Annotated in this window: 53 protein-coding genes and 1 riboswitch (1 of these 54 cut by a window edge); of the genes, 31 read left to right on the plus strand and 22 right to left on the minus strand. The window is 71.6% G+C overall.

The window, feature by feature from the left end; translation table 11 throughout:
* The 4 genes from QR77_RS47210 to QR77_RS38905 all read right to left on the minus strand — a co-directional run.
* On the minus strand, window positions 1-232 hold a 232-nt coding region (locus QR77_RS47210; RefSeq protein ID WP_201778864.1), incomplete at its 3' end, for a hypothetical protein.
* A complete protein-coding gene (locus tag QR77_RS38895) occupies window positions 225-1,337 on the minus strand; it encodes a radical SAM protein (protein ID WP_040026645.1) in 1,113 nt (370 codons plus the stop codon). The genes QR77_RS38895 and QR77_RS47210, both read right to left, overlap by 8 nt.
* A 48-nt stretch (window positions 1,338-1,385) precedes the next feature.
* Window positions 1,386-2,192 (minus strand): PIG-L family deacetylase, encoded by an 807-nt coding sequence (locus tag QR77_RS42625; protein WP_052489407.1) that lies wholly within the window; start codon window positions 2,190-2,192, stop codon window positions 1,386-1,388.
* Window positions 2,189-3,142 (minus strand): glycosyltransferase, encoded by a 954-nt coding sequence (locus tag QR77_RS38905; RefSeq protein WP_040026646.1) that lies wholly within the window; start codon window positions 3,140-3,142, stop codon window positions 2,189-2,191. Before QR77_RS38905 ends, QR77_RS42625 begins: the two co-directional genes overlap by 4 nt.
* A 553-nt stretch (window positions 3,143-3,695) precedes the next feature.
* Between QR77_RS38905 and QR77_RS38910 the strand changes: the two genes are divergently transcribed.
* The 4 genes from QR77_RS38910 to QR77_RS42640 all read left to right on the plus strand — a co-directional run bounded on the left by QR77_RS38910 (window position 3,696) and on the right by QR77_RS42640 (window position 8,688).
* Window positions 3,696-5,234 (plus strand): alkaline phosphatase family protein, encoded by a 1,539-nt coding sequence (locus QR77_RS38910; RefSeq protein ID WP_040026647.1) that lies wholly within the window; start codon window positions 3,696-3,698, stop codon window positions 5,232-5,234.
* A gap of 103 nt (window positions 5,235-5,337) precedes the next feature.
* Entirely contained in the window at window positions 5,338-5,622 is a 285-nt protein-coding gene (locus QR77_RS42630) for a phosphopantetheine-binding protein (RefSeq protein ID WP_063798218.1), read from the plus strand.
* Between the two features lie 128 nt (window positions 5,623-5,750).
* The gene (locus QR77_RS42635) at window positions 5,751-7,592 is read left to right on the plus strand and encodes a B12-binding domain-containing radical SAM protein (protein WP_052489409.1); all 1,842 of its coding nucleotides are present in this window, start codon (window positions 5,751-5,753) and stop codon (window positions 7,590-7,592) included.
* Window positions 7,579-8,688, plus strand: coding sequence for a hypothetical protein (locus QR77_RS42640; RefSeq protein ID WP_078877670.1), 1,110 nt, complete (start codon window positions 7,579-7,581; stop codon window positions 8,686-8,688). The genes QR77_RS42635 and QR77_RS42640 overlap by 14 nt, the downstream gene beginning before the upstream one ends.
* A gap of 51 nt (window positions 8,689-8,739) precedes the next feature.
* Here the strand turns inward: QR77_RS42640 and QR77_RS38930 are convergent, their stop codons facing one another.
* The 9 genes from QR77_RS38930 to QR77_RS38970 all read right to left on the minus strand — a co-directional run bounded on the left by QR77_RS38930 (window position 8,740) and on the right by QR77_RS38970 (window position 17,927).
* Window positions 8,740-9,318 (minus strand): hypothetical protein, encoded by a 579-nt coding sequence (locus tag QR77_RS38930; RefSeq protein WP_040026648.1) that lies wholly within the window; start codon window positions 9,316-9,318, stop codon window positions 8,740-8,742.
* Entirely contained in the window at window positions 9,315-10,079 is a 765-nt protein-coding gene (locus QR77_RS38935) for a phytanoyl-CoA dioxygenase family protein (RefSeq protein ID WP_052489411.1), read from the minus strand. The genes QR77_RS38930 and QR77_RS38935 overlap by 4 nt, the downstream gene beginning before the upstream one ends.
* Window positions 10,080-10,235: 156 nt before the next feature.
* The gene (locus tag QR77_RS38940) at window positions 10,236-11,075 is read right to left on the minus strand and encodes an LLM class flavin-dependent oxidoreductase (RefSeq protein ID WP_040026649.1); all 840 of its coding nucleotides are present in this window, start codon (window positions 11,073-11,075) and stop codon (window positions 10,236-10,238) included.
* Window positions 11,076-11,151: 76 nt separating this feature from the next.
* A complete protein-coding gene (locus tag QR77_RS38945) occupies window positions 11,152-12,675 on the minus strand; it encodes an aldehyde dehydrogenase family protein (protein ID WP_040026650.1) in 1,524 nt (507 codons plus the stop codon).
* Between the two features lie 62 nt (window positions 12,676-12,737).
* Entirely contained in the window at window positions 12,738-13,505 is a 768-nt protein-coding gene (locus tag QR77_RS42645) for a 4'-phosphopantetheinyl transferase superfamily protein (RefSeq protein WP_107069039.1), read from the minus strand.
* Complete coding sequence (locus tag QR77_RS38955) at window positions 13,502-14,710, minus strand: cytochrome P450 (protein WP_052489413.1); 1,209 nt, start codon at window positions 14,708-14,710, stop codon at window positions 13,502-13,504. The genes QR77_RS42645 and QR77_RS38955 overlap by 4 nt, the downstream gene beginning before the upstream one ends.
* Window positions 14,707-16,146, minus strand: a complete 1,440-nt coding sequence (locus QR77_RS38960) for a hypothetical protein (protein WP_040026651.1) — start codon at window positions 16,144-16,146, stop codon at window positions 14,707-14,709. Before QR77_RS38960 ends, QR77_RS38955 begins: the two co-directional genes overlap by 4 nt.
* Window positions 16,143-16,496: a hypothetical protein gene (locus QR77_RS38965; protein WP_040026652.1), complete on the minus strand. Its 354-nt coding sequence runs from the start codon at window positions 16,494-16,496 to the stop codon at window positions 16,143-16,145. Before QR77_RS38965 ends, QR77_RS38960 begins: the two co-directional genes overlap by 4 nt.
* Window positions 16,497-16,586: 90 nt before the next feature.
* Window positions 16,587-17,927, minus strand: coding sequence for an alkaline phosphatase family protein (locus QR77_RS38970; protein WP_040026653.1), 1,341 nt, complete (start codon window positions 17,925-17,927; stop codon window positions 16,587-16,589).
* 670 nt (window positions 17,928-18,597) lie between these two features.
* Here QR77_RS38970 and QR77_RS38975 point away from each other — a divergent pair.
* From QR77_RS38975 to QR77_RS38995, 5 genes are all read left to right on the plus strand, one after another.
* Window positions 18,598-20,238 carry a carbamoyltransferase C-terminal domain-containing protein gene (locus tag QR77_RS38975; RefSeq protein WP_052489414.1) on the plus strand — a complete coding sequence of 547 codons (1,641 nt, stop codon included), beginning with the start codon at window positions 18,598-18,600 and terminating at the stop codon, window positions 20,236-20,238.
* 29 nt (window positions 20,239-20,267) lie between these two features.
* On the plus strand, window positions 20,268-21,968 hold the full coding sequence (locus QR77_RS38980; protein ID WP_052489415.1) for an FAD-dependent monooxygenase: 1,701 nt from the start codon (window positions 20,268-20,270) through the stop codon (window positions 21,966-21,968).
* Window positions 21,965-22,474 (plus strand): adenylyl-sulfate kinase, encoded by a 510-nt coding sequence (locus QR77_RS38985; RefSeq protein WP_040026654.1) that lies wholly within the window; start codon window positions 21,965-21,967, stop codon window positions 22,472-22,474. Before QR77_RS38980 ends, QR77_RS38985 begins: the two co-directional genes overlap by 4 nt.
* 187 nt (window positions 22,475-22,661) lie before the next feature.
* On the plus strand, window positions 22,662-24,086 hold the full coding sequence (locus QR77_RS38990; protein ID WP_236711001.1) for an FAD-binding oxidoreductase: 1,425 nt from the start codon (window positions 22,662-22,664) through the stop codon (window positions 24,084-24,086).
* Window positions 24,087-24,211: 125 nt separating this feature from the next.
* On the plus strand, window positions 24,212-25,240 hold the full coding sequence (locus tag QR77_RS38995; protein ID WP_052489417.1) for a methyltransferase: 1,029 nt from the start codon (window positions 24,212-24,214) through the stop codon (window positions 25,238-25,240).
* A 94-nt stretch (window positions 25,241-25,334) separates the two neighbouring features.
* Here the strand turns inward: QR77_RS38995 and QR77_RS44525 are convergent, their stop codons facing one another.
* Together QR77_RS44525 and QR77_RS39005 are read right to left on the minus strand one after the other, a co-directional pair.
* Window positions 25,335-25,835, minus strand: coding sequence for an alpha/beta fold hydrolase (locus tag QR77_RS44525; RefSeq protein WP_236711003.1), 501 nt, complete (start codon window positions 25,833-25,835; stop codon window positions 25,335-25,337).
* Between the two features lie 5 nt (window positions 25,836-25,840).
* On the minus strand, window positions 25,841-27,445 hold the full coding sequence (locus QR77_RS39005; RefSeq protein ID WP_052489418.1) for an MFS transporter: 1,605 nt from the start codon (window positions 27,443-27,445) through the stop codon (window positions 25,841-25,843).
* A gap of 92 nt (window positions 27,446-27,537) precedes the next feature.
* Between QR77_RS39005 and QR77_RS39010 the strand changes: the two genes are divergently transcribed.
* Both QR77_RS39010 and QR77_RS39015 read left to right on the plus strand, forming a co-directional pair.
* Complete coding sequence (locus QR77_RS39010) at window positions 27,538-28,170, plus strand: TetR/AcrR family transcriptional regulator (protein ID WP_052489419.1); 633 nt, start codon at window positions 27,538-27,540, stop codon at window positions 28,168-28,170.
* A gap of 83 nt (window positions 28,171-28,253) precedes the next feature.
* A complete protein-coding gene (locus QR77_RS39015) occupies window positions 28,254-29,021 on the plus strand; it encodes a 2OG-Fe(II) oxygenase (RefSeq protein ID WP_040026656.1) in 768 nt (255 codons plus the stop codon).
* An 11-nt stretch (window positions 29,022-29,032) separates the two neighbouring features.
* On the opposite strand, the gene QR77_RS39020 is transcribed toward QR77_RS39015, so the two are convergent.
* Window positions 29,033-29,404, minus strand: coding sequence for a helix-turn-helix domain-containing protein (locus QR77_RS39020; RefSeq protein ID WP_040026657.1), 372 nt, complete (start codon window positions 29,402-29,404; stop codon window positions 29,033-29,035).
* A 48-nt stretch (window positions 29,405-29,452) separates the two neighbouring features.
* Here QR77_RS39020 and QR77_RS39025 point away from each other — a divergent pair, with 48 nt between their 5' ends.
* From QR77_RS39025 to QR77_RS39050, 6 genes are all read left to right on the plus strand, one after another.
* Window positions 29,453-30,172, plus strand: a complete 720-nt coding sequence (locus tag QR77_RS39025; RefSeq protein WP_347359817.1) for an NAD(P)H-binding protein — start codon at window positions 29,453-29,455, stop codon at window positions 30,170-30,172.
* A gap of 602 nt (window positions 30,173-30,774) precedes the next feature.
* Window positions 30,775-30,931, plus strand: a riboswitch (cyclic di-AMP (ydaO/yuaA leader).
* Between the two features lie 5 nt (window positions 30,932-30,936).
* Entirely contained in the window at window positions 30,937-31,776 is an 840-nt protein-coding gene (locus tag QR77_RS39030) for a LysM peptidoglycan-binding domain-containing protein (protein ID WP_040026658.1), read from the plus strand.
* 231 nt (window positions 31,777-32,007) lie between these two features.
* The gene (locus tag QR77_RS39035; protein WP_040026659.1) at window positions 32,008-32,892 is read left to right on the plus strand and encodes an aminoglycoside phosphotransferase family protein; all 885 of its coding nucleotides are present in this window, start codon (window positions 32,008-32,010) and stop codon (window positions 32,890-32,892) included.
* Between the two features lie 77 nt (window positions 32,893-32,969).
* The gene (locus QR77_RS39040; protein ID WP_040026660.1) at window positions 32,970-33,650 is read left to right on the plus strand and encodes an ABC transporter permease; all 681 of its coding nucleotides are present in this window, start codon (window positions 32,970-32,972) and stop codon (window positions 33,648-33,650) included.
* Window positions 33,647-34,324: an ABC transporter permease gene (locus QR77_RS39045; protein ID WP_040026662.1), complete on the plus strand. Its 678-nt coding sequence runs from the start codon at window positions 33,647-33,649 to the stop codon at window positions 34,322-34,324. Before QR77_RS39040 ends, QR77_RS39045 begins: the two co-directional genes overlap by 4 nt.
* The gene (locus QR77_RS39050; protein ID WP_040026663.1) at window positions 34,321-35,283 is read left to right on the plus strand and encodes an ABC transporter substrate-binding protein; all 963 of its coding nucleotides are present in this window, start codon (window positions 34,321-34,323) and stop codon (window positions 35,281-35,283) included. The genes QR77_RS39045 and QR77_RS39050 overlap by 4 nt, the downstream gene beginning before the upstream one ends.
* Before the next feature lie 18 nt (window positions 35,284-35,301).
* Here QR77_RS39050 and QR77_RS39055 read toward each other — a convergent pair whose 3' ends face one another.
* Window positions 35,302-36,282 carry an acetylxylan esterase gene (locus tag QR77_RS39055; RefSeq protein ID WP_040026664.1) on the minus strand — a complete coding sequence of 327 codons (981 nt, stop codon included), beginning with the start codon at window positions 36,280-36,282 and terminating at the stop codon, window positions 35,302-35,304.
* Between the two features lie 214 nt (window positions 36,283-36,496).
* On the opposite strand from QR77_RS39055, the gene QR77_RS39060 reads away from it, so the two are divergent.
* From QR77_RS39060 to QR77_RS39080, 5 genes are all read left to right on the plus strand, one after another.
* Window positions 36,497-37,597, plus strand: a complete 1,101-nt coding sequence (locus QR77_RS39060; protein ID WP_063798132.1) for a LacI family DNA-binding transcriptional regulator — start codon at window positions 36,497-36,499, stop codon at window positions 37,595-37,597.
* A 59-nt stretch (window positions 37,598-37,656) separates the two neighbouring features.
* A complete protein-coding gene (locus QR77_RS39065; protein WP_040026665.1) occupies window positions 37,657-39,267 on the plus strand; it encodes an FAD-dependent oxidoreductase in 1,611 nt (536 codons plus the stop codon).
* Window positions 39,268-39,384: 117 nt separating this feature from the next.
* A complete protein-coding gene (locus tag QR77_RS39070; protein WP_040026666.1) occupies window positions 39,385-41,514 on the plus strand; it encodes a hydantoinase/oxoprolinase family protein in 2,130 nt (709 codons plus the stop codon).
* Window positions 41,511-42,191, plus strand: a complete 681-nt coding sequence (locus QR77_RS39075) for a hypothetical protein (protein ID WP_236711004.1) — start codon at window positions 41,511-41,513, stop codon at window positions 42,189-42,191. Before QR77_RS39070 ends, QR77_RS39075 begins: the two co-directional genes overlap by 4 nt.
* Window positions 42,192-42,195: 4 nt before the next feature.
* The gene (locus tag QR77_RS39080; RefSeq protein ID WP_040026668.1) at window positions 42,196-43,482 is read left to right on the plus strand and encodes a TRAP transporter large permease subunit; all 1,287 of its coding nucleotides are present in this window, start codon (window positions 42,196-42,198) and stop codon (window positions 43,480-43,482) included.
* A gap of 38 nt (window positions 43,483-43,520) precedes the next feature.
* On the opposite strand, the gene QR77_RS39085 is transcribed toward QR77_RS39080, so the two are convergent.
* A complete protein-coding gene (locus QR77_RS39085; RefSeq protein ID WP_040026669.1) occupies window positions 43,521-44,360 on the minus strand; it encodes an SDR family oxidoreductase in 840 nt (279 codons plus the stop codon).
* A 141-nt stretch (window positions 44,361-44,501) separates the two neighbouring features.
* On the opposite strand from QR77_RS39085, the gene QR77_RS39090 reads away from it, so the two are divergent.
* On the plus strand, window positions 44,502-45,086 hold the full coding sequence (locus QR77_RS39090; RefSeq protein WP_040026671.1) for a TetR family transcriptional regulator: 585 nt from the start codon (window positions 44,502-44,504) through the stop codon (window positions 45,084-45,086).
* A 7-nt stretch (window positions 45,087-45,093) separates the two neighbouring features.
* Here QR77_RS39090 and QR77_RS39095 read toward each other — a convergent pair whose 3' ends face one another.
* Both QR77_RS39095 and QR77_RS39100 read right to left on the minus strand, forming a co-directional pair.
* Window positions 45,094-46,257: a betaine/proline/choline family ABC transporter ATP-binding protein gene (locus tag QR77_RS39095; RefSeq protein WP_040026672.1), complete on the minus strand. Its 1,164-nt coding sequence runs from the start codon at window positions 46,255-46,257 to the stop codon at window positions 45,094-45,096.
* 73 nt (window positions 46,258-46,330) lie between these two features.
* Window positions 46,331-47,746: an MFS transporter gene (locus QR77_RS39100; protein ID WP_040026673.1), complete on the minus strand. Its 1,416-nt coding sequence runs from the start codon at window positions 47,744-47,746 to the stop codon at window positions 46,331-46,333.
* A gap of 120 nt (window positions 47,747-47,866) precedes the next feature.
* Here QR77_RS39100 and QR77_RS39105 point away from each other — a divergent pair, with 120 nt between their 5' ends.
* From QR77_RS39105 to QR77_RS39135, 8 genes are all read left to right on the plus strand, one after another.
* Window positions 47,867-48,868 carry a LysR family transcriptional regulator gene (locus QR77_RS39105; protein ID WP_052489420.1) on the plus strand — a complete coding sequence of 334 codons (1,002 nt, stop codon included), beginning with the start codon at window positions 47,867-47,869 and terminating at the stop codon, window positions 48,866-48,868.
* 63 nt (window positions 48,869-48,931) lie between these two features.
* The gene (locus QR77_RS39110) at window positions 48,932-49,195 is read left to right on the plus strand and encodes a DUF5133 domain-containing protein (protein WP_040029444.1); all 264 of its coding nucleotides are present in this window, start codon (window positions 48,932-48,934) and stop codon (window positions 49,193-49,195) included.
* Window positions 49,196-49,303: 108 nt separating this feature from the next.
* Window positions 49,304-50,269: an NADPH:quinone oxidoreductase family protein gene (locus tag QR77_RS39115; RefSeq protein ID WP_040026674.1), complete on the plus strand. Its 966-nt coding sequence runs from the start codon at window positions 49,304-49,306 to the stop codon at window positions 50,267-50,269.
* Window positions 50,266-51,450: an acyl-CoA dehydrogenase family protein gene (locus QR77_RS39120; RefSeq protein WP_040026675.1), complete on the plus strand. Its 1,185-nt coding sequence runs from the start codon at window positions 50,266-50,268 to the stop codon at window positions 51,448-51,450. Before QR77_RS39115 ends, QR77_RS39120 begins: the two co-directional genes overlap by 4 nt.
* Entirely contained in the window at window positions 51,447-52,610 is a 1,164-nt protein-coding gene (locus QR77_RS39125) for an acyl-CoA dehydrogenase family protein (RefSeq protein ID WP_052489421.1), read from the plus strand. Before QR77_RS39120 ends, QR77_RS39125 begins: the two co-directional genes overlap by 4 nt.
* 129 nt (window positions 52,611-52,739) lie before the next feature.
* On the plus strand, window positions 52,740-53,450 hold the full coding sequence (locus tag QR77_RS45630; protein ID WP_107069040.1) for a hypothetical protein: 711 nt from the start codon (window positions 52,740-52,742) through the stop codon (window positions 53,448-53,450).
* Between the two features lie 45 nt (window positions 53,451-53,495).
* Complete coding sequence (locus tag QR77_RS39130; protein ID WP_107069041.1) at window positions 53,496-55,574, plus strand: hypothetical protein; 2,079 nt, start codon at window positions 53,496-53,498, stop codon at window positions 55,572-55,574.
* Between the two features lie 115 nt (window positions 55,575-55,689).
* Window positions 55,690-55,884, plus strand: a complete 195-nt coding sequence (locus QR77_RS39135) for a hypothetical protein (RefSeq protein WP_040026676.1) — start codon at window positions 55,690-55,692, stop codon at window positions 55,882-55,884.
* Between the two features lie 26 nt (window positions 55,885-55,910).
* On the opposite strand, the gene QR77_RS39140 is transcribed toward QR77_RS39135, so the two are convergent.
* Window positions 55,911-56,249 carry a DUF779 domain-containing protein gene (locus QR77_RS39140; RefSeq protein WP_040029446.1) on the minus strand — a complete coding sequence of 113 codons (339 nt, stop codon included), beginning with the start codon at window positions 56,247-56,249 and terminating at the stop codon, window positions 55,911-55,913.
* A gap of 244 nt (window positions 56,250-56,493) precedes the next feature.
* A protein-coding gene (locus tag QR77_RS39145) for a helix-turn-helix domain-containing protein (RefSeq protein ID WP_040026678.1) crosses the window boundary here: on the minus strand, window positions 56,494-57,472 show its 3' portion. Its footprint extends 2 nt past the window's final position; 979 of the gene's 981 nt are visible here — the last part of the coding sequence; the start codon is cut by the window's right edge — 1 of its three bases falls inside, at window position 57,472; its stop codon occupies window positions 56,494-56,496.

Consider the following 57,472-nt stretch of genomic DNA (forward strand, 5'->3'; position numbering starts at 1 on the left):
GCAGGGCCCCGGCGGCGAGCAGCCCGAGGAAGGCCACGACCCAGTCGGGTCCGTTGGGCATCCGCAGGGCCACCGCCTCCCCGACGGCGTCCTCCGTCTTCACGGCGTCGGCCAGCGCGTACGCGCGGGAGAGCAGGTCGCCCCGGGTCAGCCCCGGCAGCACCTCCTGCCCGGTGTCGAGGCGGGCCACGGCGCCGAGAAGGGTGCCGGGAGACCCGGCCGTATCAGGCATCCGCGCCCGCCAGGTAGTCGGCCTTGGCGCGTTCGATCATGCCCCGGATGCGCGGCGGGGAGTACGTGGGCGCCGAGCACAGTTCGTCGAGGGTGATCTCGTCCTCGAAGTACATCGACAGGGTGTCCCAAGGTGTGAAGCAGCCGTGACAGGCGCTCAGACGCGGCTTCGGCGACAGCAGGGCCTGATAGAGCCCGCTGCTGCCGAGCTTGTCCAGCAGACTCTCGGCGTCGTCGCCCAGCATGTTGCCCATGTCGGAGAACCAGATGTTGGGGCAGGGCGTGATCACACCGTCGCTGAAGCTGGAGACGACCAGCCGGGGCAGGTGACAGCGGAAGGTCCGCTTGCCCTCGTGGTAGAAGCTCAGCAGCCGGTCGAAGTACGCGCGCGGCGGCAGGATCGCGCTGAACTCTGCGTAGCGCGCGACCAGTTCGTCGATGTGGGCGATCTGCTCCGGCCGGATCTTGAACGTGTCGGAGTCCGGGCCGCGCACCGGGAACGGGAAGAACGTCGGCGGCCGGTCGAAGCCGTTCAACCACCCGGCGAATTCGCTGAGTTCGCTGATGCTGCGGTCGTTGAGCACACCGTAGATCTCCACCGGGAGACCGGAGTCCAGCACCCGTGAGATGGAGCGGAGCACCTTGGTGTGCAGCGACTCCGACTGCACGCGGTAGCTGTTGCCCTGGTAGAGGTGGCTGTCCAGCGAGATCTGGAGCACCACATTGCCCCAGGACGCCATCCGCTTCAGGTGGTCCTCGCTCACCAGCACACCGTTGGTCTGGATGACCAGGACCTCGTAGTGCGACGACTGCTCCTCCAGGAAGTCCATGATGCCCCGGACGAGGAAGATCTCACCGCCGGTCACCTTCAGCAGCGGCAGGTTGAAGCGGCCCTGGAGCCGGCCGGCGACGGTGTTGACGCGCTTGCCGAGCTCCGTCGTCGGCGAGTAGTCGTCGCGCTTGGGCGGATCGAAGATGAGTTGCAGCGAGTGACCTTCTTTGAGGTTGCTCTGTCCTGTGAGGCAGTACGTGCAACTCAGGTTGCACGAGTCCTCGTTGATGACGAGATCGTTGCCGATCAGCGGGAGTGGGGCGAAGGGCGGCACAGCGGGGTCCTTTCACGGTCGTCCGAACAGGGCGTGCGCTTGTCTCGGTCATCCGGTCAGGGGTGGCGGCTGTCCTGGGGTGCCGTCCACGGCCGGCGGGGGCCGTAGCCAGTAGCGGTGGGCGTACGGGAGGCGGGCTGTCGTGCCGTGGGTCCGGGCACGGGTCAGGAGCTTCTCGCGCAGTGCGGCCGTACCGCCGAAGAGGGCCAGGGCCTGGCTCTCGTACAGCGTCGCGCCGGCCAGCCAGGTGGCGAGGTCGGTGGCGGAGAGCGGCTCGCAGCGGGCGGTCATGCCCTGGTGGTCGCGGTGGCGCAGCGGATACGGGAAGTCCTCGTACCAGGCCGTGTCCGGCGGGCCCAGTCTCTCGACGGCCGAACGGACGAGGACATGGTCCACATGCCGGCCGGCGGCCAGCGGCCCGTGCACCCTGGCGCCGGGCGGGCACCAGGGGCGCAGGGCGTCGCTGATCGCGTCGGACAGCGCGGCGTCGTCGGGGTGGTGACGGCCGCGCACCCGCGGAGCCGAACGGTAGCGGTAGCGGCCGTACGAGGTGCGCAGCGCCGCGTCGGTGAAGCCCAGCGAGACGTGCTCGGCCCCGAGGGCGTCGAGAGCGGCCCTGTCCTCCCGGCGCCGGACGGCGGGCTCGGCGACCGCGCGCCAGGCGTCGCGGGGATCCCCGGCGGGGCCACCGCCCTCACCTGGCGCGGTCGCCGGCGGCGCGTCGAAGACGGTGACCACGGTGACCGGGGCGCCCAGCGACGCCCAGCGGGCCAGCCGGCCCCCGAGGGACCAGACCGCGTCGTCGGGATGCGGCGACACCACGATCTGCGCCCGGGCCCGGTCCGCCGCGTTCACGGGGTGCCCGCCGGACTCGGCACCTGGCCGGCTGCCCCGACGGCCGCCACATAGCGCTCGGGTGTGCCGCCGGGACCGAGCAGGGTGGCCAGCGCCCGCACCGAACGCCGCGGGTGCAGAGCCGCGAAGCGGTCCATGTTGACGCTGTGCTGCTCCCACCGGTCCGGCCGGGCGTGGCTGAGGTGGACGCCGAGAGCGTCCGGCACCAACCGGCGCCGCAGGCCCGCCTCATACAGCCGGAGTCCGAACTCCAGGTCCTCGCACCCCCACACCCGGGCGAATCCCTCGTCGAAACCGCCCGTCAGCCGCCAGGCCGCGCGCTCCACGGCACAACTGGCGCCCACCAGGCCCAGCCAGGGCGCGACGTCCGGCAGCTCGCCCGCGGCCATCGACTCGACGGCGCGCTCCAGCGCGTTGGCCATCGTGCGCCGCATCGGGTCCCTGCCCCCGCCCTCGGCCCCGGCGGTCGTCAGCGCCGCCCCGGCCTCCTGGACGGCGGAGAGCGGCGCTTCACGTAATCGGCCCAGCAGCCGTGCCGCCGTGGGGAGTTCGCGCAGCCCGCCGTGGAGGAAACGGCCCGGCAGCGCCGCGTCGGCGTAGGCGCGCAGGAAGCCGGGACCCACCACCACATCCGCGTCGAGGAACAGCAGCCAGGGCGCTTCGGCCGCCGCGGCCCCGTGGTTGCGGGCGGCGGCGCGACCCCGCCCGGGGCCTGACACCGCTCGTACCGGCAGCAGCCGGCCCACCTCCTCCAGTACGGAGGCCAGGGCCCGCGCTTCGCTCCCGCCGCCGTCGTTGTCGTCCACCACGACCACCTCGTGCGGCGGAGCGCCGGTCTGGGCGGCGAGACAGGCGAGAGTGACCCGCAGCCGCTCGTGGTCGCCCCGGGTGGGGATCACCACGGCCAGTGCGGAAGGGGCCGGAGGGGCGGACGGAGTGGGCGGGGGCATGGGGGCCGGCCTTTCCCTCAGCAAGGCGAATCAGCGCTGCTCTTCATATTCCGCGACCGTTCCCGAAGGAGATGATCTGGGTAGAGCTTTTCGAAATTGGAGGAACCATAAGAGCTGAGTGACTGTTGATACGTGAGGTGTCCTCAAAAGGTTCGTCTTATGAGGCTCCACCACGGAGGTGAAAGAAGTCAACAGGCAGCCAGAGATCATAAGTGGAAGGCGATCTTGAGGCCGGGTGCCGGGAAATCCAGACACCGGAGAGGGGGGCACCGATCCGTTCCGGACAAGCCGTTCGCCGTGAATTGACGGCCCGACAGAGGCGCCGGAAGCGGTAAAAGAGCGGGTGGGCTGGGAGGTCCCGGTCGAGGCGGAGCGTATTCGATCTAGGGAAAGCAAGACATTGCTACGGCGTCATCAGGTCAACCCTCGGATCCGGCCCGGCGTTCCGTGGAAGACGGAATGATTTAAGTGTTACGGTCGCCCCGATCAACTGGCGACCGACGGGCCACCACTTATCTGATGCGGGTGCGCTGTCCACAGTTGGAGGCAACCGATGTCACCTTCGCCGCACGCCCTCGTCATCGGTCTGGACGGGGGTACTTTCGACGTCATCGATCCCCTGGCGGCCCGTGGGCTGCTCCCGAACATCGACCGGCTGCTGCGCTCCTCGGCCAGCAGCAGGACCAGGTGCACCTGGCCGGCCCACACGGCCCCCGGGTGGAGCACCTTCGTGACCGCCGCCCACCCCGGCAACCACGGCATCTACCAGTTCTACGACACCCAGGATCCCGGCTACGGGGCCCGGGTCACCCGCGCCGGCGACCTGGGGCGCTCCTCGGCCTGGGACTGGCTCGCGGCCCAGGAGTACACCCTCGGCCTCATCAACATCCCGATGTCCCACCCGCCGGCGGAGCTGCCCGGCTACCAGATCTCCTGGCCCCTCGAACGGACCTTGCGGCACTGCCGTCCTGACTCGCTGCTGCGCGAACTCGCCGCCGCCAAGGCCCACTTCCAGTCCGATCTGGCCACCATGTTCCGGGGCGACATGGGTTACCTGGAACAGGCCGAGCGCAATGTCGAGGCCCGGATCCGCTCCGTACGCCACCTCATGACCACCCGGCCCACCGACGTGGTCATGGTGGTGCTCACCGAGGCCGACCGGGTCGGGCACCACTACTGGCACTACGAGGACACGGCGCACCCCCGCCACGAGGAGGCGCCCGCCGGATCCGGCTGGGACCGGGCCATCACCCGGGTGTACCAGGCCATGGACACCGCGGTGGGGGAGCTGCTGTCCCTGGTGGACGAGGACACGGTGGTGACGCTCGTCTCCGACCACGGTCTCGGCCAGGGCGCGCACGCCCTGGCCGTACACCAGTTGCTGGAGGGAGCGGGCCTGCTCGCCACCGAACCGGGCGACGAACCCGCCGACGGGGCCGCCAGTTGGTTCGCCGGCGGAGGCCGGCGCGTCGACTTCTCCCGTACCGCGGTCTACATGCCGGTCCCCGGCAGCTACGGGCTCAACCTCAACCTCAAGGCCCGGCAGACCCGGGGCACGGTCGCCCCGAGGGACAGGGACCGGATCACGGCGGAGGTCACCGACCTGTTCGGCGGCCTCAAGGGCCCCTCGGGCGACCCCGTGTTCCAGGCCGTACTGCCGAGCGCGGAGGCGTACCCGGGGACGGGGCAGGGCCGCGCTCCCGACCTGCTCCTCGTCCCCGCAGACGAGTCCGTCCTGCCGGTCACCGACCTGACGGGCGCCCTCTGGTCGCCCAGCGCGCAGACAGGCCTGCACCGGCACCAGGGGATCTGGGCGCAGCGCTCGCCCCGGGTCAGACCAGGCCGCGCGGCGGGCACGGTCCCGCTCGTCGACACCCTTCCCACCCTGCTCATGGACCTGGGCGCCGCCTGGCCCGCGGACATCGACGGACGTCCCCGTACGGAGATCTTCACCGAGGACCTCCCGGTCCCGGCACCCGATCCGCGGGTGACGGCCAGGACCGAGGCGGTGCCCACGGCCGAGCCGGCCGCGCGTACCGCCGACGAGGACGACTACACCGCCGGCCGGCTCCGCGAAATGGGATACCTCTGAGCCGCCGTACCAACGAGCCGCCGAACCACCGAGCCGCCGAACCACCGAGCCGCCGAACCACCGAGCTGCCGTTCCACCGAAGACTGATGAAGGGATGACGTTCATGGAGGAGACCGAGGGGACGAAGGCCCGGCTGCGCAAAGTGCTGGTCGACTCCCTCGAACTGTCCGTCGCACCGTCCGACGTACCCGATCGCGGACTGGTGGAGGCGCTGGGACTGGACTCGATCAACACCATCGAGTTCCTGATCTGGGTGGAGAGCGAATTCGGCGTGGAGATCGCCGACGAGGACCTGTCGATCAAGCTGATCGACGACCTCGACCTCCTCGCCGACTACGTCAACAGCAGGCTGAAGCCCGACGATTCCCTGGCCGACCAGCAGAGCTGAGCACCGCGCCCGCCGCTGTCCGAGCCGGTCCGGGGCGTGTTCCGGAAAGCGCCGGGCGACCCGAGCACAGGACCGCCGAGGTCAGGGCCGCCCAGGTCACGGCCGGCACCGCACCCCGAGGAGGGTTGATGACCCAAGACATCACCATCGGCCGGACCGCCGCCCAGAAGAAGCCCGGCACGTTCGAGCTGAGACTGGACCCACGCGTCACCGATCCCTCGTCCTTCAAGGTCAGCTTCCTGATCCTGCTCGACGGTGACCTCGTGATGTCACCCGAGCATCTCGGGGTGGCCTACATGGCGAGCGTCCTGCGATCCGTCGGCTTCACCGCGGAGATCCGCGAGGTGGAGCACGGCGACAGCCACCACGCCGCCGTCATCGACCATCTGCGCGCCTACCGGCCGGACCTGGTCTGTTTCACCCTGATGAGCCTCAACCTGACGAGCTGCCTCAGTCTCTGCCGGCAACTCCGGGAGGCTCTTCCCGACACCCCGATCGCCTGTGGCGGCCCGGCCGGTACGTTCGCCGGACTCGACGTCCTGCGCAACAACCCGTACGCCGACATCGTCGCCGTCGGCGAGGGCGAGCCGACCATCCTCGACCTGGTCCATCGGCTGTATCTGAAGGAACCGCTCACCGAATGCCCCGGTGTCTGCTACCGGGACGCCGACGGCGGCGTGCACCAGAACCCGGCCCGCCCACTCGTCCACGACCTGGAGGTACTGCCCTTCCCCGCCAGGGACCAGCTCAGCCAGCACGGCGACAAGCTGGAGTACGTACGGGTCAGCACCAGCCGGGGCTGCGTCGCCAACTGCACCTTCTGCTCCGCACCCCATCTGAAGAACCGGGTCCAGGCGGGCAAGGCATGGCGAGGGCGCGGCCCGGCGCAGATCGTGGAGGAGGTGGCGCAGATCGTCGAGCGGCACCAGTTCCGTACGTTCGACTTCGTCGACTCCACCTTCGAGGACCCGGACGGCGGACGCGTCGGCAAGAAACGGGCCGGCGCCATCGCCCAGGGCCTCATCGACCGCGGACTCGACATCTACTACAACGTCTGCATGCGGGCCGAGAACTGGCACGACACCCCCGAGGACCACGCGCTGCTCGACCTGCTCACCGCCTCCGGCCTGGAGAAGGTGAATGTCGGCATCGAGTCGGGCACGGCCGAGGAACTCCTGCTCTGGGAGAAGCGCGCCACGGTCGAGGACAACGTCACCATCATCCGGATGCTCCGCGAGCACGGCATCTATCTGGCGATGGGCTTCATCCCCTTCCACCCGTACGCCACCGTGGACACCCTGATCGCGAACGCGCGCTTCCTGCGCGACAATTCCGGCCACAACCTGCGCCGGATGACCGAGCGGCTGGAGATCTACCCCGGTACGGCGATCGTGCGGCGGATGGAGGGCGACGGGCTGCTGGCCGAGACGTACCGGCAGGATCTGGACCCGTACGGCTACGAGTTCGCGGATGACCGCGTCGGGCGGCTGGCCAGGCACTTCGCGCAGCTCTACAACAACGACGACTACCACAGGCACGGGGTGATCACCGACCAGTCGGCGGTCTTCGAGTTCGAGACCTACAACGTGGTGCTCCAGACCTTCATCACCCGGTTGCAGCGCCGCTTCGGCATGCTCTCCGGCGTTGACGAGGTGATGAACCGGTTCAAGGACACCGTCCACGAAATCCGCCAGGAAATGGGGCAGTTCAACTTCACGTTCTTCATGTCCAACCTGGAGTCCGTGATGAGCGAGAGCCTGGACACCGACAAACAGGCCCAGCAGGTGGTGGAGGTCGAGGAGTACTTCCGCGACCGGCTCGACCGGCTCCGCTCGGAGCAGTTGCGGGTCGGCAAGCGCCTCACTCGGCTGGGCGCCCGGGTCTCGGAGATCAGCTCCAGCCTGCCGCCGGTGCGGCCGGGCGGGCTGCCCCGTCAGTACACCGGGGAGGGCAGCGGTGCCACCTGGTGATCGGCCGGCCGCCGGGGAGCACCGGATCGCGGTGTGCAGCCTCAGCAGTCGCGAACTGCCCGAGCCGCTCTCGGCGTTGCCGGGCGTGGTGCTGGCCGGGACTCTGATGACGGCCAACCTCGGCATCGAGGAACTGGTGCGCACACTGGCGTGCCGGCCCGAGATCCGGGGGCTGCTGGTCTGCGGCCGGGACTCGCCGCGCTTCCACGCGGGACAGAGCCTGATCGCGCTCTTCCGGGAGGGCGTGGACGCCGAGCGCCGGCGCATCCGAGGGGCTGCCGGCTATCTCCCCGTACTCCCCACGGTCTCCCTGGCCGAGGTGGAGCGGGTGCGATTACGGGTCGAGGTGGTCGACGCCCGGGGCGAGTGCGACCTGCTGGTGCTGGGCGATCTGGTGGCGCAGTTGTGGGCGCGCGCCCGTCATGGCCTCGGTGAGGCGGCCCCCGAGCGGGCGCTCGTACAACTGCCGGACCCGGAGGCGGGCACCCGGCCCGTCTTCCGGCGGCTGAGAGCCGGCGGGAAGCGGACCGGTATCAGCGGCGCGCTCGACGGGTTCGTGGTGATCAGCCTCGACCGGCGGGCCCGCCGTATCGTCCTGCGGCAGTACGACAGTGATCTGACTCCCCGCCATGAGATGACCGGGGCCCGTGCCGAATCGATGCTGCTCGGTCTGCTGAACGCCGGGGTGATCACCGAGGCGGCGCACGCCGGTTATCTCGGCGGTGAACTGACCAAGGCCGAGACCGCGCTGCGGCTGGGACTGAACTACGACCAGGACCTGCCCCTGCGCGCGCCGGGAGCCCCGGTGCGCGTGGTGCGGCCGGTCCGCGACCGAGAGGACGTGCGGGCCATGGGCGAACCGCCGAAGGAGCCGCTGAGCATGCTGGAGTTCCTTTCCGCCGTTGTCACGGGCCTCGGTCTTGAGGGGACGGAACTGGACCCGGACGTACCGCTGGGCGTTCAGCTCTCCGTCGACTCCGCGCGGATGATCGAGCTGGCCATCGTGCTGGAGGAGGAGCTGGGAATGGACCTGCCGTCGGACATCGACCTGCGGCGCTCCAGTCCTGTGGAGCTGTACGGGACGCTCGCCGGCTGAGCGCGGGGCCTGTGCCTGCACGTACTGCGGCCCGCGCCCGCGCCCGCGCGTTCAGGCGGGCCAGACGCGCAGCTCCTCCTTGATGACGCGTGCGGCGGTGGCGGCGCTGCTACCCGCGACCCAGGCGTCGGGCCCCAGCAGCCGGACGGTGAACGCGTCCGGCGAGAGCCGCCGCCAGCCGGCCACGGACCGGTCGGTACCGCCCGGGGCCAGATCCTCGGCGAGCAACACCGTGACCGGACAGGGCAGCGGGGCGAGAGCGGCCGCTTCGGCGTTCGCTTCGGTGTCCCCGTCGAGGCCCTGGGCGACCGGGCCAGGCCCGGGGCAGAGCAGCAGATGGGCGGGCGGTGGCCCGGTCCGCACGGCGTGGACGGCGGCGGCCAGGACGGCCGCGCCGCCCGGAGCCCGGCCGGCCGCGGCGAGCAGCGCCCAGGGCAGCCCGGAAGCCTCGTCAGCCCCGGCGCGTGACAGGGCGCCCGTACCGGCCGGCACCACGACCAGCTCCGGCGCCAGCTCCCTGAGCAGCGGAACGCCGACGGTGCCCGCCGGGTCCGCCAGCACCAGCCGCAGCACCGGCCGGGACCCCGGGGCCTGGAGGAACTGACGCGCGTCGAAGGCGGCCGTGCTCAAGACAGCCCGTCCGACAGCCCGAGCGAGAAGTAGTTCTCGAAGCCCAGCAGCCGCCGCATCATGGGCCCGCTCCGCTCGGCGACCTCCGGCTTCAGCCCGGCGAAGAAGTTCTGCTGCTGGCGCACGTACCCACGGCAGTAGTAGTTGAGGATGCCGTGCCGGGGCCGATCGGTGGCGTTGGCCCCCGTCTGGTGCCAGAGCCGCCCGTCGAAGATCATGACGCTGCCGGCCGGCCCACAGACCGGGACAGTCTCCACATCCCCCTCGCCCCGGTCGTAGTCCGGCTGGCGGCCCAGGAGATGACTGCGCGGCACCACCCTGGTGGCGCCGTTGTCCTCGGTGAAGTCGTCCAGCATCCACATGCTGTTGGCCACGAGCGCGTACGGAGGCCACGGCGGCCGGGCAAAGGTCTGGTCGGCGTGCACGTTCATGGAGGCGCCGCCCGGGCCCGCGATGTTCGCATGCGTACTGGACAGCAGGAAGTTGAAGCCCAGCACCTCCTCCATCAGTTCGAGTGTCGAAGGCTCCTGCACGCAGCGTTCGAACTCCTCGCCTTTGTTCAGAAGGCTGAAGACACGCTGGTTCCCGCCGTCGTAGAGAAAGGCCGTCTTCTCTTCGCGTTCCTGTTCCGCCACCTCCGTGAGGCGGTTCCTCAACTGCTTGAACTCGTGCGGTGGCAGCGGGGGTTCGAGAACGCAGTAACCGAATTCCCGAAGATCCTTCACGGCCTTGAGCTTGTTGCCCGTCACGGTCGCATGCATAGGAAGAATTTATCAGCGGAGGCTGTTCGGCGGAAGAAGAAGGTCCGGAACAGAGAACCAACCGGAACCTCGGCCGGAGAATGGCCGGATGGATAGTGCAGGAAGCGAACGGATGAACGATCAGCTAATCGGTCGGCTAATCGGGCAGGTAAACGATCACGGAAGCAGGACATCGGCCAGCCGGTCCACCTGCGACAGCCGCGCCGCCGTCGGATGGAATACCACCTCGTCGAAGCCCGCTTCGGCGAGCTCCTTCATTCGCGCCCGCACCTGCTCCGGCGTGCGCGGTGTTTTCCGGACAAAATCGTCGGCCTCGTCTCCGAGCACGCCGAAATACTTCCGTACGAAACCGCCGGCCTCCTCCGCCACATCCTCACCCAGCCAGAACCGGGACAGCGCGATCAGCCGGGGTTCCCCCTCCCGGCCCGCCTCGGCCCACGCCGCACGCACTTTCCCGGCTGTGGGCGCCACCCGCTCCGGCTCAAGTCCGGGCGCGGTCCAGCCGGCCGCCCACCGTACGGTCCGCCGGACCGCGGCCGCGCTCAGGCCGCCGATGAGCAGCGGCGGTACGGGGCCGGGCAGGTTCCCGGGGTCGTGCCGCTCCCGCAGCCGCGCCAACTCCGCCACCTGGCCGTCGAAGACCGCGCCCCGGGGGCCGAACTCCCGCTCCGCCGCCTCGAAGTCGTCGGCGCGCACGCCCGGACCGAGGCCGAGGAGGAACCGTCCCCCGGCCAGAGAGGCAACCGTGGCCGCCTCCTTGGCGAGCACGGCGGCGGTGGTCAGGGGGGCGACCAGGATGTTGGTGGCCAGCCCGATCCGCGAGGTCACCGCAGCCGCCGCGGCCAGCACGGACAGCGGTTCATGACCCGGGTAGCAGAGTCGCTGGGTCGCCGCGGCGGTCGAGAAGCCCCGTTGCTCGGCCCGTACGGCCCACTCGGTCTGGAGCCTTCCGGAGGCCCCGGGGATGGTGTTGGGGAACGCGATGCCGATCTTCATGGGCGGACTCCGCAGCGAAGAAATGGGGGAGCAGAGGAGGGAACAACGCGGGACAGGGCCGGACGGGACAGGACGCTCAGAGCCCCAACAGCCCGTAGGGAGTCGCCGTCACCTCCGGTGATCCGCTCGACGAGTCGGTGACGGACTGGCGGCGGCGGTAGCCGTCGAGGTCGTTGGTCAGCCGCTCCCAGACCACATCGCCGGGAACCGCCCCGTCGGGCGGCAGTTCGAGGTCGACCAGCCGGTAGTCGTTCACCCACACCCGTTCGGCGCCCAGCGACTCGGCGACCGCCCGCGCGTGCGCGGGGTCGGCCGACCAGACCCCGGCGCTCAGCCCGTACCGCGAGCCGTTGGCGATACGCACGGCCTCCTGGTCGTCGGCGGCCCTGATGACCGAGAGGACGGGTCCAAAGATCTCCTCCTGGGCCACCGTGCTGTCGGGCGCGACCTCGCTCAGCACGGTGGGCAGGAAGTACGCGCCTGCGTCCAGCCCCTCGGGCAGCTCTCCCGCCTCCGGTGCCCTGCCACCGCACACCAGGCGCGCGCCCTCGGACACCCCGAGCCGGGTGAAGCGCTGGGCCGTACGGGCCTGGTTGCGCGAGACCAGCGGGCCGAGGTCGGTCGCCGGGCTCATCGGGTCGCCGACCACCAGTCGCCCCGCCAGCTCCCGTACCCGCTCCACGAACTCGTCGTGCACGTCGGCGTGCACCACGGCGCGTGAACCCGCCATGCACACCTGCCCGTTGTGGAGGAAGATGCCCCAGGCCACCCCGGCGGCCGCCCGGTCCAGATCCGCGTCGCGCAGCACCACGTTCGGCGACTTGCCGCCCAGGTTCAGCCGGGTCGCCGCGCCGGCCCCCGCCGCGCCGAGGCGGACGCTCTCGCCGACCGCGTCCGAGCCGGTGAACGCCACCAGGTCCACGCCCGGGGCGCGCACCAGGCTCTCCCCGGTCGTCCCGCCGGGCCCGGTGACCACGTTCACGACGCCCGGCGGCAGCCCGCACTCGTGCAGCAGCCGGACCAGTTCCAGCGCGGTGAGCGAGGTGAACGAAGCCGGTTTGATCACACAGGTGTTGCCGGCGGCGATGGCCGGAGCGATACGCCAGGCCGCGAGCAGCAGCGGCAGGTTCCACGGGACGATCGCTGCCACCACCCCCAGCGGATGCCAGCGCAGATAGTGCGGTGCGGCCGCCGTATCGGCCCCGGTGTGCCCCCGGGCCAGCCGGTCGGACATGTGCTCGGCCCACCAGGCACTCCAGAGGAACGCCGCGTGTGCCCCGGGCACGTCGGCGCCCAGCGCCTTGCGCAGGGTGGTGCCGTTGTCGCGGACCTCCAGTTCGGCCAGCCGCGGGGACTCCTCGGCCAGCCGTCCAGCGACCCGCCGCAGTATCGCGGCCCGTTCGGGTGGCTCCATCCGGGGCCAGGGGCCGGTGTCGAAGGCGCGGCGCGCCGCCGCCACGGCCTCGCGCACATCGGCCTCGCCGCAGCGTGGCACATCGGCGAGATGGCGCCGGGTGGCCGGTTCGAACGACCGGAAGGTCGCCCCGTCGGACGCCTGCGCCGGCCGGCCGTCCACGTACCTCGGGAAGTGCTCGCCCATTCGGGCCTCCTCGTCCAGCTCGGTTCACGGTCGCCGGCCGCCCGTGGAAGCACAGCCACCGGTCAGCGGGGCAGGTCGGTCAGCAGGACAGGTCCGGACTCAGGACCCCGGTCGAGCAACTGACCGACGGACAGCGCCCGGACCTCGATCCGCTCCGCCGCGCCGCTGCCCCGCGGCAGCGCGACGGCCGCGAGACAGGGCTCCGGTACGCAGGCCAGGTCCCGCACCTGCCATGACCTGCCGTCGGGTCCCCGGGTGGTGACGGAGCCAGGACGGTCGTCCCGCGCTGTCCCCACCCGGGTGCCAAGGCCCTGGGCGAGCCGCCCGCCCCACGCCTTGACGCCTGCCTCCTTGCGTACCCACAGCCGGAAGAACAGCTCAGGGGCGCTGAGTTCGGTACGGGAGGCCACCGCCGCCGCTTCGTCGGCGGGGAAGTACCGCCGCGCGATCCGCGCCGCAGGGACCGGTCGTACGCGCTCCACGTCCACCCCGACCGGGCGCCCGCGCACCACCGCCAGCAGCGTGAGGCCCCCGGTGTGCGAGAGGCTGAACTCCGGCCCGTCACCGGCTCCCCGGGTGCGCAGTCCGGGTTTGCCGTCGGCACCCCGGACGAAGCACAGATCGGCCGGCGCGACCCCGGTGAGGCCGCCCAGGCACCGGGCGAGCACGGCATGGCTGAGGGCGAAGGCGTCCCGGTCGGCCGCCGACCGCAGCTTCGCCATCCGTCCCCGGTCGGCGGCGGGGAGGACCTCCCGCGCGGCCGCCGTCACCCGGGCCGTGGCCTCGGTGGACACGCACCACAGAAGGACGGAGGCGCGCGCGGGGCTCATGCCGGGGCGCGCAGCCGTACGGGCAGCTCGGCGACACCGAGCGGCAGCAGCTCCGAGGTGTGCACCACGTCATCGGCCGGTACGGCGAGCCGGGCCGAGGGGTACGCGGCGAGCAGCCGGCCGAGCCCGGTGGAGAGCTGGACGCGGGCGAGGTCGGCCGCCGGGCACGCGTGCGGTCCCGCGCCGAAGGCGAGGGTCGGCACCTCCGCCCGGTCCACGACCAGTTCGTCGGGCCGGTCGACGACCCGGGGGTCACGGCAGGCCGCCGACACCAGCGGGAGCACCGGGCTGCCCGCAGGTACGGTGCGGCCGGACAGCTCCACGTCCCGGGTGGCCAGCCGCAACAGGCCGTCGTTGCTCGACGGGTAGAACCGCAGCAGCTCGGCCACCGCCCCCGGCACCAGCTCGGGCCGCGCCACCAGCCGGTCCCTGGACTCCGGCGCCGCGAGCACCCCGTACAGATGGCGTGCCAGCAGGTCCCGGATCCCGATGTAGCCGGAGATGACCAGGCCGTGGAGCAGGGTGATCCGGTGGGTGTCGGGCAGTTCCCCGCCGCCGGAGTCCGGGTCGTCGAGTCCGAGCAGTACGGTGGCCACGTCGTCGGCCGGGCGCTGACCGCGCTCCTTGAGCAGCGTGGTGAAGGCGTCGTGCAGCCGCTGCCGGCAGGCGTCGCCGTCCGGGCCTCCGTCGCCCCCTGACATCAGCAGCGTCTCGACGTCGCCGGTGATCTCCCGCCACCGGGCGCCGTCGAAGCCCAGCAGCTCGGTGATGACGCGGCCGGCGAACGGCGCGGTGTAGGACCGCACCAGGTCCACAGGCCCTGGCTCGTCGGCGAGCCGCAGCAGCAACTCGTCGGCCACGGCCTCGATCCGCGGCCGCCACCGGGCCACCCGGCCCGGCGAGAACGCCGAGACGACCGGGTTCCGCAGCGCGGTGTGCAGGGGCGGGTCGACGTCGACGATCCCGGTGCCCTGCCCCCTGCCGAGACCGCTGCCGGGGAGAATCGCCGCCGCGTACCGGCTGAAGACCGGGTCGCTCAGCACCGTCCGTACGTCGGCGGCCCGGGTGACGAGGAAGATCTCGGCGCCGTCGGCGAGCCGTACCCGCGCGACAGGTTCCTCGGCGAGCAGCCGCCCGTACCGCGGCGGGACGGTGCCACCCGGACCCGCCGGATAGGGGAAGACGTCGCTGTCCGCCGCGTTCACCCGGTCGCTCCCCGGGGGTAGCGGGTCAGGTGGCGTACGGACGGCGTGGCAGGCTCGAACGGGAAGTCCTGCGCCAGCACCCGATTGTCCAACTGGTGCTCCACCACGATGGTCCCCGCGCCGTAGTCCTCGGCGATCTGCTCCACGTCCTCCGCGGTCACCAGGCCGTCCGGCCTGCCCAGCAGCCGCGCGATGCCCTGCGCGGGGGCCAGCAGCTCCAGGGCGAAGCCGCGCGCCAGGTGCTGCCGGCGGGTGTGCGAGGCCACGATCAGGAAGTCCTCGTCGGCGTCGAAGAGGAAGTGGCAGAGGGCGCGCGCCTCCAGGAAGCGGCGGGGACGCTCGGTGTAGCGGCGGCTCGACACCACGACAGGACCCGGCCCGGCGTCCCGGCTGCCGTACGCCACCAACCCCCGGTCGATGTAGGGCGTCTGCTCCGTGTAGTACGTGAGGAGCGTGTCCGTCTCGAACCGGTCGGTGTCCGGCACACCGGCCCAGGCGCGGACCCGGTGCGCCAGCTCGTACCCGAGATGCCAGGGGTTCTCCAGCCTGCCCGGGTCGTAGAACGCCTGCCGCACATCCGCACAGGCGGCGCGGAGCGCCGCGACGGTGGCGTCGGCGGGCCGCCCGGCCGGGGCGGTTCCCGCGACCTCCCTGGCGCGCTCGATCCAGCCGAGCTGGTCGGTGATCCGGTCGGGGGCCACCGAGTTGAAGAAGTCGAGCCCCATGGTCTCGGGCAGTTCCCGGGCCGCCCGGACGATGTCCGCCGCGTAGGGCGCGGACTCCGTGTACGGGTCGAGCCCGAGGCGGGCGGCGGAGCGGCAGAACTCCGCCTCCTCCTCGCCGGTCGCCCGGATCGCGGTCCACTCCTCCTGGAGAGGGGTGCCGGTGACATCGCGTTCGGTGAGCCGGCCGAGGACCGCGTCGACGAAACTTCCCAGCGACTCGGCGAGGGCGTCGGAGCCGACGACCGCGTTCCCCCGGGTGAGGAAGCGGGTGCCGCCACGGGGGTCCGGGCCGCCGTCGGGCATCCACACGACCCGGGTCTGGGACCCCTCGGGCACGAACAGCACGTCGGGCCAGCGGAATCCGTCGCAGGCGGCCCGCAGGATGTGCCGCCGCGACCGCACCCACCAGGAGCCGCGGGCGTCGCCGACGCCGTTGCGGTAGGCGAAGCGGAGCTGGGAGATCTGCGTCCCCGGGCGGGCATCGGCCAGCAGCGACCACCAGTTGAAGGCGATCCACTCGGCCAGCGGGTACAACGAGCCTGTGATGTAGGGCCGGACCGTGCCGGCCTCCGGGTCCTCCACCACCGTCAGCGGCGGCAGCGAGCCGATGGACATCTCCAGATCGGCCCAGGTGGCGGCGAGTTCACCGCCCGCCGTGGTGGGCGGCTCCTGCCATTTCCAGCTCAGGGAGAAGTCGGGAAGTGTGCTCACGCGAGTCCCTCCGGCCATTCACTCGGGTGCAGGGTGTAGCCGGTGTAGTGACCGGGGGAGTCCCCGGTCAGCCGGAACTCGTGGACCACGTCACCGGCGCGGTACCACGCGTAGCGGGGAAACCCGCGGTCCCACGGGTGTCCCAACAGGCCCTCGGCCAGCGCCGCGCGCAGCAGATCGGCCGGGGGCCGGTCGCCGGGGCCCTCCCAGGTGAGCGCGTCCGGGGTCGCGGGAGACCACTCGGTGAACCGCGCAGCGCCGGCCAGTTCCTCCCGGTTCGTCTCCCCGCCCGGCTCGGTGAGGGACCTGCGCCGTTCACGCCGTCGTTCGGGTGCTCGTACCTCGGGCATGGAGACCTCCACAGGGAGAGAGGAAACGGAACAGAGGGAAGCGGAAGCGGAAGCGGAGTTGGGTAGGACCTGCGCGGCGCGCCGGGCGGCTCAGGCCGGCCTGCCGAGCGGGCGCCCCCGCCACCCTTCCGGCACCGGCCGCCCGTGCAGCCGGCTCAGCGTGACCGGTATGTCGATCGGGGAGGCCACGGCGTCGTCGGTGTGCTCCGGCGCGAAGCCGGGGCCGAGCCCGGCCCAGAAGGACTCCCGGCGGTGCCAGCCGCTCTGCCAGGTCCGGTGCACATGGGACGCCCACCGGGGATCGCCCATCGGCAGATAGCGCCAGTCGGCCGGTTCCATGATGAGATCCGGGGCGCCGGCCGTCGCCGTACCCGGGTAGATCTCCTCACGGGTCGCCACGGAGGAGAAAAAGGGCAGCCCCGTACGGGGGTTGAGGATCTCCAGCAGCACCGAGCCGACCTCGGCGCGCACCCGGTCGACGTCCTCCGCGCGCACCGTGCCGTGCTTGTAGCGGTCCCTGACGTTGATGTTCATCCCGTGCGTGCCCTGCACGGCCTCGAAGGCGGTGGTGTTCGCCCAGTCGATGCCGCCGTCCGGGGTCTTCGCCAGCAGGCCGGCCCGCTCCAGGTCGTCGTTGATGGAGCAGTAGTCGCGCAGCGGGCCGAAGCCGATCTCGGAGAAGGCCAGCACATCGGTGTGGTCGCCGGCCAGCGCGAGCGCGTCCTGGATGACCTGGTCGCAGGTGCGGTACGCGGCGAACACCGCGCTCTCCTGCTCCCGTTCGGGCCCGTGCTCCAGCTCCTGCCAGTAGATGTGCGACGTACGGTCGATGCAGGTGAGGTTGACGATCACCACATCCGACTCGGGGAGCAGCGCCAGGGCGGCCTTCCCACGCTGCCGGTCCGCCTCCAGCAGCCGCGGCAGCAGGTGTTCACGGGGCTGGCCCGTCCAGAAGATCGAGACGTCGTGCACCGGCCGGATGCCGTCCCTGGCCAGCCGGCGCTGGAGGTCCGGCGGATGGCAGGCGTGCAGGGTCGCGTGCATCGGATAGCTGATCAGCGCGCCGTCCATCGGCTCGACGGGATGCGTGCCGAACAGCCCGACGCAGGCGAAACGGAGACCGGCGAACGACTCCTGCTGCCACAGCAGCGGATGGCGGCGGTCCCCGGAGCCGAGCACCTGCGGCGAGTACTCCGGGTCGTGGCAGGTCCAGTACGAGAAGAACCCGTGATCGGCGGCCCGTTGGCCGGTGAGGACGCTCAACAGGCCCGGAGGTTCGTACGGAGTGCCCTCCGCCGACAGCGCCCCGTGGGCGCCCTCGCGCCGGAGGCGGGCGTAGCCGGGCAGGAGGCCGGCGGCGCACCAGCGGTCCAGCAGCGCGGGAGCCGCGCCCTCCGTGATGATGACGATCGTCCGTTGCTGCTCGGTCACAGCGCTCCCTCGTCCGGCTGTGCGGAGGATCAGGTCTGCCATGTACGGGATGTCGGCGGGACGTCGGTGCCGCACGGAGTTCCGGGCAGCACGGAAGCGGGGATCGTCCACGGGGGCCGATCGCCACGCCGATAGCACGGTGTGACCGTACATGCTCGGGCAGTTGCCGTGGGTGCTGATGGGCGACGATGACCGAAAGTGGTACGTGGAGCGCGAACTCGGCGGCGTTCGCCCGGCGGCGCGGTCCCGCTCCGCCGCCGCCGGCTCCGGTGTCCTCGCCGGTCGGGGGGCTTGCCGGCGCTCGGACGGTGGGAGCGGCGCCTCACTCGGTGTCGATGGCATTTCGGACAACTGATGGCGCTGTGGTCATCAGTCCTTGACAGTGAGTGACGCCCGCTGACTAGAGTTGGTGGTCGCTCCGGTCTCCTGAAGTCCCTGCCGGAGGACCCCTCACGCAGTTCGCCGCCGTTCTCCGGACGCTCCCCCACCTCACAACCGCCCTCCCGCGCAAACCGGTTGGGCAGGCACACAGACCACGCCGGGCGGCGACCCACGACTGTTCCACCTGTACCGGCTCTCCTGCCGTCGGGCCCAGGTTTCGCATGTCCCGATCGACGTCCACCGGTGGAATCGGTGTTCGTCGAGGGACGCCAAGGGAAAAGGACACGACATGACCGTGCTGGGCCTCGGCGGATCTGGGCACGACTGGGCGTCGTGCGCCACCGACGGCGAACGTCTCGTCGCGATCGACGAGGAACGCCTCATGCGCAGCAAGTACGGCCTCGGTACTGACCTGTTGGCCGGCGTCAGCCGCCAGGCATGCCTGTCCCACCTGGGCGTCACCGCGGCCGAGGTGGAGCATGTGGTCGCCTGCGAGCTGGTGCCGCGCCCCTTCTACCACTCCTTCCGCCACCGGGTGCGGGTGATCAACCACCATCTCGCCCACGCCTACAGCGCGTTCGGAGCCTCGGGCATGTCCCGGGCCGCCGTGCTCGTCTGCGACAACTCCGGCAGCCTCACCGCCGGTGCCAAGGTGGGACCCGGGGGCCGCGAGGCCGAAACGATCAGTTCGTACGTGGCCGACGAGAACGGCATCCGGCTGCTCGACCGGGTCAGCGGGGCCCACCTCGTGGACGCCGGGTCGGAGAGCGCGTACTACCAGCCCGGCGAGACCGACAACTCGCTCGGCCACTTCTACCGGGCGGCGAGCATCGCCATCGGCCTCGCCTACACGGGCCCCAAGACCCGCTTCCCGGTCAGCGAGGACGGCAAGACCATGGGGCTCGCCCCCTACGGCGACGAGCGCTTCGTCGACGACCTGTCGGAGCTGGTCACCCTGCTGCCCGGCGGCGGCGTCAGCATCTCGGCGAGCAAGGCCACCCACGTACTCTCCCGGCTCGCCAAGGACGCCGACTTCGACACGAAGGCGGCGATCGCCCGGGCCGCCCAGGAGGTGCTGGAACGCTCCCTGGTGCACTGCGCCCAGGCCCTGCACGAGCGGACGGGGCTGACCGACCTGTGCGTCGCCGGGGGAGTCGGGCTCAACAGCGTGGCCAACGGCCGGATCCTCAAGGAGACGCCCTTCGAGCGGATCTTCGTCGTACCCGCCGCCGGCGACAACGGCATCAGCCTCGGCTGTGCCTACTACGGCCTGCACGAACTCGAAGGCGTGCCGATGGACCGGCTGCCGATCCTGCGTGACGCGTACCTCGGCCCGGAGTACCCGCGCTCCCGCGCCGAGCGGGCCGTCGCCGGCTCCGGGCTGCCCGTACGTACCCCCGACGACCTGCCGGGAGAGGTCGCGTCGCTGCTGGCGGACGGCAAGGTCGTGGGCTGGTGGGACGGCCGCAGCGAGTTCGGGCCGCGCGCGCTCGGCCACCGCTCCATCTTCGCCGCACCGTTCCCCGCCTCCGTACGCGACCACCTCAACGACCACGTCAAGTTCCGCGAGTGGTTCCGGCCGTACGCCCCCGTCATCCGCGCCGAGCGCAGCGCCGAGTTCTTCGACCTCGGGCAGCCGTCCCCGTACATGCTGATCGTCACCAAGGTGACCCGCCCCGACGCCATTCCCTCCGCCACCCATGTCGACGGCACGGCCCGGCACCAGACCCTGGAGGAGCACCAGAACCCCGCCGTGTACCGGCTGCTCGGCGAGTTCGAGCGGCTCACCGGCTGCCCGGTGATCCTCAACACCTCCTTCAACGTGGCGGGTCAGCCCATCGTGGAGACCCCCGAGGAGGCGGTCGAGGCCTTCGCCTCCATGAACCTCGACCATCTCGTGGTGGGCGGCCAACTGGTGAGCAAAGGCTGAGCGGCGAGACCGGGCGGGGGGCTGCGCCCATGTCCGTACTGGTCGTCGGCGGCGGACCCGCCGGGCTGTCGGCCGCGCTGTTCCTCGCGGGCGCGGGCGTCGCCGTCAGCCTCCTGGACCGCAGGGCCGGTACGTCCACGCTGCCCCGCGCCACCCATGTCACCCGGCGGACCATGGAGTTGCTGCGCGAGGCGGGCCTGGAGCCGGCGGTGGCGGCAGCCGGTTTCGAGGTCGTCGCCGGCGGCGACCCGCGCGCCGACACCGAGCCCGACCGGGTGCTGCCCCGCACGGTGGTCGGTGTCAGCTCACTCGCCGGACTCGACAGCGCCGAGGTGCTGGAGACCGGGGACGAGGAACTCGCCGTACCCGGCCCGTGCCCGCCCTACTGGTGCGGACAGGACCGGATGGAGCCGCTGCTGCGCGACGCCGCCGTACTGGCCGGCGCCGACGTGCGGTTCGGTCACGAACTGACCGGCCTGACGGTACGTGAGGACGGCGTGCTGGCCCGGGTCCGGCGCCCGGACGGCGGGACGGACACCCTCACCGCCCGCTACCTGATCGCCGCCGACGGCGCGCACGGCAGGATCCCGGAGCAGATCGGCATTCCCAGGACCGGCCTCGGCACGGTCGCATCCCGGACCACCATCCTCTTCAGGGCCGACCTCACCGGACTGGTGAAGGGCCGCCGGTTCTTCATGAGCATGATCGAGAACCCGGGCTTCTCCGGGGCGGTGATGCAGCTCAACCAGGAACACACCTGGGCGGCGGCCGTGGAGAGCCACGCCGTCGGCGCCGACGGGGGACCCCCCGACCCGGACCGCTGCCTGGCCCTCGTACGCGCCGCGATCGGGGATCCGGGCATCGGCGTCGAACTGGCGGGGACGCTCCGCTGGCAGGCCAGACACTGGGTCGCCGAACGCTACCGGCGGGGACCCGTCTTCCTCGTGGGGGACGCCGCCCACCTGCACCCGCCGGCCGGCGGCTACGGGTCCAACATGGGGATCCAGGACGCGCACAACCTCGCCTGGAAGATCGCGGCCGTCCTGCGCGGCTGGGCGGGACCGGCGCTCCTCGACACGTACGACACGGAACGGCGGCCGGTCGGGCACGCCACCGCCCAGCAGACCCTCCTGCTCGACGGTGTGCCGTCGGAACGGCTCGGCGGTGTCACCACCTGCGACCCGCGCGTCATCATCATGGGATACCGCTACAACTCCCCGGCGGTGCCCGGCCGGTGGGCCGGATCCGACAGCCAGGCCGGACCGGACGAGGCCTTTCCCCGCACGTTCGATCTGTCGGGAGCCCCCGGCACGAGGCTGCCGTATCTGCCGGTACGGCTTCTGGGGGCCGACCGGGCGCCGCCGGTCTCCACCCTCGACCTGTTCGGGCCGTCCCGGGGCGCCCCCCATCTCACCCTGCTCGCCACCGACGACCGGTGGCGGCACACGGCGGCGGAGGTCGCCGGGGAACTCGCGGTCCCGGTCACCGCCCACACGGTCGTCGCAGGCCCGGGCACATCGCCCGCCGCCTTCGCGGAGTCCTGCGGTACGGGGGCCGGCGGCGCCCTGCTGGTACGGCCCGACGGCTTCGTGGCGTGGCGGGCCGAGTGCGCCGTACCGCCCCCCGGCGCGCAACGCCGCCGGCGGCTGGCCTCGGCGGTACGGAGCATCGTCGCGCGGGTGCCGGACCGCACCGAAAACCCGCCACTGACCCTTCGGAGTGGTCGATGACAGCACACCGCCCCTTCTGCACCTGCTGGCCAGGGGCCACCGTATGGCTCACCGGGCCCGCAGGTGCGGACGCGGACAGAACGACGGTCGCCAGGGCGCTCGCCCGCCGCCTGGAGACGGAGGGTCGGCGCGTGCACGTCTTCGACGGGGACGAGACAGTCGCGCTGTTCGGCCCCGGTACGGGACGGGCCTCTCAGCACCGCGTCGCCGACGTCCGGCGCGTCGGCCTCGTCGCCGAGGTGCTCGCCCGTAACGGCGTCCTCGCCCTGGTGCCGCTGACGGCCCCCGACACGCGGGACATGGCGGCCGTACGCGAGCGACACGCGCGGACGGAAACCACGTGTCTGGAGGTCCAGGTCACCACCGGACGCGCCGGACGCGCCGGACCGGGTGCCGACAACGACCCGCACGCCCCGCCCGATCTCACGCTCCCGGCGCACCGGGGAAGCGTCGAGGAGTCGGTGACGGCACTGCTCACCCTGCTCAGAGGGCGCCGGCTCGCATGAGGGGCACCGCGCGCGGCGGACAAGTGCCGACCAGACGGGCGCACTGGCTCATTACGGCCTGTCAGTGCCCGCTGCTTGGATACTCTCGCGGCCCGAGACGCTGAACTCAGCGATCCACCCCACCGGGGACCGGGTGGACGCCGGGCGACAGAACACACGACAGCGCGACAGAACAGAAAGGCGACAAGTGAGCGAGCACAGAAGCGGGTCGGACTGGGCGACCGTGCCCCCCGAGGAGGTCCGCAAACTCGCCGACAGCGTGACCGGCCCCGTCTTCCTGCCGGACGATTCCGGCTACAGCGAGCACATCGACGGCTTCGACCGCGCAGTCGAGCACCGTCCGGCGGTGGTTGTCGCCGTGGCGGACGCCGAGGACGTGGTGACAGCGGTCCGCTTCGCCCGTGACCACGGGCTGGCGGTCGCCGTCCAGATCACCGGACACGGCGCGGCACTGCCCGCCGACGGGAACACACTCTTTCTCGCCACCCGGGGGATGAACCGGTACGAGGTCGACCCCGGGCGCCGTGTCGCCCGGCTGGAGGCCGGCGTGCTCTGGCAGGACGTCATCCCCGAAACGGCCCGGCACGGTCTCGCGCCGCTCAACGGCTCGGCGCCGTTCGTCGGCGCGGTCTCGTACACACTCGGCGGCGGCGTCGGCGTCATGTCACGCCGCTACGGGTTCGCGGCGGACCACGTGAGCCGTATCGAGGTCGTCACGGCCGACGGTGAACTGCGGGTCGCCACCGAGGAGGAGAACACCGACCTCTTCTGGGCGCTCCGCGGCGGCAAGGGCAACTTCGGCGTGGTGACCGCGATCGAGGTCGAGCTGTTCGAGGTGTCCCGGCTCTACGGCGGGGGGCTCTTCTTCCCGGCCGAGTCGGCCCCGGAGGTGCTGCGCTTCTACAGCGAGTGGGCTGCGGGCATGCCGGAGGAGATGGGCTCCTCCTTCTTCATGCTGAACTGGCCCGATGTGGACGGTGTACCGGACGAGCTGCGCGGGCACTTCGCCCTGCACCTGCGGATCTGCTACCTCGGCGCGCCGGAGGAGGGCGAGCGGCTCATCAAGCCGCTCAGGGACCTCGCGCCCACCCTGCTCGACACGGTCGCCGACATCCCGTACACCGAGGTCGGCACCATCCACAACGACCCGCCCACGCCCGGCCGTTACCACATCAACACCTTCCAGCTCACCCGCTTCGACCGCGAGGTGGCCGACGTCGTACTGAGCCTGGTCGGGCCCGGGACGCAGAGCGCGGTCGCTCTGGAGATGCGGCAGCTCGGCGGTGCGCTCGCCAGGCCGCCGGAGGTGCCCAACGCCGTCGCCCATGTCGAGGCGCCGTTCCAGGTCTACTCCGCCGGGGTGCTGGGTATCGGTGAGGACGATGCCGTACTGGCGGACCAGGACAAGGTCGTGGAGGCGTTCGCACCCTGGAACAGCGGGACCAGGATGCTCAACTTCGTTGCGGGCATCGCCCACACCGACGCCGCCTATGTGAGCGAGGCGTACACCCCCGAGGCGTACGCCAGGCTCGTCGCCCTGAAGAACACCTGGGACCCGGGCAACATGTTCCGCGTCAACCACAACATCCCGCCGGTTCCCGCAGAGGGATAACTCCCTTCTCTCCCGGCCCAGGGCGGTTCCCGGCGCACCGGGAACCGCCCCCCCCGCGGGCACGCACGCTCCTCCCGTACTCACCAGACGCCCCAGCCAGAGCCGAGCGTTTACGGAGAACACAGATGACCGAGCATGTCGAAACAGCGGACAAGGGCCCGAACAAGGAGATGGTGGAACTGCTCCAGGGGGCATGGCGGGCCCGCGCCATCCATGTCGCCGTCGAGTTGGGCATCCCCGACCTGCTGACGCGCGGGGAGCACACCGTGACCGAACTGGCCGAACACACCGGCACGCACGCCGCCACACTCGGCCGGCTGTTGCGCGCCCTGTCCACCTTCGGAGTGTTTCTGCGCGGGGCGGACGGCCGGACGTACGCGCAGTCGCCGCTCTCCGCCGTGCTGGTCACCGAGCCGGGCAACGCCGAGTCCACCGACGCGCGGTTCATGGCGGCGAAGTGGCACTGGGCCGCGTGGGGCGACCTGCTCCACTCGGTACGGACCGGGGAGGCCTCCTTCGAGATCGCCAACGGGGAGTCGTTCTGGGGACTGACCAAGAGCGACCCGGACGCCAAGCAGCGGTTCAACGCGGCGATGAACGCGGTGTCCCAGGAGGAGAGCGCCGGGGTCGCCAGGGCGTACGACTTCTCGGTGGCCCGCACGGTGGTCGATGTCGCCGGGGGACTCGGCAGCCTCCTGGCCGCCGTCCTCACCGCGCACACCGGGGTGCGCGGCACCATCCTCGAACGCCCCGAGATCGTGCCGCTCGCCGAGGAGCGCCTGGCGAAGGCGGGCCTGGCCGGGCGGTACGAGGTGGTGGCAGGCGACTTCTTCGAGAAGGTGCCGGCCGGGGCCGACGTCTACACCATCAAGCGCGCCCTCCACGACTGGGACGACGACACGATCGTGCGCATCCTGGAGCAGATCAAGGGGGCGATGAGGCCCGATTCCGCCCTGCTGATCATCGAGGGCGTGGTGGACGAGGAGTCCGACCAGGAGGCGCTGTTCCGGGGGCTGTTGCTGACCGTGCTGGTGGGCGGCCAGGACCGGCCGGAGTCGGACTACCGGACGCTGGCGGAACGGGCGGGCCTGCGTGTGGTGCGTACGATCCCGGTCAGCGACGACCTGCGCATCCTGGAGACGCGCCGCGACTGAGGCGTACGAGTGGACGCCGCCCGGGGCGAGTTGGCCGTACGTACGCCGCGCACGGCCCGCTCCCGGTGCGCCGCGCCTTTGGGGCGGACAGGGCCTAGCGGGTGTTGCCTGTACTGGCGGCCCGCCACGGATCCCGAAGGAACGACAGCACCGCGTCGTCGGCCTGGCGTGTGGCGTCGACCAGGTAGTTGTGGCCAATGAAGTAGCGCCGCGAGAGCGGGGTGGACAGCCGTGGCGGAAGCCAGTACTGGACGTAGCCGGCCCTGCCCGATCGTGGTTTCTCCGCGGTGGGAACGGCGCTGCATCCGAGGACGAGGGAGCGCAGCCGCCGGGGCGCGGTGATGGCCAGGTGCTGCGCGACAAAGCCGCCCATGGAGACTCCGTAGATGTGGGCGGCCTCGACCTCGGCCGTGTCGAGGACGGTCAGGGCGTCCTCGGCGACGGCCGGTATCGAGGTCACTCCGCGAGGGGAGTCGCTCCTCCCGGTGCCACGGTTGTCGAACCAGATCAGCCGGAAGTGCCGACTGAGCACCGGGATGACGGGGCACCATCCATACCCCGGATACGGTCCCGGCGGCTCGCCGAGCGGGACCACGATCCCTAAGCCTTCTCCCGCTCCATCGGCCGAGCCGCCGGCACGGAAGTCTCCGGCGCCGCCGGGCGCGCGGAGGTGCGGCGCGGGAGGATGAATCCGACGGCCAGTGTGCCCACGGCGAGCACGATCGCCGTGAGGAGGCTGGTGTGGGCGACGGCGTCGGAGAAGGCGCCGGCTACCGCGTCCGAGAATGCCTTCGCCTGTTGCGGTCCCGCCTGCGCGCCGACCTGCCGGGCCACCGCGTAACCGGCGCCCACGGAGTCCTGGGCCGCGTCGAGTGCGGCGGCGGGGGCTCTGCCGCGTACCGCGTCGGCGAGGTTGTCGGCGTACGAGCGTGCCAGCACCGAGCCCATGACGGCGATGCCGAGCGATCCCCCGAGTTCGAGCGAGGTGTCGTTGACGGCTCCGCCCACGCCGAGTTCGGACTCCGGGAAGGCGCCCATGATGGTTTCCGTGCAGGGGCCGAGCGCGAGGCCGACCGAGAGGCCGAGGACGGCCAGCGCCGGTGCCAGTGCACCGTAACCGGAGCTGGCGTCCACCTGTGTGAGCAGGACGAGCGCCACCGTGGCGCCCGCCATGCCCGCCGTGATGGTGACCTTGATGCCCAGGCGCGGGGTCAGGAAGCCGGTCAGTGCGGAGCCGGCGAAGACGGCGACGGCCAGGGGGAGCATCCGGGTCCCGGTCTCCAGCGGGCTGTAGCCCAGCACGAACTGGAGGTGCTGGGTGAGGTAGTAGAACGACGCGAACACCGCTACGAAGAAGAGGGCGACGGCCAGATTCGTGCCCGCGAACGTACGGTCGAGGAAGCGCCGGACGTCCAGTACGGGCCGGGGGTGGCGCAGCTCCCACCACACGAAGACCGCGAGCGCCGCGGCGGCGAGGACGGCCGCGGCGACGGCCTTGGTGTCCCAGCCGAAGTGCGGCCCCTGGATCATCGCGTAGACGAGCGAGCCGATCCACAGCACGGACAGGGTCCCGCCGGCGTAGTCGATCCGGCTGTGCACGCCCGCCCTGGACGGCGGTACGAGGGTGAAGGCGCCGATCACACCGAGGACGGCGAGCGGCACGTTGATCAGGAACGTCGAGGACCAGCCGTGGCCCTCCAGCAGCGCCCCGGCGAGGAGCGGCCCCGCCGCGATGGCGACCCCGGCCGTGGCCGTCCACAGCAGGATCGCCTTGGCGCGTTCGGCGCGCGGGAATGTCGCAGCGAGCAGGGAGAGCGTCGCCGGCATGATCATCGCGGCGCCGACGCCCATCACGGCGCGGGAGAGGATGACGCCCGTGGAGCTGTCCACGAGCGAGCCGGAGACCGAACCGGCGCCGAAGATCACCAGTCCCAGCACAAAGGCACCGCGCCGGCTGTACTTGTCGCCGACCGCCCCGAACAGCAGCATCAGCGCCGCGTAGGGCACGGTGTAGGCGTCTATGACCCATTGCAGATCGGCACTGGACAGGCCCAGATCCCGGGTCATGTCGGGCGCGGCGACCGTGAGCGCGGTGTTGGCCATCACGATGACCAGCAGGCTCAGGCACAGCACGAGCAGCGCCCACCACCGGCGGCCGTAAGGCCGTTCCATCTCCGCGACCGGTTGTCTCACAACGAGAGCCACAGTCCTCCGCCTTCCTCGACTTGCGCAGTGCTGTGCAATTGCACGGCGCTGTGCAAGTTACCTCTTTGCGCAGGCGTGTGCAAAATGGAGCCATGACCCGAGCCGATACGAACCGCCGCCACATCCTGGGGACCGCACTCGCCGAGTTGCTGCACGAGCCCGACGCGTCGATGGACCAGATCGCGCGCGCGGCGGGCGTCGTACGGCGCACGGTCTACGGTCACTTCCCGACGCGCGACGCGCTGATCTCGACCCTCGTGGACGAGGCGGTCGACGCGGTGATCGAGGCCCACGCGCGAGGCCGGGAGGGCGCGACGGAACCGGGCAGGGCGCTGGCGGGTGCGGTCGCCGCCGTGTGGGAAACCGCTGACCGCTACCGTCTCCTGGTGGGCCTGGCCCAGCGCAGCGTCAGCATGGAAGGCATCAGGCGGCGGCTGGAGCCGGTCCGTGAGCAGTGCCTGAAGCTGATCCAATGGGGCCTGGACGAGGGTGAGTTCGCCACCCCGGTGCCGGCTGCCGCGCTGGCGTACGTACACGAGCAGCAGCTCTTCGGAATGATGGAGGCCGTCAACGACGACGCCATCCCGGCGGCCGAGGCGGGCAGGGCGGCCGCGATGACGGCCCTGCTGTCGGTGGGCGTCACCACCGCCCGCGCCGAGGCCATCGTCAGGGAGCTGCGCCCCGTCCGACCGGCGGACCAGGGCAGGGCCGGATCTACGGCTTGAGGCCCAGGGCCCTCACGTTTTCCGCCGCTGCTGCGTCTACCTGGTGTGAGCGATCACGCACCTGGCACTTCGGAGGCGGCACCATGAGCACCACAACGAAGCGGAAAGAACGCGGCGCGACCCGAGAGGTCGCCACGGAAACGGACGCGTTCGCGCGGCGCGTCGCCGGGGCCGACTGGCACGCGGTCACCGACGAGGTCAACGACTACGGCTGCGCGCTGCTGCCCCAACTCCTGACCCCCGCCGAATGCGCGGACATCGCCGGCCTCTACGACCGGGACGAGCTGTTCCGTTCCACGGTCGACATGGGGCGGCACCGGTTCGGCAGCGGCGAGTACCGCTACTTCGACAACCCCTTCCCCGACCCGGTACGACGCCTGCGCGAGGAGCTGTACCCGCGGCTGCTGCCCATCGCCCGCGACTGGTACGACAAGCTCGGCCGCGAGGCGGAGTGGCCCGACTCCCTCGGCGAATGGCTGGAGATCTGCCACCGGGCCGGCCAGGAGCGGCCCACGCCGATCCTGCTGCGCTACGGAAGCGGCGACTGGAACGCCCTGCACCGGGACCTGTTCGGGGAGAAGGTCTTTCCGCTCCAGGTCGTGATCAACCTCAACTCGCCGGGCGAGGACCACACCGGAGGGGAGTTCCTGCTCGTCGAGCAGCGCCCGCGCGCCCAGTCCCGGGGCACGGCGACCCTCGTCCCGCAGGGGCAGGGCCTGGTCTTCACCACCCGCGACCGGCCGGTGCTCTCGCGGCGCGGCTGGTCGGCGGCCCCCGTACGGCACGGCGTCTCCGCCGTCCGCTCAGGCCAACGGCACACGCTCGGCCTGGTGTTCCACGACGCCACCTGACCAACGCCTTGCTACGCCTCGGGTTCTTCGTACGCCTCCCGGGCCATGAGCAGCGGCCCCAGATGCTCCCGGCTCCAGGCGCGCGCCGAGGCGATGAGGGGGAACAGGGAGCGGCCGAGCGTGGTCAGTTCGTACTCGACCCGGGGCGGGTTCTCGTCGTACGCGGTACGGCTCACCAGGCCGTCGCGTTCCATCGCCCGCAGGGTCTGGGTGAGCACCTTCGGTGTGATGCGCCGCAGCGGAGCGCGGAGTTCGTTGAACCTCCGGGGGCCGTCCTCCAGGCAGATCACCACCATGCCCGTCCACTTGTCGCCGATCCTGATCGGCATGGCGTTCGACGGACACATGGGGTCGAACATGTCTGGATCCAACGGCTCAGCCATGCGGGAAGGTTAGACCCCTTCCGGTTTCTTTGAAGTAACCAGTATCCCATGGATACCGTTTCTGCCGGGCGGCGAGAGTCGCTGCCGGAGGGGGACGTCATGGACGGCATCGTCATTTTCGGGGCCGGCGGCCGGGCCGGGCGGGCGGCCACCGCCGAGGCGCGGGCGCGGGGGCACCGCGTCACCGCCGTGGTCCGCGATCCGGGGAAGTACGGCGACCTGGCGGCGGACGGTGTCTCCGTCGTAGGGGGCGACGTCACGGACGCGCGGGGGATCGCGCTCGCGGCGCGGGGACACGGCGCGGCGATCCACGCGGTGAGTCCGTTCACCGGACCGGAACAGGGATTCGCCGCTCTCGATCCCGAATTCTTCGTCAAGGCCGCCGGCGCGCTGCTGGACGGACTGGCCCGCGCGGGGGTGCCCCGGCTTGTGGTCGTCGGCCTGTTCGCGTATCTGAGGACGCCCGGCGGGGGCCTGGTGATGGACGATCCGGGCCAGTTCCCGCCCGAGATCAGGCCGTTCGCCCGTGCCCATCTCGCCGGCCTGGAGAGGCTCAGGTCGGCGGACACGGAGGTCGACTGGCTCGTGCTGACCCCGCCCGCGCTGCTGGACTCGGCGGGCCCGAGGACCGGCCGCTACCGCACCGGAGGCGAATCCGTCACCGGAGCGGGGCCGTTGGGCCTTTCCTACGCGGATCTCGCCGTGGCGCTGATCGACGAGATCGAGAGTCCGCTGCACCACCGTGCGCAGGTCTCCGTCTTCGACTAGCCGGGTCTTTTCCACGAATCCGATGCGCGCACCCGTAAATGCTGTTCCCCCGGCCATTCTTGACGCCGATGGACTCCGGAACTCAGGACCGACAGGGGGTCAGAAACACAAACGGGCCTGTCAATTCGATACGGTCGGGAGTCTGCGCACGGCCCCCGGCAAATGGGGCGCCGGGAGGGCGGGTAACGCATAACCGCCCTCGCCGGCGTCCGTACACCCCGGTGGAACCGCGCGGCTCCGGGAGTTGAGACAGGGGAAATGACAGGTGCCCATTAGGGGTGATTTGACACTGTTCTCCCTGTAACTCTCCTATGTTCCACTCGTGCAACTTATTGATATATCTACGGCGTTGTGGGCCGGGTTCAAGGCCGCATCAGTGATATGTGTCACGCAACCGCTGGGCGGTGGTGCCGTGAGCCCTGGCTCAGTTCCCTGGCGGAGAAAGAAAGTTGAGCGCTCCGGAGCCCGACGGCCAAGCGAATCCTCCCCCGTGGGAATCGCCATTCGGATAGCTCTGTGAATTCTGGACTTGTTTCGTTCCGGTGTTGTCGCTTACGTTCACGTCAATCCGGGCGGACCGCCTAATCCTGCCGCTGTCCGGAAACCCATCCGAACCCACTCACGTTCGGCAGGAGCGGGGGACCCAGGTAAGTCGCCGATCCGGAAACGGACCGGCTCGGGGTGAAGTCGCAGTCACCTGCGACCGGGCATCTCCAGCCCGAACCCGACAGCTCACCTCGTAGGCGACGGAGAGGAATTTCGTCATGCCCATAAAGGGTAAGCACCGTCGTTCCATGAGCAGCCGTTTCGCCCGCCGCCTTGTCGCAGCGGGCACGGGTGGCGCCGCACTCGCCATCCCGCTGGTGGCCGCTACCACCGCCGAGGCCGCGCCCTCGGCGCAGCACGCCGCCACAGAAACGGCGGTCACCTCCGCCGCCGCCCAGAAGGACCACTCGGCGACCTACACCGTCGTCTCCGGTGACTCCCTGGCCAAGATCGCCCGCGAGCACTCGCTCGGCGGCGGCTGGAAGAAGCTCTACAAGGAGAACCGGCAGGCCGTCGGCTCCAACCCGTCCCTGATCCACCCGGGCCTCGCGCTGACGCTCGGCGGAAAGGCCGCAGCGGGTACGGCGGACAAGTCCTCGGCCGGTCAGGCGGACCCCTCGTCCGTGACGACCAAGACCGAGAGCACCAAGAGCGCCACCACCGAGAGCGCGACGACCAAGAGCGCGCCCGCCGAGAACACGAGCGCCGACAGCGCCCCCGCCCCGCAGAGCACCTACTCCAACGACCTGGACGGCTGGATCCGGCAGTCGCTGGACGTCATGGCCAAAAACGGCATTCCCGGCACGTATGACGGCATCTACCGCAACATCATGCGTGAGTCCTCCGGCAACCCGCAGGCCATCAACGGCTGGGACTCCAACGCCGCCGCCGGAACGCCGTCCAAGGGCCTGCTCCAGGTCATCGACCCGACGTTCCAGGCCTACCACGTGCCCGGTACGTCGATGGACAGCTACGACCCGGTCGCCAACATCACCGCGGCGTGCAACTACGCCGCCGCCGTCTACGGCTCGATCGACAACGTGAACGGCCCGTACTAACAGAACCGGCACACCCCGCGCATGGCCGACCCCGACCGGAGAACGCTCCGGCCGGGGTCAGCCATGTTCCGCGTACGGTCGGTTCCCGCGATAACCGCCGGCGCCGATATCGGGTCGACAGCTAGGCACCTCGACGGGTGACATGTACCCCGGCGCACCCCGCGCCGTGCCATCGTCCGCCGTACCCACGGGAGCGGCGCCTGCCCCGGAAGGTGCTCATTGCCCACCAGGATGCACGCCGACGAGGTGGACATCGACGGACCTCTCGTACGCCGTCTGATCGCCGCGCAGTTCCCCCACTGGGCGGACCTGCCCCTGGAACGCGTCGAATCCGCCGGGACGGACAACGCCATGTTCCGCCTCGGCGCCGAGATGGCCGTCCGCCTTCCCCGCAAGCCGGACGCCGCCGGGACGGTGGAGCTGGAACAGCGCTGGCTGCCGGTGCTCGCCCCGCACCTTCCGTACGCCGTTCCCGTCCCGCTCGGAAAGGGCGGCCCCGGCGAGGGCTACCCGTGGAGCTGGTCCCTCTACCACTGGCTCGGCGGCGAGAACCCCGTCGTCGGTCACCTCGCCGCACCCGACCTGCTCGCCGCCGACCTGGCGCGGTTCATCACGGATCTGCGCCGGGTCGCCAGCACCGGCGCGCCCGCCTCGCGCAGGGGTGTGCCGCTGGCGACCAGGGACGCCCCGACGCGCCTCGCCATCGGCGAGCTGCGCGGACTGATCGACACCGAAGCGGTGACCGCCGCCTGGGACGCCGCCCTCCTGGTCCCCGAGCGGACCGGTCCGGCCCTCTGGTCGCACAGCGACCTGTCACCGGGCAACCTGCTGATGACCGGCGGCCGGCTCAGCGCGGTCATCGACTTCGGATGCGCCGGCGTGGGCGACCCCACCGTCGACCTGATCGCGGCGTGGAACCTCCTGCCGGCCGGTGCGCGCGGAGTGTTCCGCGAGGCGGTGGGGGCGGACGAAGCGACCTGGGCGCGCGCCCGTGGCTGGGCGCTGTCGATCTCGCTCATCCAGCTCCCGTACTACCGCACCACCAATCCGGTGCTCGCCGCCAACTCACGCCATGTGATCCGGGAGGTTCTCGCCGACCACGCGAACGCCGCCTGACACCGGGCGGGCACCCGCCGTGCCCGTACGGTCCAACGTGACGCGCGGGCCACCGCCGCCCCGGCTGCAATGGACGAGTGACCGCGCCCCCGGACGACTGCCTCGCGCGCAACGAGTGGGTCTGCGGCGCCTACGTCTCCAGCCGCCGCCACGTCCTGCTCGACGCGGTGCTCCAGCACGTCGCGCTCACCGCCGTGTCCGTCCTGCTCGGGCTGGTGATCGCCGTACCGCTCGCGCTGGCGGCCCGCCGCTGGAACTGGGCGGCGGGGCCCGTCCTCGGTGTCACGACCGTCCTCTACACCATCCCGTCGCTGGCGATGTTCTCGCTGCTCCTGCCGGTGTACGGGCTGTCCGTCTCACTCGTCATCGCCGGCCTGGTCCTCTACTCGCTCACCCTGCTCGTACGCAACATCCTGGCCGGCCTCCGGGCCGTCCCCGAAGATGCCCGGCAGGCGGCGCGCGGCCTCGGATACGGGCCCGTCCGGCTGCTCCTCACCGTCGAGCTGCCGCTCGCCGTGCCCGCAGCGATGGCGGGGCTGCGCATCGCGACCGTATCGGCCGTCTCCCTCGTCACCATCGGCGCGATCGTCGGCCACGGCGGTCTCGGCAATCTCATCTACGCGGGGATGAACACCTTCTTCAAGGCGCAGGTGCTCACCGCGTCCGTCCTGTGCGTCGTCATCGCCGTCATCGCCGACCTGCTGCTGCTGGCCGTCCAGCGCGCGCTCACCCCCTGGACGAGGGGGCAGCGCGCGTGAACACCTTCGCCGCCGCCTGGTCGTGGCTCACCAGCGCCTCCCACTGGTCGGGCTCCGACGGCATCGGGAACCGGCTCGCCGAACACCTCTTCCTCACCGTCGCCTGCCTCGCCCTGAGCTGCGCCGTCGCCCTGCCCGTCGCGCTGGTCCTCGGACACCTCGGCAAGGGAGGCGCCCTCGCCGTCAACATCTCCAACGCCGGCCGGGCCGTCCCCACCTTCGCCGTCCTGGTCCTGCTGCTCCTCACCCCGCTCGGCGCGTACGGGCAGTGGCCGACGATCATCGCCCTGGTCCTCTTCGCGATCCCACCGCTGCTCACCAACACCTACGTCGGCATGCGCGGCGTGGACCCCGATGTCGTACAGGCCGCACGGGGCATGGGGATGACCGGCGCCCAGCAGCTCCGACGGGTCGAGCTGCCGCTCGCGCTGCCGCTGATCATGACGGGTGTACGGGTCGCCGCCGTACAGCTCGTGGCGACGGCGACGCTCGCGGCCCTCGTCGGCGGCGGGGGTCTCGGCCGGATCATCACCGCCGGATTCAACCTCGCCTCCACCCCGCAGGTGCTCGCGGGCGCCGCGCTCGTCGCCGTGTTCGCGCTGCTGGTCGAGGGGGTTTTCGCGCTGGGACAGTGGCTGGCGCCCGGCCGCCGGGCCAGGAGCGGCGCCGGATGAGATCCGTACGGCCGGCTCTCGTAGCCGCGCTCCTGGCCGTCACCGCCCCGGCCGCGGCCGGCTGCTCCACCGGCCCGTCCCTGGAGAACCGGGGCGCGGTCACCGCGCCGCCCGGCGACAGCAGGCATCTGACCATCGGCTCGTCGGGCCTCACCGAGAGCGATCTGCTCGCCGAGATGTACGCGTCCCTGCTCAGGCACGCCGGCTATCACACCGAACTGCTGTCCGTCACCAACCGGGAGATCTACGAACCGGCCCTGGAGAGCGGTCAGATCGATGTCGTACCCGAGTACGCGGCGACCTTCGCCGACTGGCTGAACACCAGGGCGCACGGCGCCGACGCCGAGCCCGTGGGGTCGCCCGATCTGGCGGCGACCATGAAGTCCCTGCGCCCGCTGGCCGCCGCACGCGGACTCACCGTGCTCGCCCCGGGCCGGGCCGTCGACCAGAACGCGTACGCCGTCGCCGCCGGTTACGCGGCGAAGCACCGGCTGAGGACGCTCAGCGACCTGGGCAGGGCGGGGCTGCCGGTACGGCTCGCCGCGGGCGACGAGTGCGCCCGGCGACCGTACTGCTCGCCGGGGCTGAAGAAGACGTACGGCATCGACATCACCGGCATCGACCCCAAGGGCATCGGCACCACCGCCGCCAAGCAGGCGGTCCAGCGGGGCCAGGACCAGATGCTCGTCACCACGACCACCGACGCGACCCTCGACGACTTCGGCCTGGTGATCCTCGCCGACGACAGACGTCTCCAGAACGCCGACCACCTCGTGCCCGTCGTCAACCGCTCCCGGGCGGGCGGCGAGGCGGTCAGGCGTGTGCTGGACCGGCTCAACAGGGCGCTGACGACGCGGGACCTGGCCGCGATGAACGAGCAGGTGGACAGTTGGCGGCGGCTGCCCGAGGACGTCGCGCGGACCTATCTGCGATCGAGGAAACTGATCCCGGCCCGCTGAGCGGGCGCTGCTCGCGCGTCAGCGGGCGCTCACGCCCAGCCTCTCCGGCAGCCAGGCCAGTTGGACCGCCTGCTGGAACGGGCCGCCGCCCTCGTGGTCGTTGAAGTCGTAGACCTCGATCGTCTTGTCCTGCCCGGCATAGGCGTTGAAGGCGGCGAAGACGGTCGACGGCGGGCAGGTCTGGTCCTCCAGCGCCACCGAGAACAGCGCGGGAGCCCGGCCGCGCGAAGCGAAGTGCACCCCGTCGAAGTAGCTCAGCGTCCTGCGCACCCGCTCGGTCCTGCCACGGTAGGTCTTGAGGTATCTGCCCACCTCCCGGTACGGATCGCGGTCCGTGACCGTCGTCGCCCGGGGGAAGTCGCAGAGGAACGGTACGTCGGGCGCGATCGCCACGAGGTCCGGCACCAGGCCTCCGACGGCGACGGTGATTCCGCCGCCCTGGCTGATCCCGGCGGCGACCGTACGGGTGGCGTCGACGAGCGGATGGGAGCGGGCGGCCTCCACGGCGCGTACCGCGTCGGTGAACAGCCGCCGGTAGTAGAACTCGTGCGGGTCCTCGATGCCCCGGGTCAGGAAGCCCGGGTTCGAGGAGGCGCTGCCCACCGGGTCAGGGGTGTCCCCGCCGCCCCAACCGCCGCCCTGGCCACGGGTGTCCATCACGAAGTGCGCGAACCCGGCCGAGGCCCAGAGCAGATGCGTGTGCGGGAGCCCGCGCCCGCCGCCGTAACCGATGAACTCCACCACCACGGGCAGCGGTTCGGCCGTCCCCGCGGGCAGGACGAGCCAGCCCTTGACCGGATGCCCGCCGAATCCGGCGAAGGTCACATCGAATATGTCGAGCGTCGTCAGAGCCGTCGTGACGGGCTCGAAGCGCGCGTTCAGAGCGTGGCCGCGCGTCTCGGCGAGGGTGTCCGCCCAGAACTGGTCGAAGTCCTCCGGTTCCGTGGACGCGCTCCGGTAGTCACGGAGTTTTTCGAGGGGCAGGTCGAACAGGGACACGGGGGACCGCCTTGGTCATGAGGGACACCTACGTGGGACACGCCTGCCGGGTGAGTGGCAAACGATCACACCGTACGACGGGCGTGTCCGGCGCAGAAGACCCTGTCCGGTGGCTGAAAAAAGACGGCGAAGCCCCTTGACCGGAGCGCCCAAGAGGCTCACAGTACTCATTAATGCGCATTACTAATACGCATTAACAGCCGGAGGAGTCAGGGTGGACGAACCCAGGAAGCGGTCCCGGCCAGGCCGGACCCCCGCCCCTGCCGGCCGTACCTCACGGCCGCGCCAGGCGGAGGTCGCCCGGCTCGCCGGGGTGTCGCAGGCCACGGTCTCGCTGGTGCTCGGCGGCAAGAAGCAGGGCGCCGCGATCTCCGAGGAGACCAGGGCGAAGGTCCTCGAAGCCGCGCGCAGCCTCGGCTACGTACCCGACCCGGCCGCCCGGAGTCTGGCAGCGGCGCGCAACGACCTGCTGGGCGTCTTCAGCTTCACGGCGACCTTCCCCACCGATGTGCAGCACTCGTACTACCCGTTCCTGGTGGGCGTCGAGCGGGAGGCGGCGGCGCGCGGTTACGACCTGGTGCTGTTCACCGGGTCGAGCACCGGCGGCGCCGGTGCGGCGGGGCCCGAGGCGCTGCGCAGGGTCCGGCTCGCCGACGGCTGCCTCTTCCTCGGCCGCCACGCACCGGCCGCCGAACTGCGGCGGCTGGTCGCCGACGGTTTCCCCGTGGTCCACGTCGGCCGCAGGGACGAACTGGAGGGGCTCGCCTGGGTCGGCGCCGACTACGTGAGCGCCAGCCGGGAGGTCGTCGCCCATCTCGCCGGCCTCGGCCACCGCCGGATGGTGCTCGTCCGCGAGGACGACGAGGCACCCGCCTCCACCGACCGTGAACACGGCTTCCTGAAAGGCCTGGAGGAGGCCGGACTGCCCGGCGGTCCCGACACCGTCTTCCGCTCCGCGGACCCGGAGCGCGCCCTCACCCCGGACGTGCTGCGCGCGTGGCTCGCCGAGGGGGTGACCGCCTTCGTCGCCGAGGAGACCGACACGGGCGCCGCCTGGCGCGCGCTGCGCACCGCCGCCGTGGCGGCCGGTGTCGACTGCCCGGGCGAGGCCTCGTTCGCGCTGCTCGGCAATCCGTCGCCCGATCTGCCCGGCGGACCTGAACCCACCGGATTCGACATCCCCCGGACGCAGTTGGGCGCGGCGGCGGTGCGCATGCTCGCCGCCCTGGTCGCGGGGGAGGAGGCCACCGAGCCACTGGTGGCCTGCGTCTTCAGACCCGGCGCGACGGCGGGAGCGGCACCGGCCCGTACGTGACCCATTCCCACCGCCGAACACACCGCACACGCACAACACAGCACCACAAGGAGACCCGCGTGACACCCGAACCGGACATTCTCATCGTCGGCGGCGGACTCGGCGGCGTGGCCGCCGCCCTCGCCGCCTGCCGGGCCGGGCGCAGTGTCGTCCTCACCGAGGAGACCGACTGGATCGGCGGCCAGCTCACCTCGCAGGCCGTCCCGCCGGACGAGCACCCGTGGGTCGAGGAGTTCGGCACCACCGCCTCGTACCGCACCCTGCGCGAAGCGATCAGGGGCTACTACCGCCAGTGGTACCCGATGCGCTCCGAGGCGCTCGCCCTTCCCCGCCTCAACCCGGGCGCCGGCCGCGTCAGCAAGCTCTGCGCGGAGCCGCGCGTCGCGCTCGCCGTCCTGGAGGCCATGCTCGCCCCGCACCGGGCCGCAGGACGGCTCACCCTGCTGACCGAGCACCGCCCGGTCTCCGCCGAGGCGGACGACGACACCGTACGCACCGTCACGGTCGAGAGCCTCCGCGACGGCAGCCGCCGCACGATCGGCGCGCGTTACGTGCTGGACGCCACCGAGACCGGTGAACTGCTGGAGCTGGCCGGGGTGGAGTACGCGGTCGGCGCCGAGGCGCGAGCCGAGTTCGACGAGCCGCACGCGCCCGAGACCGCCGACCCGCTCAACCAGCAGGGCATCACCGTCTGCTTCGCCCTCTCGCACCACGAGGGCGAGGACCACACCATCGACAGGCCCGCCGACTACGACTTCTGGCGCGCCTACCACCCCGACTTCTGGCCGGGACCGCTGCTCGGCTTCCTCGCCCCCGACCCGCGCACCCTGGAAGCCGTACCGCGCACCTTCGTACCCAATCCCGACCTCGACCCGCTCGACGTCACGGCCGACCAGAGCGCCGACGCCGGCGACAAGGAACTGTTCGGCTTCCGCCGTATCCTCGCCCGCAAACTGCACAGGCCGGGATCCTTCGACTCCGACATCACCCTGGCCAACTGGCCGCTCAACGACTACTGGCTCAAGCCGCTGATCGGCGCCGGGCCGGAGACCTCCGAGCAGGCGGTCGCCGAGGCACGGCAGCTCTCGCTGTCCGTCCTGTACTGGCTCCAGACGGAGGCACCCCGCGCCGACGGCGGCAAGGGCTTCCCGGGGCTGCGCCCCCGCCCCGATGTCACCGGCACCGACGACGGCCTGGCCAAGGCGCCGTACGTCCGCGAGTCACGCCGGATCAAGGCCGTCACCACCGTCACCGAGCACGATGTCGCGATCGACCTGGTCGGCCCGTACGGCGGCACCAAGTACCGCGACTCGGTCGGCGTCGGGAACTACCGCATCGACCTGCACCCCTCCACCGGCGGTGACAACTACATCGACATCGGCTCGGTGCCGTTCGAGATCCCGCTCGGCGCCCTCGTACCGCGCCGGGTCCGCAATCTGCTGCCCGCCGGAAAGAACATCGGCACCACCCACATCACCAACGGCTGCTACCGGCTCCACCCGGTGGAGTGGAACATCGGCGAGGTCGCCGGTGCCCTGGCCGCCCACTGCCTCGCCGAAGACGTGGAACCGCGTCAGGTCCAGTCGGACGACAAGCGGTTCGACGCGTTCGCCGGGGTGCTCGACCGCGCCGGGGTCCAGCGCCACTGGCCCGACGTACGCGGCTACTGACCCCGTATCCGTCCCCCCGCAGCCCGGGGCGGACGGCCGGACGGGAGCAGCTCCACCTGCCCCGCCCGGCCCACCGCCCGCGTATCAGCCAACAGCGCACAAGGAGGTGCCCTGACAATGACCACCCACCGCATTCGCGTCGGCATCGACGTGGGCGGAACCTTCACCGACGCCGTGGCCGTGGACGCCACGACCCTGGAACTCCTGGGACAGGTGAAAGTTCCCACCAGCCACCACCACGAGGACGGAGTCGCCCACGGCATCGTCGAGGCGCTCGGCCGGCTGCTGGAACAGACCGGCAACGCCCCCGACGACGTGGCCTTCCTGGCTCACGGCACCACACAGGCTACCAACGCCCTGCTGGAGGGCGACGTCGCCACGGTCGGCCTGATCGGCATCGGTACGGGACCCGGTGCCGCCCTGACCCGGAAACTCGCGAGTCTGTCCAAGCTCGAACTGACCCCCGGCAAGCGGCTGCCGCTCGCCTACGCCCATGTCGGCGACCCGGACGACGCGGCCGCCGTCCGCAGGGCGGTCGACGAGGTCGTGCGCGGGGGCGCCGAAGTCCTCGTCGCCACCCAGCCGTTCAGCGTCGACCGCCCCGAGGGCGAGGAGGCGGTGCTCGACGCCGCACGTGGCAGGGGCCTGCCGATGACGGCCGCCCACCGGATCACCTCGCTGTACGGCTTGCGCAAGCGGACCCGTACCGCCGTCGTCAACGCGGCGATCCTGCCGCGCATGCTCGCCACCGCCGACCTGGTCGACGCCTCCATCACCAAGGCCGGCGTCACCTCGCCGCTGATGGTGATGCGCTGCGACGGCGGGGTGATGTCGCTCGACGAGATGCGGCGCAGGCCGCTGCTGACCGTGCTCTCCGGGCCCGCCGCCGGGGTCGCCGGCGCCCTGATGCAGGAGCGGATCAGTGAGGGGCTGTTCCTGGAGACCGGCGGGACGTCCACCGACATCAGCGTCGTACGGCGCGGCAGGGTCGCCGTCCGGCACGCCACCATCCTCGGCAAGACGTCGTACCTGTCGGCGCTGGACGTACGGACCGTGGGGGTCGGCGGCGGATCCATGGTGAGGACCGACGGCGCGAAGGTCACCGCCGTCGGACCGCGCAGCGCGCACATCGCCGGACTGCCCTACGCCTGCTTCGCCACCGCGGCGGACCTGGCCGGGGCGAAGCTCGCCACCGTCCGGCCGATGGACGGCGACCCGGCGGACTACGCGGTCGTGGACGCGGCGGGCGGCCGGTTCGCGATCACCATGACCTGCGCGGCCAACGCGCTCGGCCGGGTGCCCGAAGGCGACTTCGCGCGCTCCGACCAGGCGGTAGCGAAGGCGGCGATCGCGCCGCTCGCCGCCGCGCTCGGCGTCGACGTCGCCACCGCGGCGGCCCGCGTCCTCGACGCGGGGACCGGCCAGGTGAAGGCCGTGGTCGACGCGATGATCGGCGACTACCGCCTCGACAAGGACACCGCCGTCCTGGTCGGCGGCGGCGGAGGCGCCGCCTCCGTCACCCCGCACCTCGCCGCTGTCTCCGGGCAGGAGGGCCGGATCGCCCGGCACAACGAGGTGATCAGCCCCATCGGCGTCGCGCTCGCCCTGGTGCGTGAGCAGATCGAGCGGATCATCCCGGGCGCGGGCCAGGAGCAGATCCTCGCCGTACGCGCCGAGGCCGAACAGGCCGTCATCGCCCAGGGAGCGGCGGCCGACGGGGTCGAGGTCGAGGTGACCGTCGACCCGCAGACCAACACCGTACGGGCCGTCGCCACCGGTGCCTCCGAACTCCGCACCCAGGACCGCTCCCACCGCGCCGACGACGGTGAGCGGCTGCGCGCGGCGGCCGCGAGCTTCAAGACCGACCCGGGCGAGGTGCGGGTGCTGGCGACGACGGCCTCGCACACCGTGTACGGCACCGAGGTGCACCACAGGTTCCGCGCCGACCGCCATCCGGTGCGGGTCGTCGACGCGGACGGAGTCGTACGGCTGCACGCGCCGGACGCCCGCGTCGAGACCACCACCGTCGGAGCGGCGCCGCAGGTGCTCGCCTCGCTGGTCGACGAGTCCACGTCGTACGGCGACGGCGGCGTACGCGCCCCGGCGCTGCGCCTGCTCATCGGCTCCCGGATCGCCGACCTCTCCGGAGTGCTCGACCCGCAGCCGCTGCTGGCGCTGGCGCGCGGCGAACTCGGCACGCGCGCCGCCGCCGAACCCGTCGTCGCCGTGGTGGAGGCCCGCACATGACCGCCGTACGCACCACACCTGCCATACGCACCACACCTGCCATACGCACCGCACCCGTCATACGCAACGCGCCCGCCGACCTGGCCGCTCTGCGGCGGCTCGCGGACCTCGACGACGTCGAGTTCGGCGTACGGCTCCTCGCCGGGACCCCCACCCACGAGGGCCGCGACCCTGAGCTGCTGCGCCGGTGGGCGGCCGCCGCCGCGGCCTTCGGGGCGGCGCTGGACCCCGTACCGTGCACGGCCCGCGTCGTGGAGAGCGACGGCGGCCTGGAGGCGGGGCTGCTGGCCCGCTACACCTCACGGCCGGAGACGGTCGAGCTGTACACCGACACGATCGCCGCGGCCGAGGATCTCGCGGAACGGCTCGGCTGGCGGCACTGGTATCCGGAAGGGTCCGTGCGCGCGGCGGCCCTCGCCCACGAAGCCGTCCACGAACAGCTCCACCACGGACCCGCCAAGGCCGCGCTCAAGCGGGCGCTGGGCCACGTCGTGCTGCGCCTCGGCAGCCACCGGGTGTACGGGCATGTCGCCGGTGCCGAGGAGATCGCCGCCCACGCGTACGCCCGTACGGTCTGCGGACTCGGCCGGGACCCGCTCCTGCTGACCGCCGCGCTCGCCACGGCGGCCGAACCGGTGGCACACGCCCCGCGCGGCTCGCACGGAAGAAGGAAGTAACGCCATGGGCATCGTCATTCTGCTGATCATGGCGGCCGGTGTCGCCGCGATGCTCAGCCGCAAACTCCCCACGGCCTTCGCGCTCGTCGTGCTGGCCGTGGTCATCGCCTTTGTCGCCGGCGCCCCGCTGACCGGCAAGAACAGTGTGCTGGACACGGTGCTCCAGGAAGGCGCCCCCGCGCTCGCCGCCACCATGATCGCGATCCTGCTGGGCTCCTGGCTCGGCAAGCTCCTCGACGAGACGGGCATCGCGGGGACTCTCGTCCGCAAGATCGTCGAATTCGGCGGCGACCGGCCCGTCGTGGTCGCTCTCGGGGTGCTCGCCGTCTCCACGCTCGTCGGTACGGTCACGGGCTCGGCGCCCGCCGCGATGCTCGCCGGCATCATCGGCATCCCCGCGATGATCGCCGTCGGCATCCCCAAGGTCACGGCGGCCGGCACGATCCTGATGGGCATCGCCGCCGGTATGCCGTTCGAGCTGCCCGTCTGGCAGTTCTTCTCCAGTGCGCTGGAACTGCCCATCCCGACCGTGCGCGGCTTCATGATCAAGCTGTTCCCGTTCGCGCTGCTCGCCGCGGTCCTGTTCGTGCTCATCGAGACCCGCCGCAGGGGCGTCGAGCACGCATGGTCCCTGAAGTCCCAGGCCGCCAGGGAGAAGCCGCGCTCGCGGCGCGAGCAACTCGGGGACGCGCCCTGGTACGCGCTGCTCACCCCGATCGTGCCGCTGGTCCTGGCCCTCGGCTTCGAGGTCGCCATCATCCCGTCGCTGCTGGCGGGCGTCCTCTACGCCCTGGTCACCACGACGCGGCCGCGGGAGATGAACAAGCGGCTCCTGCGCACCCTGTACGCGGGCTTCGAGGTCGCCGCGGCGCCGATCGCGCTCTTCGTCGCCATCGGCATCCTGCTGGCGGCGGTGAAACTGCCCGGCGCCGTCGACGCGCTGGAACCGCTCGTCAAGGCGGTCAGCCCGCAGAACGCCCTGCTGTTCGTGCTGGTGTTCACGCTGCTGGTGCCGCTGTGTCTCTACCGGGGGCCGCTGAACGTGTACGGGCTCGGCGCGGGCATCGCCGGTGTCCTCATCGCCGCCGGCGTGTACCCCGCGGTGGCCGTGCTCGGCCTGACCACCTCGTACAACCAGGTCTTCGGCGTCGCCGACCCGACCAGCACGCAGACGGTGTGGGCCGCCCAGTACGCGGGGGTCACACCACAACAGGTCATGGTGCGCACCCTTCCGTACGTCTGGTTCGTCGCCCTCGGCGGATTCAGCGTCACCGCCGCCATGTACCTCTGAGCCGTCGGCCGGATCGGCCCTGACCTGATCCGGCCTGCTCAGCCACCGGCCGGAAGGTCGGTGGAGAAGGCGAGATCCCGCTGCGCCTCGATGTCCGCCAGGCGCTCCCCGAGGGCCTGGCGGACATACGCGTAGGAGTCGCTGCCGAGGGCGATCCGCAGCGGGGCCGGGTGCCGGTCGACGCTGTCGATCATCGCCGCCGCCATTTTGGCGGGATCGCCCTTGGACGGCAGCGAGGGGTCGCGGATGCCGCGCACCATCTTGGCCGGACTGTCGTCGTAGGCGGCGAGAGGTGTGGCGAGCCGGGAGCTTCCGGTACGGAACCCGGTGCGCGCCGACCCCGGTTCGACGATGGTGACACCGATGCCGAACGGCGCCACGTCCTTCGCCGTGGCCTCCATGAAGCCCTCGACTCCCCACTTGCTCGCGTTGTACAGCGACCCGCCGGGGCTGGTGGCCTGCCCTCCGTAGCTGGAGACCTGGAGGATACGGCCGCCGCCCCGCGCCCGCAGATGCGGGAGCGCCGCGCGGACCAGGTGGATCGGGCCGACGAGGTTGGTGGCGATCTGGTGGTCGACCTGTTCGCCCGTCAGCTCCTCGGCCGCGCCGAAGAGCCCGTATCCGGCGTTGCTGATGACCACGTCGATGCTGCCGAGGTCCGCGAACGCCCGGTCCACGACCCCCTGGATCGCGGGTGCGTCGGTCATGTCCAGCACGGCCGTCCACAGCCGGTCCCCGTACCGAATCTTCAGGTCCTCGACCGCCGCAGGATCGCGGACGGTGCCGGCCACCCGGTCGCCGCGTTCGAGGAGTTGCTCCGCCAGCAGCCGGCCGAAGCCGCTGCTCACTCCGGTGATCAGCCAGGTGCGGTTCGTCATGGTCCCGCTCCCTTCCGTTCGACATCTGTTCGATGAAATTGACTAACCTGTTGGTTAGTGTCGAGCCTAGGACTGGCTAACTGGTTAGTCAAACGCTACGGTGGGGCGGGACTGAAGGGGCCGGACGGAAGGGGTGAGGGCATGGCGACGGGCAACGCCGAGGCGACCAAGGCGCGGATCCTGGAGGTGGCCCTGTCGGAGTTCTCCGCCCACGGCATCGCCGGTGCGCGGGTCGACCGCATCGCCAAAGAGGCCGGCTGCAACAAGAACCTGCTCTACATCTACTTCCAGAACAAGGAGACGCTCTTCACCACCGTCCTGGAGCGGAACCTGCGCCGGGTGTACGACGAACTGCCCTTCACGCCCCACGACATCCCGGGCTACGCGGGGCGCGTCTTCGACTTCGCGATGGATCATCCGGACCTGATGCGGCTCATGGCGTGGTCCAACCTGGAACAGCGGGCGAGCAGGCTGCCCGCACGCGGCGCGGCGCAGGAGGCGATGGTCGAGGCCATGGCGGCGGCGCGGACCGACGGCGGCCCGGGGAGCGGGTTCGACCCGGCATTCGTACTGACCGCCGTCATGACGCTGGCCACCGCGTGGTCGGCGGGGGGCTCCTTCGGCCCCGCCCTCACCCCGCACCTGGCGGACGACCCCGGGGCGCTGCGCGCGTCGATCTCCCGCGCGGTCGCACTGATGGTGGGGGCCGGACCGGACGACGCCTGACGGGGCTTTACGCGTCGGCGACCGAGTCGAAAGCGACCTCGCCGCGCGCGATGCCGCGCGCGTCCGCGTCGACCGACCTGCGCAGCGCCTCGTGCAGCTTCGCCGGGGTCAGTACGCCGAGGAAACGCGCCCCGTCGAGCACGGCCACCCACCCCGCGTCCTGCTGGAGCATCTCGCTGAACGCCTGCTTCAGCGGCGAGCCGACCGGGACCCAGGCCTCCATGCGCCGGGCCAGGTCACCCACGACGGCCCGTTCCCCCGCGCTCGCCAGCGCCTCCGCCGACACCCAGCCGTGCAGCTCACCGCCGGCGCCCAGCACCACCGCCCAGCGGGCGCCCTCGGCGCGCAGCCGAACCGCCGCGTCCCCGGCCGGCTCAGCCAGCCTGGCGACCGGCGGCTCCTCCAGATCGGCGGCCTCGACAGCGGTGACCGACAGGCGCTTCAGCCCCCGGTCGGCGCCGACGAACCGGGCGACGTACGGCGTCGCCGGCGCGCCGAGAACGGCCGCCGGGGTGTCGTACTGCTCGATCCGGCCGTTCCCGTACACGGCGATACGGTCGCCCATCCGTACCGCCTCCTCGATGTCGTGCGTCACGAACAGCACGGTCTTGCGCACGGTCGCCTGCAAGGAGAGGAACTCGTTCTGCAGCCGCTCGCGCACCACCGGGTCGACGGCGGCGAACGGCTCGTCCATCAGCAGCAGCGGCGGATCAGCGGCGAGCGCGCGGGCCACTCCCACCCGCTGGCGCTGCCCGCCCGAGAGTTGGGCCGGGTAGCGCGGACCGTACGTCGCGGGGTCGAGGCCCACCAGATCGAGCAACTCGGCCGCCCGCTCCCGGGCTTTCGCCCGCTTCCAGCCCAACAGGGTGGGCACGGTAGCCGTGTTGTCGAGAACCGTACGGTGCGGGAAGAGCCCGACCTGCTGGATGACGTAGCCGATCCGGCGCCGCAGGCGGACCGGGTCGAGGTCTCCGATGTCCTCGCCGTCGACGAAGATGTGCCCGGAGGTCGGTTCGATCAGCCGGTTCACCATCATCATGGTGGTCGTCTTGCCGCAGCCGGACGGCCCGACCAGAGTGACCAGCTCACCTTCGCGCACCTCGAAGGACAGGCCGTCCACGGCGGCGGTGCCGTCCGGATAGACCTTGCTGACCTGCTCGAACCGGATCATGGCCTCACGCTAGGAGCGCCAGGCACCCCCCGCACACGGGCCGGGGCCGAACGGACACCGCGGTCGCGCGCGGTCAGCCGCGCCGCGGGCGCGCCACCGCCGCTCCGGCCGACGCGCAGACCACGGCCGGCAGGACCAGCGCGTACGACATCTGCCGGGCGTCGATCGCCGAACCGACCGTGGCGAACGCTCCCATCGCGGCGACACCGACCGTCGCCCCGATCTGCCGCCCGGCGTTGAGCAGGCCGCCCGCCGCGCCCGCCGTACCGGCCGGCGCCGCCCCCACGACCATGCCGACGAGTGCGGGCAGCGCGAACGAGACCCCGAAGCCGGTGCACACCAGACCGGCCGCCAGCCCCGCGTACCCCCAGCCGATGTCCACCGCGAAGGCGAACTCCAGGCTGCCGACCGTGAGCAGGGCCAGTCCTGCGAGTACCGGCCCGCGCGGCCCGGTGGCGGCGACGATCCGCCCGGTGAGCAGCGGGTTGAACGCGAAGGGAAGCGTCATCGGCAGGAAGCTCAGACCGGTCTCCAGCGGCGACAGGCGCAGGGTCCCCTGGAAGAGCAGCGGCAGGATGAACAGCACCCCGGTCATGGTGAAGTTGACGGCGGCTCCGGCGAACAGCGCGGCGACCGTGCCACGGGTGCGCAGCAGCGCCGGCAGCAGCACCGGGTCGGCGCTCCGCCGCTCCAGTACGGTGAAGACGCCGCCGGCGAGGACCGTACCGGCGGCCGACCAGGAAGCGTGGGCGGCGGCGCCGGACCCGAGCGCGATGAGCGCGTCCGTACCGAGCCCGAGTGTCGCGACGGCCGCGAGCTGCGGGGCGATGTCGATGGACCGCTCGCCGCGCGGACAGCGCACGGCGCGGCTGCCGGTGAGCAGCAGCACGACGGCCGCGAGCGGCACATTGATGAGGAAGATCGCCCGCCAGTTGAAGGCGTCGATCAGCAGCCCCCCGGCGACCGGTCCCGCCGCCAGGGCGGCGCCGCTGACGGCGGCCCATACGGAGACGGCCTTCGCGCGCTCGGCCCGCACCGGGTACAGCGTGCTGATCATGGCCATGGACGCCGGTACGCACGCGGCGGCGGCGACACCCAGCAGCGCGCGCAGCGCCACCAGCGTCGACAGGTTCGGCGCCCAGGCGCTCAGCAGCGAACCGACGCCGAACAGGGCGATGCCGAAGCGGAACGCCCGGTGGGCGCCGACCCGGTCGGCGACCGCGCCCGCCGACAGCAGCAGCGCGCCGAACACCACGGTGTAGCCGGTCACCGCCCACTGGAGGCCGGCCACCGAACTGCCCAGCGCACGCGCCAGATCGGGTTCGGCGACGGACAGGACCGTGGTGTCCAGCAACACGATGAAGTAGCCGAGCGAGATGCCGAACAGCGTGAGGCCACGGGCCCGGCGGGCCTTGGTGGGTCCGGCGGCCGGGGACGGCGTGGACGACGGGGAAGATGCGGACGACGGGGACGATGCGACGGAAGTCATCAGAGTTCTCAGGTTCTCCGGGAAGGGAATCGGGACGTTCCACTCTGGGCGGCCGCCCCCGCCGCCTCAGCCGCACGCGGCGTTCGGAATAACCGAACGCACGGCGGGAGTTGGCCCGGCATGGAGCTACGTCACTTGCGTACGTTCGAGGCGGTCGTCGGGGAGGGCACCGTGACGGCGGCGGCCGACGCCCTCGGCTGCGCGCCGTCCTCGGTCTCGGAGCAGATCCGCGTCCTGGAGGATTCGCTGGGGATCGCGCTGTTCGACCGGGGTCCCCGGGGAATGAGCCTGACCCCGGCGGGCACGCGGATGCGTGCCTGGGCCCGGCGCCTCCTCGACCAGGCCGAACAGGCCCGCAGGGAGGTCACGGGCGCCCCCGCCGTGCTGCGGCTCGGCGCCCTGGAGACCATCGCTGTCACCCATGTCCCCTCGGTCCTCGCCCGCCTTGTCGCGCGCCGCCCCGGGCTCCAGGTCGAGGTGCGTTCGGACGCCGCCCGCGACCAGCTCCTCGCCGCCGTCGCCGCCGGGGACCTCGAAGCGGCGCTGCTCCTGGACGCCGGCGAAGGCCTGGGCACGCTCGGCTTCACACCGCCGCCCGCGCCGCTCGACTTCGTCGACCTCGAACCCGTACGGCTCGCGCTGGTCGGTGCCCCCGGTCATCCGCTCGCCGGGCGGCCGGCCCTCGTACCGGACGACCTGCACGGGGAGCGGCTGCTGGTCAACGGACCCGCCTGCTCGTTCCGGCTGGCCGGCGAGCGTCTCCTCGGGCCCGCCGTCCCCCGGGTCGCCGCCGGAGGCGTCGCCGTCATGCGGGCCTGGGCGGAACAGGGCCTCGGCATCGCCCTGCTCCCCGACTTCGCCGTCACCGCCCAGCTCGCCGCCGGCACCCTCGTCAGGCTCGGGCTTGACGCCCCCGACCTGGCCCTGCGGCTGGTCTGGCGCTCCGACCGCGAGTCGGTTCCCGGCCTGCGCGAGGTGCTCTACGCGGCGGCGGCCCCGGCCGCCCCGCCGGCCCCCGCTTCCTCGCCGAGCGGACCGGGCGCCGCGGGTGTTCACTGGAAGGCGGGGGACGTGGGTGCCGCTGTCCGCGAGGCGCCGCCCATGTACACACCGTCTCCGTGAGCCGGGCAGGACCGTCAGAGCCCCGGTCGAGCGCGCGGGACTCCGATGCTGGAAGTGGTAGACATGCTGTTGCCTGACCGACATCTGGTCGCTGACCTGCTGAGCCGTTACCGGGCATGGGAACGGCTGGTTCTCGCCGATCCGCTCGACACGACCACACGCAGTCGGTTCGAGGATGTCGCGTACACGCTGTGCGTACTGATGGGCCAGCGCACCGCACGCGAGGCGATCGTCAAGGCCGAGGCGTACCTGCGCCGGATCAAACCGGTTCCGATCTTCCCGGAGGGGACGGAACGGGTGGGTCCCGGCGTGGGCGATCGGCCCTGAGCGGACCTGCTCCGCACGTAAGGCCCGGTTCCGGCTGTTCCCAGCGATACAAGCGACCGCTTAGTATGCGCGGGAGGACGGTACTGCCCATCGTGTGTGGAGGCCCGAATGCTGGCATGGCGAGTGCACCGGAACGGCGAGCCGGGCGAGGTGATGCGGCTCGAAGAGGTGGACCGGCCGGTGCCCGGCGACGGGCAGGTCAAGGTGCTCGTACGCGCGGCGAACATCAACTTCCCCGACGCCCTGCTCTGCCGGGGCCAGTACCAGATCCGGCCTCCGCTGCCCTTCACCCCGGGCGTGGAGATCTGCGGCGAGACGGCGGACGGCCGGCGGGTCATCACCACCGTCGCGCTGCCGCACGGCGGTCTGGCGGAGTACGCGCTCGCTGACGCTGCGGGACTGCTGCCGGCGCCCGAGGCGCTGGACGACGCCGGAGCCGCCGCACTGCACATCGGCTACCAAACGGGGTGGTTCGGCCTGCACCGCAGGGCGGGACTCCGGAGCGGCGAGACGCTGCTCGTGCACGCGGCGGCCGGCGGGGTCGGCAGCGCCGCCGTACAGCTCGGCAAGGCGGCGGGAGCCACCGTCATCGGCGTCGTCGGGGGAGCCGAGAAGGCCCGGACCGCCCGTGAACTGGGCTGCGACGTGGTCATCGACCGGCGCGCGGACGATGTGGTCGCCGCCGTGAAGGAAGCCACCGGCGGCAGGGGCGCCGACGTCGTCTACGACCCGGTGGGCGGCGACGCGTACACCCAGTCCACGAAGTGTGTCGCCTTCGAGGGCCGGATCGTGGTGGTCGGATTCGCCAGCGGCCAGATCCCCGCGCCCTCGCTCAACCACGCGCTGGTGAAGAACTACTCGGTCCTCGGACTGCACTGGGGCCTGTACGCGGCGAAGGAGCCGGCCTCGATCGCCGACTGCCACGAGCGGCTCACCGAGCTGGCGGCGCGGGGCGCGATCGAGCCGCTCGTCAGCGAGCGGGTCGGGATGAAGGGCGCGGCCGACGCCGTACAGCGCGTCGCCGACGGTGCCACGACCGGACGTGTTGTCGTCGTACCGGGGAGCGACCAGTGAAGACCGACGCCAGCGAACTGCGCGACCGTACCCGCGCGTTCCTCTCCGAACACCCGCCGGCCACCACGGACCGCACCGCCTTTCTGCGCGCGCGCTTCGACGCGGGACTCGCCTGGGTGCACTACCCGGAAGGACTCGGCGGCCTCGGCGCGCCGCGCTCCCTCCAGGCCGTCGTCGACACCGAACTGGAGGAGGCGGGCGCGCCCGACAACGACCCGCGCCGGATCGGCATCGGCCTCGGCATGGCGGCGCCGACCGTCCTGCGGTACGGCACCGAGGAGCAGAAGGCGCGCTTCCTGCGCCCGCTGTGGACCGGCGACGAGGTGTGGTGCCAGCTCTTCAGCGAGCCCGGCGCCGGATCGGACCTCGCGGCGCTCGGCACCCGCGCGGTGCCCGACGGCGACGACTGGATCGTCGACGGACAGAAGGTGTGGACGTCCAGCGCGCATGTCGCCCGCTGGGGGATCCTCATCGCACGCACCGACCCCGACCTGCCCAAACACCGGGGCATCAGCTACTTCATCTGCGACATGACCGATCCCGGCGTGGAGGTGCGGCCGCTGCGCCAGATCACCGGCGAGGCCGAGTTCAACGAGGTCTTCCTCACCGGCGTCCGCATCCCCGACACCCACCGCCTCGGCGAGATCGGCGAGGGATGGCGGGTCGCGCAGACCACACTCATGAACGAGCGGGTGTCCATCGGCGGCGCCCGCGTCCCCCGCGAGGGCGGCATGATCGGGCCGGTCGCCCGGGTCTGGCGCGAGCGGCCCGAACTCCGCACCCACGACCTGCACCAGCGGCTGCTCACCCTCTGGGTGGAGGCCGAGGTGGCCAGGCTCGCCGGCGAGCGGCTGCGCCAGCAGTTGGTCGCGGGAGCGCCGGGCCCCGAAGGCAGCGGCATGAAACTCGCGTTCGCCAGGCTCAACCAGGAGATCAGCGGCCTTGAAGTCGAACTCCTCGGCGAGGACGGCCTGTTGTACTCCGACTGGACGCTGCGCCGCCCCGACCTGGTCGACTTCACCGGCCGGGACGCCGGCTACCGCTATCTCCGCTCGAAGGGCAACTCCATCGAGGGCGGTACGAGCGAGGTGCTGCTCAACATCATCGCCGAGCGCGTGCTAGGCCTGCCCCCGGAGCCGCGCACCGACAAGGACGTCGCCTGGAAGGACCTCGCACGATGAGTACCACCCCGAGCACACCGGGCACCCCGGGCATCCCGTCGACGGTGCGTGACACCTCTCCCGACCTGCTGTACACCGACACCGAGGACGACCTGCGCGCCGCCGTACGCTCGCTGCTCACCGACCGCGACGACCTGCCGGCCGCGCTCGTACGGGCCGAGTCGGGCGATCCGTACGATCCGGAGCTGTGGACCTCGCTCGCCGCCGGGATCGGCGCTGCCGGGCTCCTGGTACCCGAGCGGCTCGGCGGACACGGCGCGAGCCACCGTGAAGTCGCGGTGGTCCTGGAGGAGTTGGGGCGGCGCGTGACGCCCGCGCCCTACCTCACCAGTTCGGTCGTGGCGACCGAGACACTTCTCGCCTGCGACACCCGGAGCACGGATGTGGCCGGGCTGCTCACCGCGCTGGCCGGCGGCCACCGGGTCGCCGTACTGGCCCTTCCGCTGACAACGGCCCCCGACGCGCCGCTGCCCACCGGCGCCACCACCGTCAGGGGGGTCGCCGACGCGGTGCGCGCCGACGTCCTGCTCGTACCGCGCGAGGACGGCCTGTACGCCGTGGAACTCCACACGGAGCAATCCGGTGTGACAGTCGAGCCGTTGACACCCCTCGATCTCACCCGCCCGCTGGCCGCCGTCACTGTCGAGCCGGCCGCCGGGGTCCTGATCGCGGACGCCGACACCGCACGCGAGGCCGTACGGCGCGGGCTGCTCGCCGGCGCCGGGCTGCTGGCGTCCGAACAACTCGGTCTGGCCGAATGGTGTTTGGAGGAGACCGTCCGGCACACCAAGGAACGGCACCAGTTCAACCGTCCCATCGGCTCGTTCCAGGCGCTCAAGCACCGGATGGCACAGCTCTGGCTGGAGGTCGTCTCCGCTCGCGCCGCCGCCCGCAACGCCGCCGACGCGCTGGCCACCGGGGGCCCCGAGACCCCGCTCGCGGTGGCCGTCGCACAGGCGTACTGCGGACGCGTGGCCGTGCACGCCGCGGAGGAGTGTGTCCAGTTGCACGGCGGGATCGGGATGACGTGGGAGCACCCCGCGCACCTCTACCTCAAGCGGGCCAAGAGCGACGCCGTGGCCTTCGGTTCGGCGGGCCGGCACAAGGAGACCATCGCCGGACTCGTCGACCTGACGGGGCCGCCCGGCCGAATGGAGTAACGCGGAACAGACCTCCTTGGAGGGGCTCTTCGCCAACACTCCTCACCGTGCCCGCCCTCTCCTGTTACATCGGAGTACGTCGTGTGACGCACACACGGCGTACTCCGACGAGCACCACGGGGGAAACACGTGGCCGTACGAACGGGAACGCCGTCAGGCCCCGCGCGCGACGACGCCACGGCCGGACTGACGGCCGTCGAGGGCGCCGCCCAGCTTTTCGAGCTGATCAGGACCGTTGTGTCGAGGCCCTTGCGCGGGGAGTTACCCGAGGCCTCGAAAGGCCGCAGTGGCATCCCGGTTGTCTGCCTGGTCGGGGACGGCGGACAGGACGCCGCCCTGGACACCTTGGACGAGGGCATCAGGATGTTCCTGCGTGACGCGCGGCCCCGGCGCGTGCCGCACGCCTTCGTCGACATGGCGACCGAGCGGCCGGCCGGCGCCTCCGACGGAGCCAATGCCGCCGACCCGTCGGCCTACGCCTCCGTGGAGGCGGTACGCGGCGTACTGGCCAGGCTCGCCCAGGAGTTGTCCGCCACCAGGAACGGCAGGGACCGGCGTATCCGATTCCGCCGCTTCGGCCTGGTCAACTGGCTGCTCCAGCAGGAACCTTTCGCGTTCGAGGACGCGGGCGAGGCCGACCTCCAGCACGACCGGATCCTGCTGCGCAAGCTGAGCGACCGGGAGATGGGCCGCCGGCGGGTCTTCGGCTGGCTGCGGAACCCGGAGAACGAGTTGGCGGTACCGGCCGAAGTCCCCTGGTGGGTCAGGCTGTTGGGACTGCATGTGCTTCCGGTGATCTGGTTCCGGCTCTGGCGCGGGGTGGGCGGTGAGTACCGGTGACTGCTGCGCCAGCCCTATCTGGCGCCCCGCGACCCCGGCACCCTCATGGGGTTCGCCGACCGGCTGACCAAACCGCACAACGGGGAGGAGGACCGGGAGCAGCTCCGCAAGCTGATGGTCAACGCCTTTCTGGAGGACCTGCGGGTCGCGTACCGCCGCAGGTTCTGGCGACCGCGCGGGGCACGCCGCACCACGTACTGCGTGGCGTTCCTGCGCGGTGTGGGCGACACCGACTGCGGCTACATGACGCTCCGTTCGATCATCGACGTCCGCAACGAGACAGGTGCTTTCGACCCGTTGGTGGTCGTCACCAGCGGCACCCGGGGCGCGGCGCTGGCCGCGGGCATGTACGGGGAGTGGGACGACCAGGGCCCCGCGAGGCCGGGCCCCGACCGGTACCCGTCCTGGAAGGACGACTTCCTGCACGCCGGACGGGAGCGCACCCGCACCACCTGGTATCTGCCGCTCGCCGTGACGGCGAGGACCGGCGCTGAGGTCGTGCCCGGCGCCCGGAGGTCCCGGGACCGGCTCGACAGGCTCCGGCCGATCGAGGCGGCGGCCCCGGCGTGGTGGGCCAGGCGCTGGGTGTCGGTCACAGTCGTGTGCCTGATGGTGGCGGCACTCGCCGGCACCGCCGGCTGGGGGGTCGGGGAGCGGGCCCGGTGGACCGCGGATCACTGCGGACTGAGTCCGGCCGAGGCGGACGCGGCGACGCTCCTGACGGCGCGGGGCGGGCAGTGTGTCGGAGTGGCACCGAACGGGTTCGCCTTCGGGACCGAGGACCCGTCGCTGAAGGCGGTGCTGAGCAAAATCGCGGGACTCAACCGCGCCGCCGAGGCCGCGAACCGGGAACACGGCAGACGCCCGCTGATCACGCTCGTACATCTGTCGGCGCTGCTGAGCAGCGCCGGACGGTCGCCCGTTGACCTCGCCTACTCGCGGGAGGCGTTGCAGGGCGCGGCGATCGCCCAGAAACGCCAGTTGGACAAGCACGGCGAGACCGACCCCGTCCTGCGGATCTTCCCGGCCAACGCGGGCACCGACATGCGCTACGGCAAGCAGGTCGTGGACATCCTGGAAAGGATGCGGAAGGACGACCCGACGATCGTCGGCGTCACCGGGATCGACCAGAGCAGGCGGGAAACGGTCGACACCATAAGGAAGTTGACCCGCGTCGGGCTGCCGATGATGGGGACCATCACATCGGCGGACTCCCTCACAGACGTCTCCGCCCTGTACTTTCAGGTCTCCCCGCAGAACCGGCGGGAGGCATCGGTCGCCGCAGCGTACGCCGACGCACACCGCGCACGGCTCGGCATCGAGAAGAAGATCCGCACCGTCTACTCGGCCGACGCGGCCGACTCGTACAGCGGCAACCTGAACGCCGACATCGGGAACGCGTTCCGGAAGAAGGGCTTCGAGGTCGAGCAACAGGCCTACACCCTGCCGAATCCGGCGCCGGGGTCGCAGGGCCATCCGGCTCTGCGCGTGGTGGGGGAGAGGAGCTGCGACTACCCCGGCCTCGTCTTCTTCGCCGGTCGCTCCGAGCACTTCGAGCAGCTCCTCGAAGGCGTCAACCAGGCGTGCCGCTCCCATCCGCCGGTGATTCTCGGCGGGGACGACGTCGCCCGCCTCGTCGCCGACCCGGGGCGCAGCGGCCGATTCCCCGCCCTCGACTACGACTTCCTGGACTTCACCCTCGAATCGGCGTCCTGCGAAGGTGAGAGCGACCTCTACACCGGCATGCGGGAGCTGTTCCACGAGGAATGCGTGCTCGTCAAGGACTCCTCCCTCGACGGACACGCCTCGCTGGCCTTCGACGCCGTCAACCTCTTCGTCAAGGCGGTGGGCCGTCTCCAGGACTCGGCGCCCGGCCTGCCGCTGAGCGCCACCGCCGTGTGGCACGGCCTGAGCGGCATCCACGGCGACGCCGCGCTGGACGGCGAGAGCGGCAGGATCGACTTCGGCGGCCAGGTCGACCAGCAGGTTCCGCTGGACAAGCTCATCACGGTGCAGCACGTCGAGGGAGCGGCCAGACCGGAGCAGGTGGGCCTCTGCGGACGGTACGGGGACCGCGAGCAGGACCTGTGGTGTCCGGCGCTCCGGATCGCGCCCCGGAAATGAGGCCCGGCGAACAATCACCCGTACGGCGGGCCTGCCGGTCGGCCGTCCGGCCTCCGACCTCCGCCACACTGGCGGCCGAATGCCGCATATCGTCGTGCGGCCGAGGAGGTTGTCGATGGCCATTTCGATCTCACTGGTGCTGCTTCTCGTGGTCCTCGCCGTGATCTTTCTGCGCAACGGCGGACTGAAGCTCTCACACGCGGTGGTCTGTGTCCTGCTGGGGTTCTTCCTCGCGGGGTCGAGCATGGCTCCGACCATCGCCGACGGGATCTCCACCACGGCGGGGCTGGTGAGCAGCGTCAGACCGTAGAGCGAGCGGCACCGCGTGCCGCGCTGTCACGTGCCGACCAGCCGCGAGCGGATCAGGAACCGCACCCCCTCGGGAGCCTCCAGGGAGAAGCCGCTGCCGCGCCCCTCCACGACGTCGACGATCAGCCGGGTGTGACTCCACACCTCGTACTGGCTGACGGACATCCAGAAGGGGACCGGCTCGGCGACTCCCTCGACCTCCAGGGACTGGAGCAGCACGTCGGAGTTGCCCGTACGGAACTCACCGGCCGGGAAGCACATGGGCGCGCTGCCGTCGCAGCAGCCGCCCGACTGATGGAACATCAGGGGCCCGTGGTCCGCCCGCAGCCGCCGGATCAGATCGGCGGCTGCGGGCGTGATCTCCACCCGGGCGGCCTGCCCGTCCGTCGCCGGTGCGCCGCCGATGTGGTCCTGCTGGTTCCGCGCCTCGTGTCGGTTCATGTGCCAGCCCTCCACCGGTCCGGTCCATCGCCACCGGGCCACACTGATGTGGTGGCCGAGTCAACCCGCTTCGACGTTGCGGGCACGTTGCACGGCTGCGGCGCGTCCACCGGGTCCGGCTGGTCCGGCTGGTCCGGCTGGTCAGGCTGGTCCGGCTGGTCAGGCGGGCCTACGCCGAGGCGGCGCTGAGCGCGCGGTGCCGGTAATCCCTGGGCGGTACGTCGTAAGCGGCCCGGAACGCACGTGTGAAGGTGGCGTGGTCGTGGAAGCCGCAGCGGGCCGCGATCCGGTGGACGGGCACGATCAGCAGCGCCGGGTCGGTGAGGTCGCGTCGTGCCTGTTCCAGCCGCAGGCCCCGGATCCAGGCCGAGACGGTGGTTCCGCGAGCCCGGAACAGCCGGTGCAGATAGCTGACGGAGATGTGGTGTGCGGCGGCGATCGCCCCCGGGGAGAGCTGAGGGTCGTGCAGGTGCTGCCGGACGAACGCCTCGACGCGCAGGACAAGGGCGTGTTGCCGGGAGTCGTCGGGCACCCGGTCCCCGGCGTCGAGGTGATGGGCGAGCACCGCGGTCAGCAGGTCGAGGGCCACCGTGCCGAGCCGGGGCACATCGGCGGGCCGGTAGCCGGCGGAGTCCGTCGTCAGACTGGTCAGGAACTGGACGAGCAGCGCTCCCATGCCCTCCCGCCCGGACAGCGGAACCGCGACCAGCCGGTCGGTGTCGTCCATCGACATCGCCAGCAGCGCCCGGGGTACGTGGGCGCGTACGAGCGTGGTCGTCCCGCGGCCCCCGGCGATGTCGAGGCTGAACGGCCGCGAGCTGTCGTAGAACGCGAAGTCCCCGGCGCGCAGGGCCGTTTCGCGGCCGGCCTGAGTCACTCCCAGCTCGCCGCGCAGAGCGAACACGAGGGAGTACAGCTCCGGGTCGGCCGCCCGTACCAGCTTCGGCGTCCGCCGCACGTCGGAGGACGAACATGTCAGCTCGACGACGTTCACGGCCGCGAGGTCCAGCGCCCGCGCCGTCGCGCGGAAGTCCGCCGGATCGTCGCTCAGCACCCGCATCGGATGCACGCTGCCGACCTGGAACTCGTCGAAGCGGGCGAGCCGTTCGGCGGGCGGCAGGTCGTCACTCCGGAACACCGTCTTGATC

The sequence above is a fragment of the Streptomyces sp. 150FB genome, assembly GCF_000818195.1.
Lineage (GTDB): Bacteria > Actinomycetota > Actinomycetes > Streptomycetales > Streptomycetaceae > Streptomyces.

Bases quoted from the DNA above. Each gene is read 5' to 3' on its own strand.
- QR77_RS38905 (WP_040026646.1), bottom strand. From the start codon at position 3,142: ATGCCCCCGCCCACTCCGTCCGCCCCTCCGGCCCCTTCCGCACTGGCC.
- QR77_RS39090 (WP_040026671.1), top strand. From the start codon at position 44,502: ATGGCGACGGGCAACGCCGAGGCGACCAAGGCGCGGATCCTGGAGGTG.
- QR77_RS38985 (WP_040026654.1), top strand. From the start codon at position 21,965: ATGACAGCACACCGCCCCTTCTGCACCTGCTGGCCAGGGGCCACCGTA.
- QR77_RS39130 (WP_107069041.1), top strand. From the start codon at position 53,496: ATGGGGTTCGCCGACCGGCTGACCAAACCGCACAACGGGGAGGAGGAC.
- QR77_RS39035 (WP_040026659.1), top strand. From the start codon at position 32,008: ATGCACGCCGACGAGGTGGACATCGACGGACCTCTCGTACGCCGTCTG.
- QR77_RS42630 (WP_063798218.1), top strand. From the start codon at position 5,338: ATGGAGGAGACCGAGGGGACGAAGGCCCGGCTGCGCAAAGTGCTGGTC.
- QR77_RS39075 (WP_236711004.1), top strand. From the start codon at position 41,511: ATGACCGCCGTACGCACCACACCTGCCATACGCACCACACCTGCCATA.
- QR77_RS42635 (WP_052489409.1), top strand. From the start codon at position 5,751: ATGACCCAAGACATCACCATCGGCCGGACCGCCGCCCAGAAGAAGCCC.
- QR77_RS39030 (WP_040026658.1), top strand. From the start codon at position 30,937: ATGCCCATAAAGGGTAAGCACCGTCGTTCCATGAGCAGCCGTTTCGCC.
- QR77_RS38975 (WP_052489414.1), top strand. From the start codon at position 18,598: ATGACCGTGCTGGGCCTCGGCGGATCTGGGCACGACTGGGCGTCGTGC.
- QR77_RS38965 (WP_040026652.1), bottom strand. From the start codon at position 16,496: ATGCCCGAGGTACGAGCACCCGAACGACGGCGTGAACGGCGCAGGTCC.
- QR77_RS39115 (WP_040026674.1), top strand. From the start codon at position 49,304: ATGCTGGCATGGCGAGTGCACCGGAACGGCGAGCCGGGCGAGGTGATG.
- QR77_RS39100 (WP_040026673.1), bottom strand. From the start codon at position 47,746: ATGACTTCCGTCGCATCGTCCCCGTCGTCCGCATCTTCCCCGTCGTCC.
- QR77_RS38910 (WP_040026647.1), top strand. From the start codon at position 3,696: ATGTCACCTTCGCCGCACGCCCTCGTCATCGGTCTGGACGGGGGTACT.
- QR77_RS39025 (WP_347359817.1), top strand. From the start codon at position 29,453: ATGGATACCGTTTCTGCCGGGCGGCGAGAGTCGCTGCCGGAGGGGGAC.
- QR77_RS39015 (WP_040026656.1), top strand. From the start codon at position 28,254: ATGAGCACCACAACGAAGCGGAAAGAACGCGGCGCGACCCGAGAGGTC.
- QR77_RS38980 (WP_052489415.1), top strand. From the start codon at position 20,268: ATGTCCGTACTGGTCGTCGGCGGCGGACCCGCCGGGCTGTCGGCCGCG.
- QR77_RS38940 (WP_040026649.1), bottom strand. From the start codon at position 11,075: ATGAAGATCGGCATCGCGTTCCCCAACACCATCCCCGGGGCCTCCGGA.
- QR77_RS39080 (WP_040026668.1), top strand. From the start codon at position 42,196: ATGGGCATCGTCATTCTGCTGATCATGGCGGCCGGTGTCGCCGCGATG.
- QR77_RS38935 (WP_052489411.1), bottom strand. From the start codon at position 10,079: ATGCATGCGACCGTGACGGGCAACAAGCTCAAGGCCGTGAAGGATCTT.
- QR77_RS38945 (WP_040026650.1), bottom strand. From the start codon at position 12,675: ATGGGCGAGCACTTCCCGAGGTACGTGGACGGCCGGCCGGCGCAGGCG.
- QR77_RS39125 (WP_052489421.1), top strand. From the start codon at position 51,447: ATGAGTACCACCCCGAGCACACCGGGCACCCCGGGCATCCCGTCGACG.
- QR77_RS39095 (WP_040026672.1), bottom strand. From the start codon at position 46,257: ATGATCCGGTTCGAGCAGGTCAGCAAGGTCTATCCGGACGGCACCGCC.
- QR77_RS39105 (WP_052489420.1), top strand. From the start codon at position 47,867: ATGGAGCTACGTCACTTGCGTACGTTCGAGGCGGTCGTCGGGGAGGGC.
- QR77_RS39085 (WP_040026669.1), bottom strand. From the start codon at position 44,360: ATGACGAACCGCACCTGGCTGATCACCGGAGTGAGCAGCGGCTTCGGC.
- QR77_RS38995 (WP_052489417.1), top strand. From the start codon at position 24,212: ATGACCGAGCATGTCGAAACAGCGGACAAGGGCCCGAACAAGGAGATG.
- QR77_RS39010 (WP_052489419.1), top strand. From the start codon at position 27,538: ATGACCCGAGCCGATACGAACCGCCGCCACATCCTGGGGACCGCACTC.
- QR77_RS39070 (WP_040026666.1), top strand. From the start codon at position 39,385: ATGACCACCCACCGCATTCGCGTCGGCATCGACGTGGGCGGAACCTTC.
- QR77_RS42645 (WP_107069039.1), bottom strand. From the start codon at position 13,505: ATGAGCCCCGCGCGCGCCTCCGTCCTTCTGTGGTGCGTGTCCACCGAG.
- QR77_RS39050 (WP_040026663.1), top strand. From the start codon at position 34,321: ATGAGATCCGTACGGCCGGCTCTCGTAGCCGCGCTCCTGGCCGTCACC.
- QR77_RS39135 (WP_040026676.1), top strand. From the start codon at position 55,690: ATGGCCATTTCGATCTCACTGGTGCTGCTTCTCGTGGTCCTCGCCGTG.
- QR77_RS39110 (WP_040029444.1), top strand. From the start codon at position 48,932: ATGCTGTTGCCTGACCGACATCTGGTCGCTGACCTGCTGAGCCGTTAC.
- QR77_RS39020 (WP_040026657.1), bottom strand. From the start codon at position 29,404: ATGGCTGAGCCGTTGGATCCAGACATGTTCGACCCCATGTGTCCGTCG.